47 protein-coding genes, 1 tRNA gene, 2 pseudogenes and 1 riboswitch (1 of these 51 only partly in view) are annotated in these 57,465 nt (G+C 69.5%); of the genes and pseudogenes, 21 read left to right on the top strand and 29 right to left on the bottom strand.

Annotated elements, in window-relative coordinates; all coding sequences use genetic code 11:
• Positions 1-662: the 5' portion of a GGDEF domain-containing protein gene (locus A33M_RS24805; protein ID WP_008384679.1), read on the bottom strand. 79 nt of this gene lie to the left of the window's left edge; the window shows 662 of its 741 coding nt (coding positions 1-662); its start codon is at positions 660-662; its stop codon lies beyond the left edge, outside the window.
• A gap of 238 nt (positions 663-900) precedes the next feature.
• Here A33M_RS24805 and purE point away from each other — a divergent pair, with 238 nt between their 5' ends.
• The 5 genes and pseudogenes from purE to A33M_RS06020 all read left to right on the top strand — a co-directional run bounded on the left by purE (position 901) and on the right by A33M_RS06020 (position 5,084).
• The gene (gene purE / locus A33M_RS06040; RefSeq protein ID WP_008384676.1) at positions 901-1,407 is read left to right on the top strand and encodes a 5-(carboxyamino)imidazole ribonucleotide mutase; all 507 of its coding nucleotides are present in this window, start codon (positions 901-903) and stop codon (positions 1,405-1,407) included.
• A complete protein-coding gene (locus tag A33M_RS06035) occupies positions 1,404-2,492 on the top strand; it encodes a 5-(carboxyamino)imidazole ribonucleotide synthase (RefSeq protein ID WP_008384673.1) in 1,089 nt (362 codons plus the stop codon). The genes purE and A33M_RS06035 overlap by 4 nt, the downstream gene beginning before the upstream one ends.
• Before the next feature lie 159 nt (positions 2,493-2,651).
• Entirely contained in the window at positions 2,652-3,500 is an 849-nt protein-coding gene (locus tag A33M_RS06030) for an NYN domain-containing protein (RefSeq protein WP_008384671.1), read from the top strand.
• A 183-nt stretch (positions 3,501-3,683) separates the two neighbouring features.
• Positions 3,684-3,887, top strand: a pseudogene (gene rpsU / locus A33M_RS06025) (30S ribosomal protein S21); the annotation flags it as partial.
• 294 nt (positions 3,888-4,181) lie between these two features.
• Positions 4,182-5,084 (top strand): tetratricopeptide repeat protein, encoded by a 903-nt coding sequence (locus A33M_RS06020; RefSeq protein WP_157223357.1) that lies wholly within the window; start codon positions 4,182-4,184, stop codon positions 5,082-5,084.
• A 52-nt stretch (positions 5,085-5,136) separates the two neighbouring features.
• On the opposite strand, the gene A33M_RS06015 is transcribed toward A33M_RS06020, so the two are convergent.
• The 9 genes from A33M_RS06015 to A33M_RS05975 all read right to left on the bottom strand — a co-directional run bounded on the left by A33M_RS06015 (position 5,137) and on the right by A33M_RS05975 (position 11,377).
• Entirely contained in the window at positions 5,137-6,000 is an 864-nt protein-coding gene (locus A33M_RS06015) for an alpha/beta hydrolase (protein ID WP_008384663.1), read from the bottom strand.
• Positions 6,001-6,082: 82 nt separating this feature from the next.
• Positions 6,083-6,343, bottom strand: a complete 261-nt coding sequence (locus tag A33M_RS22205) for a DUF3551 domain-containing protein (protein WP_157223356.1) — start codon at positions 6,341-6,343, stop codon at positions 6,083-6,085.
• Positions 6,344-6,511: 168 nt separating this feature from the next.
• Positions 6,512-6,808 (bottom strand): DUF3551 domain-containing protein, encoded by a 297-nt coding sequence (locus tag A33M_RS06005; RefSeq protein ID WP_008384659.1) that lies wholly within the window; start codon positions 6,806-6,808, stop codon positions 6,512-6,514.
• A gap of 292 nt (positions 6,809-7,100) precedes the next feature.
• Positions 7,101-8,501, bottom strand: a complete 1,401-nt coding sequence (locus A33M_RS06000) for an NAD(P)(+) transhydrogenase (Re/Si-specific) subunit beta (protein WP_008384654.1) — start codon at positions 8,499-8,501, stop codon at positions 7,101-7,103.
• Positions 8,502-8,655: 154 nt separating this feature from the next.
• Entirely contained in the window at positions 8,656-8,976 is a 321-nt protein-coding gene (locus A33M_RS05995; RefSeq protein ID WP_008384652.1) for a proton-translocating transhydrogenase family protein, read from the bottom strand.
• Between the two features lie 76 nt (positions 8,977-9,052).
• Complete coding sequence (locus A33M_RS05990) at positions 9,053-10,186, bottom strand: Re/Si-specific NAD(P)(+) transhydrogenase subunit alpha (RefSeq protein ID WP_008384651.1); 1,134 nt, start codon at positions 10,184-10,186, stop codon at positions 9,053-9,055.
• Positions 10,187-10,256: 70 nt separating this feature from the next.
• Complete coding sequence (locus A33M_RS05985; protein ID WP_008384648.1) at positions 10,257-10,409, bottom strand: aa3-type cytochrome c oxidase subunit IV; 153 nt, start codon at positions 10,407-10,409, stop codon at positions 10,257-10,259.
• A 214-nt stretch (positions 10,410-10,623) separates the two neighbouring features.
• Complete coding sequence (locus tag A33M_RS05980) at positions 10,624-11,151, bottom strand: gluconokinase (protein ID WP_008384645.1); 528 nt, start codon at positions 11,149-11,151, stop codon at positions 10,624-10,626.
• Positions 11,152-11,302: 151 nt separating this feature from the next.
• Positions 11,303-11,377: transfer RNA gene (locus A33M_RS05975), tRNA-Gly, on the bottom strand.
• A 217-nt stretch (positions 11,378-11,594) separates the two neighbouring features.
• On the opposite strand from A33M_RS05975, the gene A33M_RS05970 reads away from it, so the two are divergent.
• Positions 11,595-14,846: a PAS domain S-box protein gene (locus A33M_RS05970; protein ID WP_008384643.1), complete on the top strand. Its 3,252-nt coding sequence runs from the start codon at positions 11,595-11,597 to the stop codon at positions 14,844-14,846.
• Between the two features lie 67 nt (positions 14,847-14,913).
• On the opposite strand, the gene A33M_RS05965 is transcribed toward A33M_RS05970, so the two are convergent.
• A complete protein-coding gene (locus A33M_RS05965) occupies positions 14,914-16,080 on the bottom strand; it encodes a 2'-deoxycytidine 5'-triphosphate deaminase (protein ID WP_192814090.1) in 1,167 nt (388 codons plus the stop codon).
• 57 nt (positions 16,081-16,137) lie between these two features.
• Positions 16,138-16,217, top strand: a riboswitch (SAM riboswitch).
• A 44-nt stretch (positions 16,218-16,261) separates the two neighbouring features.
• On the opposite strand from A33M_RS05965, the gene metZ reads away from it, so the two are divergent.
• Positions 16,262-17,497: an O-succinylhomoserine sulfhydrylase gene (gene metZ / locus A33M_RS05960; RefSeq protein WP_008384639.1), complete on the top strand. Its 1,236-nt coding sequence runs from the start codon at positions 16,262-16,264 to the stop codon at positions 17,495-17,497.
• A gap of 121 nt (positions 17,498-17,618) precedes the next feature.
• Here metZ and mepA read toward each other — a convergent pair whose 3' ends face one another.
• The 4 genes from mepA to A33M_RS05940 form a co-directional block, all read right to left on the bottom strand.
• A complete protein-coding gene (gene mepA / locus A33M_RS05955) occupies positions 17,619-18,572 on the bottom strand; it encodes a penicillin-insensitive murein endopeptidase (protein WP_008384637.1) in 954 nt (317 codons plus the stop codon).
• 64 nt (positions 18,573-18,636) lie between these two features.
• On the bottom strand, positions 18,637-19,533 hold the full coding sequence (locus A33M_RS05950) for an NAD-dependent epimerase/dehydratase family protein (protein ID WP_008384634.1): 897 nt from the start codon (positions 19,531-19,533) through the stop codon (positions 18,637-18,639).
• Between the two features lie 5 nt (positions 19,534-19,538).
• Complete coding sequence (queG, locus tag A33M_RS05945; protein WP_008384631.1) at positions 19,539-20,717, bottom strand: tRNA epoxyqueuosine(34) reductase QueG; 1,179 nt, start codon at positions 20,715-20,717, stop codon at positions 19,539-19,541.
• Positions 20,714-21,409, bottom strand: coding sequence for a glutathione S-transferase family protein (locus A33M_RS05940; RefSeq protein ID WP_008384629.1), 696 nt, complete (start codon positions 21,407-21,409; stop codon positions 20,714-20,716). The genes queG and A33M_RS05940 overlap by 4 nt, the downstream gene beginning before the upstream one ends.
• Positions 21,410-21,828: 419 nt before the next feature.
• On the opposite strand from A33M_RS05940, the gene A33M_RS05935 reads away from it, so the two are divergent.
• Positions 21,829-22,632 (top strand): undecaprenyl-diphosphate phosphatase, encoded by an 804-nt coding sequence (locus A33M_RS05935; protein WP_443212639.1) that lies wholly within the window; start codon positions 21,829-21,831, stop codon positions 22,630-22,632.
• A gap of 22 nt (positions 22,633-22,654) precedes the next feature.
• Here the strand turns inward: A33M_RS05935 and mbfA are convergent, their stop codons facing one another.
• Entirely contained in the window at positions 22,655-23,611 is a 957-nt protein-coding gene (gene mbfA, locus A33M_RS05930) for an iron exporter MbfA (RefSeq protein ID WP_008384624.1), read from the bottom strand.
• 147 nt (positions 23,612-23,758) lie between these two features.
• Between mbfA and radC the strand changes: the two are divergent.
• Positions 23,759-24,522, top strand: a pseudogene (gene radC, locus A33M_RS05925) (RadC family protein).
• Positions 24,523-24,560: 38 nt separating this feature from the next.
• On the opposite strand, the gene gmd reads toward radC, so the two are convergent.
• Entirely contained in the window at positions 24,561-25,598 is a 1,038-nt protein-coding gene (gmd, locus tag A33M_RS05920; RefSeq protein ID WP_008384621.1) for a GDP-mannose 4,6-dehydratase, read from the bottom strand.
• Between the two features lie 452 nt (positions 25,599-26,050).
• Here gmd and A33M_RS05915 point away from each other — a divergent pair, with 452 nt between their 5' ends.
• Positions 26,051-28,693 carry a bifunctional diguanylate cyclase/phosphodiesterase gene (locus A33M_RS05915; RefSeq protein ID WP_008384620.1) on the top strand — a complete coding sequence of 881 codons (2,643 nt, stop codon included), beginning with the start codon at positions 26,051-26,053 and terminating at the stop codon, positions 28,691-28,693.
• A 30-nt stretch (positions 28,694-28,723) separates the two neighbouring features.
• On the opposite strand, the gene A33M_RS05910 is transcribed toward A33M_RS05915, so the two are convergent.
• Together A33M_RS05910 and A33M_RS05905 are read right to left on the bottom strand one after the other, a co-directional pair.
• A complete protein-coding gene (locus A33M_RS05910; protein ID WP_008384618.1) occupies positions 28,724-29,800 on the bottom strand; it encodes a DMT family transporter in 1,077 nt (358 codons plus the stop codon).
• Positions 29,797-30,756, bottom strand: a complete 960-nt coding sequence (locus tag A33M_RS05905; protein WP_008384616.1) for a hypothetical protein — start codon at positions 30,754-30,756, stop codon at positions 29,797-29,799. Before A33M_RS05905 ends, A33M_RS05910 begins: the two co-directional genes overlap by 4 nt.
• A gap of 605 nt (positions 30,757-31,361) precedes the next feature.
• Here A33M_RS05905 and A33M_RS05900 point away from each other — a divergent pair.
• The 4 genes from A33M_RS05900 to A33M_RS05885 all read left to right on the top strand — a co-directional run bounded on the left by A33M_RS05900 (position 31,362) and on the right by A33M_RS05885 (position 35,652).
• Positions 31,362-32,033, top strand: coding sequence for a bifunctional 4-hydroxy-2-oxoglutarate aldolase/2-dehydro-3-deoxy-phosphogluconate aldolase (locus A33M_RS05900; RefSeq protein WP_008384611.1), 672 nt, complete (start codon positions 31,362-31,364; stop codon positions 32,031-32,033).
• 20 nt (positions 32,034-32,053) lie between these two features.
• The gene (locus A33M_RS05895; protein ID WP_008384609.1) at positions 32,054-33,160 is read left to right on the top strand and encodes a sugar kinase; all 1,107 of its coding nucleotides are present in this window, start codon (positions 32,054-32,056) and stop codon (positions 33,158-33,160) included.
• Positions 33,161-33,383: 223 nt separating this feature from the next.
• Positions 33,384-34,754 (top strand): glycoside hydrolase family 88 protein, encoded by a 1,371-nt coding sequence (locus A33M_RS05890; RefSeq protein WP_008384606.1) that lies wholly within the window; start codon positions 33,384-33,386, stop codon positions 34,752-34,754.
• A 121-nt stretch (positions 34,755-34,875) separates the two neighbouring features.
• A complete protein-coding gene (locus A33M_RS05885) occupies positions 34,876-35,652 on the top strand; it encodes a 3-ketoacyl-ACP reductase (protein ID WP_008384604.1) in 777 nt (258 codons plus the stop codon).
• Positions 35,653-35,769: 117 nt separating this feature from the next.
• Here A33M_RS05885 and A33M_RS05880 read toward each other — a convergent pair whose 3' ends face one another.
• Positions 35,770-37,365, bottom strand: a complete 1,596-nt coding sequence (locus A33M_RS05880; protein WP_008384602.1) for a gamma-glutamyltransferase family protein — start codon at positions 37,363-37,365, stop codon at positions 35,770-35,772.
• Positions 37,366-37,658: 293 nt separating this feature from the next.
• On the opposite strand from A33M_RS05880, the gene A33M_RS05875 reads away from it, so the two are divergent.
• From A33M_RS05875 to A33M_RS05865, 3 genes are all read left to right on the top strand, one after another.
• On the top strand, positions 37,659-39,548 hold the full coding sequence (locus tag A33M_RS05875) for an ABC transporter ATP-binding protein (RefSeq protein WP_008384598.1): 1,890 nt from the start codon (positions 37,659-37,661) through the stop codon (positions 39,546-39,548).
• A 382-nt stretch (positions 39,549-39,930) separates the two neighbouring features.
• Positions 39,931-40,974, top strand: coding sequence for a DUF6447 family protein (locus A33M_RS24800; protein WP_008384596.1), 1,044 nt, complete (start codon positions 39,931-39,933; stop codon positions 40,972-40,974).
• A 338-nt stretch (positions 40,975-41,312) separates the two neighbouring features.
• The gene (locus tag A33M_RS05865; RefSeq protein WP_008384594.1) at positions 41,313-41,495 is read left to right on the top strand and encodes a hypothetical protein; all 183 of its coding nucleotides are present in this window, start codon (positions 41,313-41,315) and stop codon (positions 41,493-41,495) included.
• Between the two features lie 274 nt (positions 41,496-41,769).
• On the opposite strand, the gene A33M_RS23730 is transcribed toward A33M_RS05865, so the two are convergent.
• Complete coding sequence (locus tag A33M_RS23730; protein ID WP_008384592.1) at positions 41,770-41,943, bottom strand: hypothetical protein; 174 nt, start codon at positions 41,941-41,943, stop codon at positions 41,770-41,772.
• Between the two features lie 422 nt (positions 41,944-42,365).
• Here A33M_RS23730 and A33M_RS05860 point away from each other — a divergent pair, with 422 nt between their 5' ends.
• Positions 42,366-43,397 (top strand): aldo/keto reductase, encoded by a 1,032-nt coding sequence (locus A33M_RS05860; protein ID WP_052026876.1) that lies wholly within the window; start codon positions 42,366-42,368, stop codon positions 43,395-43,397.
• Positions 43,398-43,469: 72 nt separating this feature from the next.
• On the opposite strand, the gene A33M_RS22200 is transcribed toward A33M_RS05860, so the two are convergent.
• From A33M_RS22200 to cpaB, 8 genes are all read right to left on the bottom strand, one after another.
• Positions 43,470-45,878 carry a putative bifunctional diguanylate cyclase/phosphodiesterase gene (locus tag A33M_RS22200; protein WP_008384587.1) on the bottom strand — a complete coding sequence of 803 codons (2,409 nt, stop codon included), beginning with the start codon at positions 45,876-45,878 and terminating at the stop codon, positions 43,470-43,472.
• 96 nt (positions 45,879-45,974) lie between these two features.
• Positions 45,975-46,916, bottom strand: coding sequence for a type II secretion system F family protein (locus A33M_RS05850; protein ID WP_008384585.1), 942 nt, complete (start codon positions 46,914-46,916; stop codon positions 45,975-45,977).
• Positions 46,917-46,934: 18 nt separating this feature from the next.
• A complete protein-coding gene (locus A33M_RS05845; RefSeq protein WP_008384583.1) occupies positions 46,935-47,900 on the bottom strand; it encodes a type II secretion system F family protein in 966 nt (321 codons plus the stop codon).
• Between the two features lie 6 nt (positions 47,901-47,906).
• On the bottom strand, positions 47,907-49,442 hold the full coding sequence (locus A33M_RS05840) for a CpaF family protein (protein ID WP_008384580.1): 1,536 nt from the start codon (positions 49,440-49,442) through the stop codon (positions 47,907-47,909).
• Between the two features lie 32 nt (positions 49,443-49,474).
• Positions 49,475-50,716, bottom strand: a complete 1,242-nt coding sequence (locus A33M_RS05835) for an AAA family ATPase (protein WP_008384578.1) — start codon at positions 50,714-50,716, stop codon at positions 49,475-49,477.
• A 44-nt stretch (positions 50,717-50,760) separates the two neighbouring features.
• On the bottom strand, positions 50,761-51,126 hold the full coding sequence (locus A33M_RS05830) for a hypothetical protein (RefSeq protein WP_008384576.1): 366 nt from the start codon (positions 51,124-51,126) through the stop codon (positions 50,761-50,763).
• Complete coding sequence (locus A33M_RS05825; RefSeq protein ID WP_008384574.1) at positions 51,110-52,555, bottom strand: type II and III secretion system protein family protein; 1,446 nt, start codon at positions 52,553-52,555, stop codon at positions 51,110-51,112. The genes A33M_RS05830 and A33M_RS05825 overlap by 17 nt, the downstream gene beginning before the upstream one ends.
• Positions 52,556-52,740: 185 nt before the next feature.
• Positions 52,741-53,595 carry a Flp pilus assembly protein CpaB gene (gene cpaB, locus A33M_RS05820; RefSeq protein ID WP_040619503.1) on the bottom strand — a complete coding sequence of 285 codons (855 nt, stop codon included), beginning with the start codon at positions 53,593-53,595 and terminating at the stop codon, positions 52,741-52,743.
• Positions 53,596-53,932: 337 nt separating this feature from the next.
• Here cpaB and A33M_RS22195 point away from each other — a divergent pair, with 337 nt between their 5' ends.
• The 3 genes from A33M_RS22195 (at position 53,933) to typA (ending at position 57,375) form a co-directional block, all read left to right on the top strand.
• A complete protein-coding gene (locus A33M_RS22195) occupies positions 53,933-54,535 on the top strand; it encodes a tetratricopeptide repeat protein (RefSeq protein WP_008384570.1) in 603 nt (200 codons plus the stop codon).
• 256 nt (positions 54,536-54,791) lie between these two features.
• Positions 54,792-55,265: a tellurite resistance TerB family protein gene (locus A33M_RS05810; RefSeq protein WP_008384568.1), complete on the top strand. Its 474-nt coding sequence runs from the start codon at positions 54,792-54,794 to the stop codon at positions 55,263-55,265.
• A gap of 283 nt (positions 55,266-55,548) precedes the next feature.
• On the top strand, positions 55,549-57,375 hold the full coding sequence (typA, locus tag A33M_RS05805) for a translational GTPase TypA (protein ID WP_008384565.1): 1,827 nt from the start codon (positions 55,549-55,551) through the stop codon (positions 57,373-57,375).
• The last annotated feature ends 90 nt before the right edge of the window (positions 57,376-57,465 follow it).

The following is a 57,465-nucleotide window of genomic DNA, read 5'->3' as shown; positions in this document are numbered from 1 at the left end:
TCCGCCGCGGCGAGTGCCGCGGCCGGGTCGCCGTCGTCGAGCGGGGCGATGCCGGCGGAGGCGCCGACACGCAACGTCGATCCTTCCCGAACCACCGTCGTCTCGGTGATTCGGCGCTCCAAACGCTCCGCCTTGGCGGCGGCGTCGGCGTCGCTCAGGTTCCACAGGAGCACCGCGAACTCGTCGCCGCCGAGCCGCGCCACTGCGTCGGAGACGCGCACCGCCGCCGTCAGGGTCGCCGCCACCGCCTGCAGCACCGCGTCGCCGGCGGCGTGCCCGAACGCGTCGTTGATCGGCTTGAAGTCGTCGAGATCGAGATAGACCAGCACCAGCCGGCCGCCGTACCGCTGCACGTGAGACACCGCGCGTGCGAGCTCGCCGGCAAAACCGCGGCGGTTCAAGAGGCCGGTCAGGGGGTCGCGCTCGGCATGCGCCTCCAGCTCGGCGACCCGCGCCGCCATCGCCGCGAGCTCGGCCTCGAGCCGGGCCACCTCGCGCGCGAGCTTGCCCGGCACCGACTGCGTCTTCCGCCGGGCGCCGTTCCGGTGCGGCGGCTCGGTCGCCGGGTCCGGCGCGGCACGGGTCGGCGGCGACGGCTGCGGCACGGCTGCGGGCCGCAGGGCGGGCGAGACGGTGCGCGGATCGGTGGTCTTGCTCGGCATGGCTCGCTCGGGCACCCGACGAAAGGCGGCTCGATCTGTCGAGGTCTCTAAGGTGATTCGCCGTGGCGCGGCGACTTTTTCGCGAATCCGCCCGGCGCGCCGCGCGGCCGAGCAGCCGGGTGGAACTCGGGTGGAAAAGGCCCGGTGCTCGCTTGCCTCGCCGCCGGCGGCTCCTATAATCCGCGCCTTCCGCGAGCGCCCGCCCGCGGCCGCATCCATTCCCGCTTCGAGAGCCGACATGTCCGCGACGCCGGTGGCGATCATCATGGGCAGCCAGTCCGACTGGGCCACCATGAAGCACACCGCCGAGACGCTCGATGCGCTCGGCATCGCCTATGCCACCCGGATCGTCTCGGCGCACCGCACGCCGGAGCGGCTTTACGCGTTTGCCAAGGGCGCGGCCGGCGAGGGCTTTCGGGTGATCGTCGCCGGCGCCGGCGGCGCCGCCCATCTGCCGGGCATGACCGCCGCGCTCACCGCGCTGCCGGTGCTCGGCGTGCCGGTCGAGTCGAAGGCGCTGTCCGGCGTCGATTCGCTCTATTCCATCGTCCAGATGCCGCCCGGCATCCCGGTCGGGACCTTGGCGATCGGCCGGGCCGGGGCCATCAACGCCGCGCTGCTCGCCGCGAGCATCTTGGCGCTCGCCGATCCGGCGCTCGCCGAGCGGCTCGCCGCGTGGCGCGCCCGCCAGACCGCGGCGGTCGCCGAAATCCCGGTGGTCGAGGTGCCGGAGGAGACAGCGTGATCGTTCCGCCGCGTCCGCTCGAAGCGGACGCCGTCATCGGCATCTTGGGCGGTGGTCAGCTCGGCCGCATGATCGCGCTCGCCGCCGCCCGGCTCGGCTTCAAGTGCCACGTGCTGTGTCCCGATCCGCGCTCCTGCGCGTTCGACGTGGTGCACCGCGTGAGCGAGGCCGACTACACCGACAAGGTCGCCCTCGACCGCTTCGCCGAGGACGTCGACGTCGTCACCTACGAGTTCGAGAACGTCCCGGCCGAGACCGCGACCTTCCTCTCGGCCCGGGTGCCGGTGCTGCCCGATCCGCGGGTGCTCGCCACCACCCAGGACCGCTTGGCGGAGAAGCGCTTCGTGGAAAGCCTCGGGATCGCCACCGCGCCGCATGCGGCGGTCGACGGGCCGGACGACCTCGAGGCGGCGCTCGCCGCGCTCGGCCGGCCGGCGGTGCTGAAGACCCGGCGGTTCGGCTACGACGGCAAGGGCCAAAGGATTCTTCGCGAGGGCGACGACCCGCACGCCGCCTGGAGCGACATCGGCGAGCAGCCGGCGATCCTCGAGGCGTTCGTGCCGTTCGAGCGCGAGGTGTCGGTGATCGCCGCGCGCGGCCTCGACGGCACCGTCCAGGTCTACGACATCGCCGAGAACGAGCACCGCGACCATATTCTGAAGGTCTCGCGGGTACCGGCGGCGGTGCCGGACGCGATCGCCGAGGAGGCGCGCGCGATCGCCGGAAAGATCGCCGAGGCGTTCGATTACGTGGGCGTGCTGGGGGTCGAGATGTTCGTGGTGCCGGGCGCCGCCCGCCCGGTGCTGGTCAACGAGATCGCGCCGCGGGTCCACAATTCCGGCCACTGGACGCTCGACGGCGCGTCGGTGTCGCAGTTCGAGCAGCACGTGCGGGCGATCGCCGGCTGGCCGCTCGGCGTGCCGGTGCGCCACGGCCGGGTCGAGATGCACAACCTGATCGGCGACGAGATTTTGGACCATCGCGCCTGGCTCACGGTGCCCGGCGCCACGGTCCATCTCTACGGCAAGGCGACGGTGCGTCCCGGCCGCAAGATGGGGCACGTCACCCGCGTGCTGCCGGAGTGACCGACTCCTTGCGGTTGTCCGCTTCGTACCGTATATAATCCATACCCCGCTGCATTCCGCTATGTTCACTCGGAAGCGGCGGGCCTATCGAGGGCCCCCGCGGGGGCCCTTTCTATTTTCTGTTCGCAGGCTGTTTTTATTTCTTTTCAGGAGCGTGACTTGAAGCGGGTCGCCGTGTTCGTCGATGCCGGTTACCTGTTCGCGCAGGGCTCGGTCGCATTGACGGGAGCCGGTCGGCCGAGAGCGTCGTTGGCTCTGGACGGTTCCGCCGTCGTCGCCCGGCTCGCCGAGACCGCGGGGCAGAAGGCCGGCGGCTGCGAGCTGCTCCGAATCTATTGGTACGACGGCGCGAGCTTTCGCGGCCCGACCATCGAGCAGGAGCTCTTGGCCGGGCTCGACGACGTCAAGCTGCGGCTCGGGATGTTGAACAGCGCCGGCGAGCAAAAGGGCGTCGACTCGCTCATCGTCACCGATCTCATCGAGCTGGCGCGCCTCGGGGCGATCTGCGATGCGGTGCTGCTGTCGGGCGACGAGGATGTCCGGGTCGGGGTGCAGATCGCTCAGAACTACGGCGTCCGCGTCCATCTCCTCGGTATCGCGCCGGCACGCGGGTCGCAGTCCAAGGCCTTGCGTCAGGAGGCCGACACCACGGCGGAATGGGACGAGGCCGTCGTCTCCACGTTTCTGTCGGTCCGGTCGAGCCTGGACTCGGCCGTCGATACCGTCGTGACGAGCGCGGCAGCGCGCTCCGACGTGGTGGATCCATCGACCGAGCCGCGGGCCATCATCGAGGCGGTGGCGCAGTCCTTGGCGGCGGCGTTGGACGGTGCCGAGGTCGCGGGCATCGTCTCGTTCTGGACGACCGCGCGCGGTGTGCCGGCGGAACTCGACGGAAAGCTGCTGGCGTCGTGCCGTACGGCTTTGGGGCGTGTCCTGACCCGCCCCGAATGCCGTCTTGCGCGCGACCGGTTTTCGGCGGCGGTGCGGGGCAGGCACGGGAATCCGTGATCGCCCGCCGCCCGTCGCGACGTTTTGATGCGCCTTTTGCCGCCGAAACGGCCGGAACGCCCTTCCGATGATGGACTTCTCCTCCTGGGTCTGCTAAACGCCCGCCACTCGGGAGCCCGCGCGGTCTCGGATCGCGAGCGGGCGGCCCGCCCCATCACCGGACAATTTTCGAGAGGAACCTTCGTGCAGGTACTCGTTCGCGACAACAACGTCGACCAGGCCCTGAAGGCGCTCAAGAAGAAGATGCAACGCGAGGGCATCTTCCGCGAGATGAAGCTGCGCGGCCATTACGAGAAGCCCTCCGAGCGCAAGGCGCGGGAGAAGGCCGAGGCGATCCGCCGCGCTCGCAAGCTCGCCCGCAAGCGCGCCCAGCGCGAGGGTCTGATTCCCGGCAAGCCGAAGCCCGCCGTGCGCGCCGGCGCGCGTGGTCCGGGTGGTGGCATGCGCAGCGCCGCGCCGCGCTGATCTCCTGTCGCGGCGCCTCTCCGCGGTGATCCGACCGCGGCGATCGGGGCCGTTCGGCCTCCGGTCCCGTTTTCCCAAAGCCTCGTCCCGCGACGGGATCGTCGCGTCGCCGCAAGATCGCCGCTTTCGTCCCCGACCCAGGGTGCCTCACCCGGGTTCACGGGGACCCCGACCGGTCGCGCCGACGGCGTGGCGGGATGCGGCAGCGAGGATGGCATGATCGGACGGAGGGACGTTCCAGGCTTCGTCGGCGCAGGCCGCGTCCGCCGGAGCCGGGTCGTCACGGTCGCCGCACTGGTGGCGGCCGCCATGGTGCTCGCCTCCTGCGAGACCATGATGAACATGCCGACCGCCGGTCCCGGCGACGACAGCGCCTCGGCCGCTTCGCCCGCCAACCTCTCCTCGCTCACCGCGGTCCTGGCGAAGAACCCGAACGATCCGCAGGCCTACAACATGCGCGGATCGGTGCTCGGCCAGGCCGGGCGCTACAAGGAGGCGCTGGCCGACTTCGACCGCGCCATCACGCTCGATCCCCGCTACGCCCAGGCCTATGCCAATCGCGGCCTCGTCTACCGCCAGATGGGCCAGATCGAGCCGGCGCTCGCCGATTACGACCGGGCGCTCGAGATCGACCCGAGCTATGCGGTCGCCCATGTCGGCCGCGGCATGGTGCACCGGGCGAAGGGCGACCTCCTGGCGGCGCTGCAGGACTTCAACAAGGCGATCCAGATCCGCCCCGACAACGCCCAGGCCTACTACAATCGCGGGCTGCTCTATCAGAGCCAGCGGCAATACCAGTACGCGATCGACGATTTCTCGACCGCGATCGGCCTGTCGCAGCAGCAGGCGGAGCCCTATGTCGCGCGCGCGCTGACCTATCTCGCGATCGGCGACACCAAGGCGGCAGCCGACGACCTCGACGACGCGGTTCAGATGGAGCCGGAAAACATCCAGGCCTGGACCAGCCGCGGGCTCGCCTACGAGCGCCAGAACGACCGCGAGAAGGCCGCCGGCTCCTATGCCAAGGCCTTGGCTCTGCGCAAGGATTTCCAGCCGGCGATCGACGGTTTTCGGCGCGTCGGCGGCGAGCTCGGCCGCACCTACACGACCTTCAACTGAGCGTTTGTAACTGAGCTTTTGCCACCGAGCGTTTGCCGTTCGGCTTTCGCCGTCACTCGGCCGCCGTCGCCCGGTCCGCTGGTGGCGCGGAGGGGTCCGTGGGCGTGCCGGACAGCGCCTCGACCGGGGTCGCCAGAAAATCCCGCACCGCGTCGCTGGCGCCGTGCGGGTCGAGCTTGTCGTGGCCGCCGTCCGGAAAGCGGACGAACCGCTTGGGCGCCGGGATCGCGGAAAACAACCGCTCGGCCTGGGAGATCGGCACCAGCCCGTCCTTCGCCCCGTGCATCACCAGGGTCGGCACGGTGATTGCGCCGGCGCGATCGATCGAGCGGAACTGGTCCTTCATCAAGAGGCCGATCGGGATCAGCGGATAGCTGCGCTGCCCGACATCGGCCGTCGAGGTGAACGCCGCCTCCAGCACCAGCCGGCCGACCGGATGCTCGCCGACCAGCCGCACCGCGACGCCGGTGCCGAGCGATTCGCCCCACACCACGATGTTTTCCGGCGGATAGCGAGCGGCGGTGAAGGCCCACGCGGCCTCCGCGTCGCGTGCGAGGCCGTCCTCGGTCGGCGTGCCCGACGAGCCGCCGAACCCCCGATAGGTCGGCGCGACCAGCCCGAACCCGTCGGCCAACAGGCCGGCGAAGCGGTCGGCGCGCTGGCGCAAGGTGCCGCCATTGCCGTGCAGATAGAGCAGCACCGGCCGGCCGTCGCGCGGCGGCACGTGCCAGGCGACGATGCGCTCGCCGTCGGCGGTGTCGAGAAAGACCTCGTCGGCCTGCGGCAGCCCCGCCTCGGCCGGGGGCGTGCGGCGCGGATCGCGCGTATACATCAGGCTGCGCTGCGCGACATACATCGCCGCCACCACGCCGCCATAGAGCGCGACGCCGCCGATCGCCACGACCAGCACGGTCATGCGGGCGACCCGGCGGGCGCCGGGCGGGCGGAGGGGCGATGCGGGGCCATGCGGGGGTGGTGCGGCCGAAGGGGAGGGCGGGTCAGCGGTCGCGGCTTCGGCGCGCCCGCTTCTGCGGGGGCGGCGGCGCGGCGGTGTAGAACGGGTTCTCGTAGCAGTAGCCGCCATTGCCGAGCAGCGCCTGCCGGCATTGCCACTCCTCGCTGTAATAGCAGTTGGTCATGCCGCCGAAGGTGTTGATGAAGGCGCACCACGGATAGACCGGATAGGCATCGGCCGGGCGGACCGGCAGCACCGCCGCACAGAGGGCGACCGCACCCGCGGCCAGGCTCACAGCACGCACAAGGGCCTCCTCGTCTCGCTGTCGCAGCCGCCATCATAGTGCGATTTCCCCGCCGCGGGGAGCGTTTCGCTGAAGACCCCGCGCTGGCGTGAACGATCGGTGACCCGCGTCGCCGACATCGGGTGCCGGCGACGCGCTCGGCCGTGACGGGGGCGCCGGAACGGGCGCTCAGCGGTCGCCGCGATGGCGGCGGCGCGGCTGGCCGTCGTAATAGCCGTCGCCCTGGCGGCCGGCGCCATAGGCCATGAACGGGTTGCGGTAGCAGGTGCCGCCATTGCCGCTGATCGCCTGCTGGCACTGCCACAGATTGGCGAAGTAGCAGTTGGTGCCGCCGCCGGTACGGCCGGCATATTCGGCGCACCACGGATAGATCGGGCCGGTCTGGGCGCGGGCCGGGCCGACGTCGAGCGCGGCGAGGGCCGCAAGAGCCGCCAATGCCGCCAAAGCGGGCAGGGCCGAGCGCATGGAGAAACCTCCGTGTCTGCCGGCGGACGGAACGCCGCCGGTCGTCATGCTCTTAGAAGCCGGAGTCGGGCGAAAGGTTCGCGCAAGCCCGCACGCAACGATGTCGTGCAGGCGCTGGCGCTCAGCATCGGCGGCCGGGCGAGGATGGGCCGGCGGTGCGGGCGAGGCGATGGTCGCGCCACGGCGCGGTGGGGAGCGGCCCGGCGAGCGGGCAAAAAGAAAGGCACGGCCCGCGGGGGCCGTGCCTCGAAGCCTGGAGGTCGCCGGCCGTGGCCGGCGACGAGACGCGGGCTCAGTCGAGCGCCTTGACGACCGCCTCGGTCATCTTCTTGGCGTCGCCCAGCAGCATCATCGTGTTGTCCCGATAGAACAGCGGGTTGTCGATGCCGGCATAGCCCGAGGCGAGCGAGCGCTTGGAGAACATCACGGTGCCCGCCTTCCACACCTGGAGGACCGGCATGCCGTAGATCGGCGAGGACGGATCCTCCTCGGCGGCCGGGTTGGTGACGTCGTTGGCGCCGATCACGAAGGCGACGTCCGCCTGGGCGAACTCCGAATTGATGTCCTCGAGCTCGAACACCTCGTCGTAGGGCACGTTGGCCTCGGCGAGCAGCACGTTCATGTGGCCGGGCATGCGGCCGGCGACCGGGTGAATGGCGTACTTCACCTCGACGCCCTCCGCCTTCAGCTTGTCGGCCATCTCGCGCAGCGCGTGCTGCGCCTGGGCGACCGCCATGCCGTAGCCGGGGACGATGATCACCTTGCCGGCGTTCTTCATGATGAAGGCGGCGTCGTCGGCCGAGCCGAGCTTGACCGGGCGCTGCTCCTGCTCGCCGGCACCGCCGCCGGCCACCTCGCCGCCGAAGCCGCCGAGAATGACCGAGACGAACGAGCGGTTCATGCCCTTGCACATGATGTAGGACAGGATCGCGCCCGACGAGCCGACCAGCGCGCCGGTGATGATCAGCGCCGAGTTGCCGAGCGTGAAGCCGATGCCGGCGGCCGCCCATCCCGAATAGGAGTTCAGCATCGAGATGACGACCGGCATGTCGGCGCCGCCGATCGGGATGATGATCAGCACGCCGAACAGGAACGCCGCGAGCGTCAGCAGCCAGAAGGCGGCGTAGCTCTCGGTGTGGGTGAACCACCAGATCAGCGCGACGATGCCGGCGAACAGCAGGATGTTGATGACGTGGCGGCCGGGCAGCATGATCGGCTTGCCGCTCATCCGTCCCGACAGCTTGGAGAAGGCGATCACCGAGCCGGTGAAGGTCATCGCGCCGATCGCCACGCCGAGCGACATCTCGATCAGGCTGGCGCCGTGGATCGCGCCGGGCACGCCGATGCCGAACGCCTCCGGGGCGTAGAGCGCGCCGGCGGCGACCAGCACCGCGGCCATGCCGACCAGCGAGTGGAAGGCGGCGACCAGCTCGGGCATCGCGGTCATCGGCACCTTGCGGGCGATGTAGGCGCCGACGCCGCCGCCGATCGCCAGGCCGAGGATCACCAGGATCCAGCCGCCGATGCCGGCCGGCTCGTGCGAGGCGAGCGTCGTCACCACCGCGATCAGCATGCCGACCATGCCGAAGTAATTGCCGCGCCGGCTCGACTCGGGGCTGGAGAGCCCGCGTAGAGCCAGGATGAACAGCACTCCTGCCACAAGATACAGGAGCGCGGCGAGATCAGCGTTCATGTCACATCGTCCTCATTGAGCCGCAGCGTCTCCGCCGTCGCCGCACGCGGCGGATCGGCCGGAATGAGGGGAGTGCACGGAAGCTCGATGCGGCGAATCCGGCCCCCCTCGCCCGGATCCGTCGGCTGAACCTGCAGGGCGGCAGTCGCCGCGCTCACTTCTTCTTCTTGGTGTACATCGCCAGCATGCGCTGGGTGACCAGGAAGCCGCCGAAGATGTTCACCGAGGCGAAGATCAGCGCAATGAAGCCGAGCAGGCGCGCGAAGATCGGGCTGCCGTCGCCGACCGTGTCGACGCCGACCGCGAGCAGGGCGCCCACCACGATCACCGACGAGATCGCGTTGGTCACCGACATCAGCGGCGTGTGCAGCGCCGGCGTCACCGACCACACCACGTAGTAGCCGACGAACACCGCCAGCACGAAGATCGACAGCCGAAAGATGAAGGGGTCGATCGCCCCGGCCATATGCTCCATCACAAGCTCTCCCAGAAACGAGCAGTCGCCTCTCCCGGGCGGCAGAGGCGCGGTTCGGTTGACACCGCCGGCGGCCTCAGGCCGCCGTCTTCGGTGCGAAGTTCGGGTGGACCACCGCGCCGTCGCGGGTGAGCGCCGTCGCCTTCAGGATGTCGTCGTCCCAGTTGAGCGCGAGCTCCTTGGTCTTCTTGTCGACCAGGATCTCGAGGAACGTGGTGAGGTTCTTGGCATAGAGGCCGGAGGCCGAGGCGGCGAGCCGGCCCGCCACGTTGAGATGGCCGACGATCTTGACGCCGTTCACCTCGGCGACCTCGCCGGGCACCGCGCCTTCGACATTGCCGCCGCGCTCGACCGCCAGATCGACCAGCACCGAGCCGGGCTTCATCGAGGCGACCATCTCGGCCGAGATCAGCTTCGGCGCCGGGCGGCCGGGGATCAGCGCGGTGGTGACCACGATGTCCTGCTTCTTGACGTGATCGGCGACCAGGGCCGCCTGCTTCGCCTGATACTCCTTGGACATCTCCTTGGCGTAGCCGCCGGCGGTCTCGGCCTGCTTGAACTCGTCGTCCATCACCGCGATGAACTTCGCACCGAGCGATTCCACCTGCTCCTTGGCGGCCGGGCGGACGTCGGTGGCGGTGACGATGGCGCCCAGCCGGCGGGCGGTGGCGATCGCCTGCAGGCCGGCGACGCCGGCGCCCATCACGAACACCTTGGCGGCCGGCACCGTGCCGGCGGCGGTCATCATCATCGGCAGCGCGCGGCCGTACTCGGCGGCGCCGTCGATCACCGCGCGGTAGCCGGCGAGGTTCGCCTGGCTCGACAGCACGTCCATCGACTGGGCGCGGGTGATGCGCGGCATCAGCTCCATCGCGAAGGCGGTGACGCCGGCCTTGGCCATCGCCTCGAGCGCGGCCTGGTGGCCGTACGGGTCCATGATGGCGATGACGATCGCGCCCTTCTTGTAGGAGGTCAGCTCCATCTCGTTGGGGCGGCGGACCTTCAGCACGACGTCGGCGTCGCGCGCGGCGTCACGGGTGACGGTGGCGCCGGCGGCCTCGTAGTCGGCGTCGAGGATGCCCGACTTCACGCCCGCTCCCGGCTCGACCGCGACGTCGGCGCCGAGCGCCTTCATCTTCTTCACGGTCTCCGGCGTTCCGGCGACCCGCGGTTCGGCAGCGTCGGCCTCGGCACAAATCGCGATCTTCATGGTGTCTCCTGCACAGGCGTGACCGGACGGACGCGGCGGACCGTTGCCGACGGTGCCGTCCGCGGCGTTCTCAGACCAGGAACAGAGCCATCAGAGCGAGCACCAGGGCGACCGACAGGGTGGCCCATTTGACGAGCCGAACGAAGCGGCGATAGGTCGCCTCGTGCTGCGCCACGTCGTTGCCCGATGCGGTCTCGACCACCACGGTGGCGTGTTCGGCCATCGCGTCCTCCGGCTTTTCGAGTATCCTCGCGCGACTTACCGCAATTGGGCCGATCGGGCAATGGAGTGCGGTTTATCGGATCTCCAGACGTCTCTCTGACGGCCTGCCATGCGTTCGGGTCAAGCATCCGATCCGTGCGCCTGGCGACAAAATCACGCAGCCGGAACGGAGATCGAACGAACGCGCGAAACCGCGATCGCCGCTCGCGTCTCGCTCACCGGTCGTCGTCTTCTGCTGCACTGCGAGACGGGTGGAGACGGCAGAGGGCGAGCCGCCGAAAAATCTCGTCGACGATCACGTCGGGCGGCGGGGCGACGTCGATCACGATCGCGTCGTCAGGCACCTCGAGCGTCGCCAGCTGGCTGGCGAGCAGGCTCGGCGCGAAGAAGTGACCGACCCGTCCGGCGAGCCGCGTCGCCAGCAGCGCGGCGGAGCCGGTCAGCAGGACGAACACCGCCTCGCCGCGCGGCGCCAGCCGCTCGCGATACGACGCCGCGAGCGCCGAGCAGGCGATCACCCGGTCCTCGCCGGCCGCTTCGAACCCGACCATCGCCGCGTGTATCGCATCGAGCCACGGACGGCGGTCGGCGTCGGTCAGGGGGATGCCGGCGCGCATCTTCTCGATATTGGCGGCCGGGTGAAAATCGTCGGCGTCGGAGAAGCCGCAGCCGAGCCGGGCGGCGAGCAGCCGGCCGACGGTGGTCTTGCCGCTGCCGGAGACGCCCATCACGACGACGATCATGCGGGCTCTTCTCGTGGCTCGGGATGGCTTTTCGGAGATCGCTCGTTTCTGAGCCCGGTGCTCGACACCGGTTCTCGGCGCCCGGTTCTCGGAGCTCGGTGCTCGAAACGGGCTCGGACGCGGCTTCCCGGAGCGCGCGGGAGGCGCCGTTTGGAGCGGGCGATGGGAATCGAACCCACGACATACAGCTTGGGAAGCTGTCGTTCTACCACTGAACTACGCCCGCGCGGCGCAGACATTACCCGCGCCGGCCCGGTCCGGGCAAGAGGCCCGGCGGCGAAATCGGGGGCAGCCGCCCCGTGCCGCGGTACGCCACGGTGTAAGGGATGGTGCGACGTTGCGCCCAATGTAAGACGGCCATACATTACCATGGGAACTCACGAGTCCGCCCGGCGGCGCCGACGCTGCCCGGAGGCCGGACCGAGGGAGCTGGGGGACGGCGTTTGGGGGACGAGCCGCAAGGGCGCGGGCAAGGCTGGCTCGGGCCGCGCGAGCGCTCCATCCGCTCGCGGCTGCTGGTTCTCGTCATCGCGACGCTCCTGCCGGTGCTGGTGTTCGCCGGCTTCAGCATTTTCCGCTCGGCCGCCGACCAGCGGCTCGCGCTCGAGCAGCGCGCCGAGGACGTCGCCGCCGTCACCGTCCGCCTGATCGACGCCCGCATCTTCGCCGTCGAGTCGACCCTTCGCACGCTGGCGATGCTGCCGTTCGCCGACGACGACCAGCGTGTGGCGTTCGACCGGGCGGCGCACGCGGCCGCCGCGAGCCTCGGCCACCGGATCGTGCTGCTCGACCGCGAGGGACGCCATCTCGTCTCGACGCTTCCCACCGACGCGAGCGTGGCGACCCGACGCACCGACCTCGCGCCGCTCGCGCCGGTGTTCGAGCGTGGCGAGCCGGTGGTCACCGACGTGCTGGTCGGCGGCGTGACCGGGCGGCCGATCACCCTCGTCGCGGTGCCGGTGATGGAGGACGGGCGGCCGGTCGCCGCGCTCTCCGCCGCGGTGCGCCCGTCCGAGCTCGGCGACGTGCTGCGCCAGGCGGGGCTGCCCGACGGCTGGATCGCCGCGGTGGTCGACCGGCGCGGCTCTTTCGTCGCCCGCTCGCACCAGCCCGAGCACTTCGTCGGCCTGCCGGCCCGGCCGGAGCTGATCGCCGCCGCCGTCGGCGGCCAGCAGACCGGCCACTTCGACAACGTGACCTACGAGGGCGTCGCCCAGCGCAACGCCTTCCGCCGCTCGCCGGCCACCGGCTGGACCGCGGTGATCGGCATCCCGCAGGACATTCTGAGCAGTCCGCTGCGGCGCGGGCTCGCGCTGCTCGCGCTCGGCACCGCGTTCGCGGGCGTGGCGATCGGGCTCGCCCTGTTTCTCGCCCACCGCATCGCCGAGCCGGTGCGCGCCCTGCAGGGCGCGGCGATGGCACTCGCGCACGGCCGCCCGCTGCCGCCGGCCGGCCGCCAGATCCGCGAGCTCGCCGACGTCTGGCGCGCCTTCGCCGGGGCGAGCGACATCCTGCGCCAGCGCGACGCCGCCCAGGCCGCGGTGCGGGCCGGCGCCGAGCGGCTGAAGCTCGCGAGCCGGATCGGTCGCTTCGCCTTCGTCGACGTCGATCTGGCGAGCCGCACGATGGTGCCGTCCGACAATTTTTCCGACGTGATGGGCTTCGCGCCGCACTGGACCACCTTCTCCGAGGCGCGCGCGGCGCATCTGGCGGTGATCCACCCGGACGACCGCGACACCGTCGACGCCGTGCTGCCGCAGGTGCTGACCACGGCCGGCACCGACCGCATCGACTATCGCGTGGTCGATCCCGACGGCACCGTGCGCTGGATCGAGACCACGTGGGAAACCACGTGGGAAACCACGTGGGAAACCACGTCCGAGACCGCCTCGCAAACCGCGGCCGGGAGCGACGGGCGGGCGGCGCGTGCCGTGCTGATCCATCAGGACATCACCGCCCGCCGGCAGGCCGAGGCGACCGACGCCCATCTCGCCGCCGTGGTCGCCGGCTCGAGCGACGCCATCTTCTCGATCGGGCCGGACCGCAAAATCCTCTCCTGGAACGAGGGCGCGACCCGCCTCTACGGCTGGACCGCCGAGGAGGCGATCGGCCGGCCCCTGTCGATCATCGCGCCGGAGGGCCGCGACCGCGAGGTGTTCGACAACTCCGCCCGCGTGCTGGTCGCCGGCGAGACCGTGTATTTCGAGGCGGTGCGCGTCCGCAAGGACGGCGCGCCGGTCGAGGTCGGCATCTCGGGCGCGCCGATGCGGACGCCCGACGGCCGCATCATCGGCCTGTCGGCCGTGCATCGCGACGTCGGCGAGCGCAAGCGCATCGAGGAGACGCTGCGCACCAATGCGGCCTTCCTCGAGCTGTCGCAGGCGGCCGGCGACATCGCCTCGTGGGAGTGGCTGATCGACACCGACGAGGTGCGCTGGTCGCGCCAGTTCTTCCGCCTGCTCGGCTACGATCCCGACACCACCCGCCCGACGCTCACCGCCTTTCTCGCACGCGTCCATCCGGACGACCGCGAGAAGATCATGGGCGCCCGCCGGGCCGGCCTGGGCGGCGAGGACGGCGAGGCGCCGCTGCAGTTCCGCGTGGTGCGGCCGGACGGCGAGGTGCGTTGGGTCGAGCGGCGCTCGCGGCTGTTCGACGCGCCGCCGCGGCGGATGGTCGGCGTCGGCATCGACGTGACGGTGCGCAAGCGCGCCGAGGAGGATCTCGCCCGCGCGAGTGCGCTGCTCGATGCCGTCAGCGCCACCACCCCCGACCTGATCTACGTGAAGGACCGCGCCGGCCGCATGCTGATGGCCAACCCCTCCTGCCTCTCGGTGATCGGCCGCCCCGCCGAGGCGGTGATCGGCCACACCGAACGCGACTTCCATCACGACCGCGCCCAGGCCGAGGCGGTGATGGCGAACGACCGCGCGGTGATGGAAAGCGGCCGCACGCACCGGCTGGAGGAGACCTTCACCACCCCCGGCGGCGAGCCGCGCGTCTATCTCTCGACCAAGTCGCCGTTCCGCGACGCCGCCGGCACGGTGGTCGGCCTGATCGGCGTGTCGACCGACATCACCGCCCGCAAGCGGCGCGAGGAGCACGTCGAGCTGCTGATGCACGAGCTGTCGCACCGCACCAAGAACTTGCTCGCGGTGATCCAGGCGCTCGCCCGTCAGCTGCTGCGTGCGAGCACGGACACGGCCGATTTCGAGCAGCGCTTCATGGCGCGCATCCAGGCGCTGGCGCTCGCCCACGACCTTCTGGTGCGCCAGCACTGGCAGGGCGCGCCGCTCGCCGAGGTGGTCGAGGCGCAGCTCTATCCGTTCGCCGGCCGCTCACGCCTGACGATCGACGGGCCGGCGCTGATGCTGCGGCTCGAGGCGGTGCAGAACCTGTCGCTGGTGCTGCACGAGCTCGCCACCAACGCCTCCAAGTACGGCGCGCTGTCGGTGCCCGGCGGCACCATCGCGATCGTCTGGCGGATCGAGGACGGCACGCTGGTGTTCACCTGGCGCGAGCAGGGCGGCCCGCCGGTGACGCCGCCGACCCGCCACGGTTTCGGCCACACCATCATCTCGCGCATGCTCGCCGAGGGGCTGAAGTCGGAGGTGTCGCTGGCGTTCCCGCCCGACGGCGCCTGCGCCACCCTGCGCATCCCGACCGACCAGGTCGTGTCGGAAGGGGCGGAGTAGCGCTTTCCCGCCACTCGGGCGGAGCGAGGCGGCCGCCACCCGCGTGCCGCCGCGCACGACAGCGCCGTCACACCCGAAAATGCTTGGAGAGCTTCAGGCCCTGCGCCTGATAATTGGAGCCGATGCCCTCGCCGTAGAGCTGGTCGGGCTGGGCCAGCATGCGCTCGTAGACCAGCCGGCCGACGGTCTGCCCGTGCTCCAGGATGAACGGCACCTCGTGCGAGCGCACCTCGAGCACCGCGCGGGCGCCGCCGCCGCCGGCCTCCGCCACGCCGAAACCGGGATCGAAGAAGCCGGCGTAATGCACGCGGAACTCGCCGACCAGCGGATCGAACGGCACCATCTCGGCGGCGTAGTCGGGCGGCACCTGCACCGCCTGCTTGGAGGCGAGGATGTAGAACGCGTCCGGATCGAGGATCAGATCCTTCTGGCGGCTCGCCTTCAGCGGCTCCCAGAACTCGCCCACCTCGTAGCCGCCGCGGCGGTCGACGTCGATCAGCCCGGTGTGGTGCTTGGCGCGGAAGCCGACCAGCCCGTCGGGGCCGAAGCCGGCGAGGTCGACCGCCACCGCCACCCCCTCGGCGAGATCTGCGCCCGCCTCGTCGACCAGCCTCTCGCGCCGGTGGAGCGCGATCAGGTCGTCGCCGGTCACCAAATCGCGCCCGCGGTGAAAACGCATCTGCGACAGTCGCGAGCCTTCCCGCACCAGCACCGGGAAGGTGCGCGGGCTGATCTCGAGATAGAGCGGGCCGTGATAGCCGGCCTCGATGCGGTCGAAGGCGCGCGCGCCATCGGCGATCACGCGGGTAAACACGTCGAGCCGGCCGGTCGAGCTTTTGGGGTTCGCCGCCGCGCCGAGATCGGCCGGCAGCGCGAGGCTTTCCAAAAGCGGCACGATATAGACGCAGCCGGTCTCCAGCACCGCGCCGTCGCCGAGCGTGATCTCGTGCAGCTTTATCGTGTCGATCCGCTGCGCGACGCTGGTTCCGGGTCCGGGCAAAAAGCTCGCGCGCACCCGGTAGGCGACCTCGCCGAGCCGCAGGTCGAGGCTCGCCGGCTGGATCTGGTCGTCGTCGAAGGTTTGGCCGGCCGTGCGGATGCCGCCGGCCGAGATCAGCGACGCGATCATGCGGTCGGGCAAGACGCCCCGGTCTGCAGGGCCGAAGGCGAGCGGCACGAACCCTCCTCGCGCACACGCGGACGGGTCGTCCGGCGGCGCCGACAACGCGGACATGCCCGTCTCTTAACGGAGCCCCGTCTTGACGGGAAGCCGTCGCGTCGCTATCAGCGCCGGTTATCCCGTGGTCATTTGAGCCGGCCGGCTTGCCGCCACGTTAAACAAGGATGCTAAAAGGCCGGGGACACGTGCGCCCGGCCGAACTCGGCCGGGTTTTTTGTTGCCCAGGAGGCGCCCCATGCCCGTGTCCGACGACGTGTCCAAATCCGCGTCCGATCCCTGTTCCGCTGCGCAGCCCGAAACCGCCGGCTGGCACGCCGAGACAAAACTCGTGCATGCCGGCACGCTGCGCTCGCCGTTCGGCGAGACCGCCGAGGCGCTGTTTCTGACGCAGGGCTTCACCTACGGCTCGGCGGCGGAGTGCGAGGAGCGTTTTGCCGGCACCGGCGGCTTCGTCTATTCGCGCCATTCCAACCCGACGGTGGCGATGTTCGAGGCGCGGATGGCGGCACTCGAGGGCGCCGAGGCGGCGCGTGCCACCGCGAGCGGCATGGCGGCGGTGACGGCAGCGCTCGTCGGGCAGGTGAAGGCGGGCGATCACATCGTCGCGGCGCGCGCGCTCTACGGCTCGGCCTCGTGGGTGATCTCGGACCTTCTCTCGCGCTTCGGCGTGACGGCGACGCTGGTCGACGGCCGCGACCTCGACCAGTGGCGCGCCGCGGTGCGGCCGGAGACGCGCGTCTTTTATCTCGAGAGCCCGTCGAACCCGACGCTCGAGGTGGTGGACATCGCGGCGGTGGCCGAGATCGCCCACGCCGCCGGGGCGACGCTGGTGGTCGACAACGTGTTTGCCACCGCGCTGTGGCAGAGCCCGTTGACGCTCGGCGCCGACTGCGTGGTCTATTCGACCACCAAGCATGTCGACGGGCAGGGGCGCTGCATGGGCGGCATCGTGCTGGGCTCCGAACAATTCATCCAGGACAACGTCCACATGCTGCTGCGGCAGACCGGCCCGTGCCTGTCGCCGTTCAATGCCTGGGTAATGCTGAAGAGCCTGGAAACCTTCTCGCTGCGGGTGGAGCGCCAGACCGCGACCGCCGCCCGGGTCGCCGACGCGCTCGCCGGCCACCGCAATCTCGTGCGGCTCGTCTATCCGGGCAGAGCGGACCACCCGCAGGCCGACGTCGTGAGAAAGCAGATGCGGGCCGGCTCGACCCTGGTCGCGCTGGAGATCGCCGGCGGCAAGGCCGGCGCGTTCCGCTTTCTCGACGCGCTGAAGTTGATCAAGATCTCCAACAATCTCGGCGACGCCAAGAGCCTCGTCACCCATCCGGCGACGACCACGCACGAGCGCCTCACGGCCGAGCAGCGCGCGACGCTCGGCATCGGCGACGGGCTGATCCGCTTTTCCGCCGGGCTCGAGCATGCGGACGATCTGGTCGGCGATCTTTTGCAGGCGCTCGAGCGAGTGTAGCGCGACCGTAGAGCCGTAGGGTGGGCAAAGCGAAGCGTGCCCACGGAAACCTTCGACAAAAAGCGTCACGGGTGGGCACGGCGCTGGCGCGCCTCTGCCCACCCTACGACTAACGGCTCCCTCACGGCGCCGCGAGCACCGCCCGGCAGGCCGGCGGCAGGCCGGCCAGCGTGAGCTGCGGGCGCGGCTTGGGCTTCACCTTCGGCGGCGTCGTGGGCGGCTTCGGCGGGCGCGGGTGCAGCACCGAATCGCGGAACCACCAGGCGAGCGCCTTGCCACAGCCCTCGTCGGCGGGCGGCGGCGGCTGGCTCTTGCACAGCGTCTCGCCCGGCGGGCATTTCAAGCGGATGTGGAAGTGATAGTCGTGCCCCCAATAGGGCCGCACCTTGTGCAGCCACGCCCGGTCGCTGCCAGCCTCCCGGCACAGGGCCTTCTTGATCGCGGCATTGACGAAGATGCGCTCGACGTTCGGCAGTTTTGCCGCGGTCGAGATCACCGCGAAATGCCCCGGCGTCCACACCCGCGGGTCGACGTCCTCGCGGCTCTTCGCCACCACCATGGTGGCCGACGTCTCCTCGCGCTCGCGCCGGGTCAGCTCCCGGTCGGGCATCGGGGTGAGCCAGATGTCGGCGTCGAGCCCGACCTGATGGCTCGCGTGCCCGGTGATCATCGGTCCGCCGCGCGGCTGCGACATGTCGCCGACCAAAAGCCCCGGCCATCCCGCTTTTTGCGCCCGGAGGGCCAGCGTCTCCAAAGTGTCCACCAGGACGGGGTGGCCCCAGTTGCGGTTGCGCGACAGCCGCATCACCTGCCACGCCGGCCCGTTCACCGGCAGGGCGATGGCGCCCGCGAGGCAGCCCTTGGCATAAAAACCGATCACCTCGGCCTTGCCGGTGGTCGGCGTTCGCACCCGCCCGAACAGCTGCTTCGCCGGCGTCTTGGGATCCTCCGGATGGGCGAGCGGCGGCAGCGGTTTCGGATCGACCGAGCCCTTGTCCTGCGCGAGAGCCGGCGGCACCGGCGCCACGGCACAGGCGAGCACGAGGGCGAGGGGGGCGAGAGAGAGCGATCGCATGCGTCGGTCCACCGTCTCGGGTCGTCGGGAACGCACGGCCGCCCGCGAGCGGACGGGGAAAAAATCAGCCGGCTGGCTGGCGGGCCTCGAACAGCGAGGTCAGCCCCTCGCGATAGGTCGGGTGGCGCAGGGTCACGCCGAGCTCGCGTTTCAGCTTGGCGTTGGAGGCGCGCTTGCACTCGGCATAAAAGCTCGCGGCCATCGGCGGCAGATGCTTCACCGCCTCCTCGAACGGCCATTCGGGCGGCGGCTCGCGGCCGAGCAGGGACGCGGCGAACACCACCGGATCGCCGGGCGGGGTCGGCTCGTCGTCGGCGACGTTGAACACGCCGTCGGCGGCGCGCGCAAAACACGCCTCGATCGCCTGGACGATGTCGTCGACATGGATGCGGTTGAACACCTGGCCCGGCTTGACGATCCGCCAGCCGCGGCCGGCCTCGAGATTGGTGATGGCGTTCTGGCCGGGGCCGTAGATGCCGGCGAGCCGCAGCACCGCGACGGGGATGCCGGTGCGCTCGCCGAGCGCTTGCCACGCCGCTTCGGCCGCGACGCGGGCGCGGTTGCGGTCGCCGACCGGGCGGCACTCGGCGGTCTCGTCCACCTGGGCGCCGCCGTGGTCGCCATAGACGCCGAGGGTGGAGAGCAGCACCACGCTCTCGATCGACAAATCCTCGGTGATGGTGTCGCCGAGCGCGGCGAGCACCGGGTCGCCTGCGTCCGTGGGCGGCGAGGAGATCAGCAGCGCCTGCGCCTCGCGGACGGCGGATTTCAGCTCGTCGGAGGCCGACACGCCGTCGAACTCCAGCATCTCCAACTCGTGGCCGCCATAGCGGCGGGCGGCGAGGTCGGCGGCGCGCTCGGCCGAGCGGGTGGTGCCGACGATGCGGTCGAAGCGGTTGCCGTGCTGGGCCACGTAATGCTGCGCGCAATAGCCGAACCCGAAACAGACCAGTGTCGTCATCGTCCTCACCCCTCGTCGCTCCGCAGCGCCGCGCGCCACTCGTCCCGTACGGTCGGATCGTTCTCGCCGCGATGGCGTTCGGCAAGTGCCGAAAGGTCGCGCTCGGGCAGAAGTTTCGACAGCGCCCACACGGCCGCACCGCGCACTGGCGCCGCGGCGTCCGTGAGGCGGGCCTCGGCTGCCGGCACGAGCGAAGGATCGCCGCTGTTGCCGATCGCGATCATCACGTTGCGCAGAAATTTTTCACGGCCGACCCGTTTCACCGCGGTCTTGCGAAACAACGCCCGGAATGCGGCATCGTCCAATTTCGCCAGCTCGGCGAGCGCCGGGCCGGTCAGCTCGTCACGGGCGGACAGCTTGGCGTCACGGCCCATGCGGGCAAACTTGTTCCATGGGCAGGCGGCGAGGCAGTCGTCGCAGCCATAGACGCGGTTGCCGATCAATGGCCGCAGGTCGCGCGGGATGGAACCCTTGTGCTCGATCGTCAGATACGAGACGCAGCGCCGCGGATCGAGCCGCCAGGGCGCCGGAAACGCCTTCGTCGGGCAGGCGTCGAGGCAGGCCTTGCACGAGCCGCAGTGGTCGCGTCCCGGCGGGTCCGGGGGCAGCGGCAGCGTGGTGAACAGCGCGCCGAGAAAGAGCCACGAGCCGAGGTCGCGCGACACGAGATTGGTGTGCTTGCCCTGCCAGCCGAGCCCGGCGCGCATCGCCAGCGGCTTCTCCATCACCGCCGCGGTGTCGACGAACACTTTCGCGTCGCCGCCGGCGGAGCCGATCAGCCAGCGCGCCAGCTCCTTCAGCCGCGGCTTGATCACGTCGTGATAGTCGTCGCCACGGGCATAGACCGAGATCGCCGCGCGGTCCTTCTGCGCCTGCAACGCGCGAGGGTCGTGGCCGGGGCCGTAATTGGCGCCGAGCATCACCACTGCCCGCACGTCGGCCCACAGCCCGCACGGGCTCGTCCGCCGCTCCGGCCGGTCGGCGAGCCAGCCCATGTCGCCGTGAAGCCCCTGGACGAGGAAATCCCGCAAGCGGGCACCGGTCTCGGGCGGCAGGTCGGGCGGGGCGATCGCCACCGCGTCGAACCCGAGCGCCGCCGCCTTCTCCCGCAACGCCGCGACGAGGTCCGGTTCGGCGCCGGTCTTTTCGCACGAGGCGGAGAGGAGAGCGGACTGGTCCGTCAAAAGTCGAGGTCGGCGTAGGTCTTCGAGGGAGCGATGCCGGCATGCATCTCGACCAAGAGCGGCCGGAACGACGGGCGCGATTTCACCCGCGCATACCAGGTCTTTGCGGCTTCGTCCTCGCTCCACGGCACGTCGCCCAGATAGTCGACCGACGACAGGTGCGCCGCCGCGGCGAGATCGGCATAGGTCAGCCGCGGCCCGGCGAGCCAGTCGCGGGTGCGCACCAGCCAGCCGATATAAGCGAGATGGTAGCGGATGTTCGACAGCGCCGCCCGGATCGACTCGATGTCCGGCGGGCCGCCGCCCTGCTTCACCGTCATGTGCCGCTTGAAGACGCGCTCCGACACCAGCGGAAAGCTGACCTCGGCATAGAACTTCTCCAGGAACCACATCGTCAGGCGGCGCACCTCGATGCGGGTCGAGACGTCGAGCGGCAGCAGGCGGTGCTCGCCCAGCTCCTTGCCGCGGGTCTCGTCGAGATATTCGGCGATCATCGCCGGGTGCGAGATCGGCGGGCGGCCCTCCTCGATCAGCACCGGGGTGGTGCCGGCCGGGTTGAGGGTGAGGAACTCCTGCCGCCGCTCCCACGGCCGCTCGTCGGCGAGCTGCGGGCTCACGCCGTACTCGCCGAGCGCGATGCGCACGAACCGGGACTGCGGGCACAGAGGCTGGTGGAACAGCGTCAACATCATCCAAGCGACCAGTGACTTCGGGGCGGGCCGGACGCGACCGTCGGCCGGGCGCACTATACAGGACGCACGCCCGTGCGACACACCGGAGCGCGGCACCGTCGCCGAAGACGGTTACGCCGAGAGGGCCACCCCGAGAGGTCGATGCCGAGAGGGGCGTGCCGGGTCGACCGGCGCGTTCGCCGCGGGCGCACGACGACCCGGAACGGCCGGAACCGGAGGGACGTCACCGCTCGAACGCAATCCCGCCCTGATCGCGCGGCATTGCGGTGAATTCCGGGCGGCGGCCCGGACGGCGGCAGGGGGGCCGCGCGTCCGCCGTGCCGTCCGTGGTCGCCTTTCGCCGCGTCGTTCGCCCCCGCGCCTGCCGGCCGTCGCATCGCCGGCCTGGAAAGAAACCGTCCGGAGCCGATCCGCCCATGCTGCTCGATCTGATCAAGGCCGCCTTCCTCGGCTTCGTGGAGGGGTTGACCGAATACCTGCCGGTGTCCTCGACCGGCCACCTCCTGCTCATCGAGCATTTCTTCGGGTTCCAGGACGAGGATTTCGGCAAGAGCTTCGCGGTGCTGATCCAGCTCGGCGCGATCCTCGCGCTCCTCTCGATCTATTTCCGCAAGCTGTGGCTGCTCGCCACCCACATGGTCACCGACGCCTATTCGCGGCGCTTCGTGATCGGCGTGCTGATCGCCTTCCTGCCGGCCGCGGTGGTGGGCGCGCTCGCGCACGGCTTCATCAAGGACGTGCTGTTCAACCCCTGGATCGTCTGCTTCTCGCTGATCGCCGGCGGCGCGGTGCTGCTCTATGTCGACCAGCTGCCGCTGAAGCCGAAATACGACGAGGCGACCGGCTTTCCGCTGCCGATGTACTTCAAGATCGGCGTCGTGCAGTGCGCGGCGATGATTCCCGGCGTGTCGCGGGCGGGCGCCACCATCGTCGGCGCGATGCTGCTCGGCGCCGACCGGCGGGCGGCGGCGGAGTTCTCGTTCTGGCTCGCGATGCCGACCATGGTCGGCGCCTTCGCCTACGACCTCCTGAAGAGCCACGCCCAGATGACCGGCGAGCACCTGGTGGTGGTGGCGGTCGGCTTCGTCGCGTCCTTCATCTTCGGGTGGGTCGTGGTGAAGACCTTTCTCGGCTACGTCTCCCGCCACGGCTTCGGGCTGTTCGTGTGGTGGCGGGTGATCGTCGGCACGCTCGGCCTGATCGGGCTCGCGATCTTCGGCTGAGCGCGCGCGACGCCGCGGCGCCTCACGCGCTGCCGATCAGGATGCCGGCGGCGAACACCAGCGCGCCGCCGAGCACCACCTGGAAGGTGGCCGAGAGGAGTGGCGTGTCCATGTAGCGCCAGCGGATCCAGGAGATCGCCGCGAGCTCGAGGATCACCACCACGAAGGCGGCGACGGTGGCGGTCCAGAAATCGGGGATCAGGTAGGGCAGGGTGTGGCCGAGCCCGCCGAGCGTGGTCATCAGGCCGCACACGCCGCCGCGCAGCCACGGCGAGCCGCGTCCGGTGAGCGAGCCGTCGTCGGACAAGGCCTCGGCGAAGCCCATCGAGATGCCGGCGCCGATCGAGGCGGCGAGGCCGACCAGAAAGGTCTCCCAGGTGTTCTGGGTGGCGAAGGCGGCGGCGAACAAGGGCGCCAGCGTCGACACCGAGCCGTCCATCAGGCCGGCGAGGCCGGGCTGGACGTATTGCAGCACGAACATCCGCCGGGCGGTCGCGTCCTCCTCGGCGCGCACGTCGGCCGGCAGCATCTCGCCTTCGAGCTGCTCGGCGAGCGCCTCGTGCTTGTCCTCGGCCTCGGCGAGCTTGAGGAGCAGCTCGCGCATCGAGGCGTCGCGCGCCTGGTCGGCGGCGCGGCGGTAGAAGCGGGCGATCTCGTACTCCATCGCCTCGGCGTATTTGCGCACCTCCTCGAGCCCGAGCGGACGCACCAGCCACAGCGGCTTGTGCTTGACGAAGCCCTTCACGTCCTGCCGGCGGATCAGCGGAATGTACTCGCCGTATTTCTCCCGGTAGAGGTCGAACAGCCAGCCGCGGTGATGGACCTCCTCGTCGGCCATCGCATCGAACATCTTGGCGGACGCCGGGTACTGCTCGCGCAATCCTTCGGCGAAACCGCGATAGATGCGGCTGTCTTCTTCCTCGGTGCTGATCGCGAGGGCGATGATCTCCCGTTCGGTGAGGTCGGCGAAACGTTTCATCGGCGGTCGGTCCGTGGGGAATAGGAGGTGGGTGAGGTGAAATTGGAAACGTTATAGCGTGCGGGTTCCGCGCCGCACAGGCCGAATTCCGTGCGCCGGCTGCATCTCTCCATGGCTGCGTGTTGCCAACGAGCCGACGAGTCGGCCATGGTTCATGCGGGGCGCGGGCGCATGCCGGTACCGGTGCGAGAGATGGCGGACGAGAACGACGCCGAGGGCCGGCTCGGATTGGAGGACGTGGGACCGCACTATCACGGCCACCGCGACCGGCTTCGCGCACGGTTCCGGACGGCGGGGGCGGACGCCGTGAGCGACTACGAGCTCTTGGAGCTGGTGCTGTTCCGCGCGCTGCCGCGGCGCGACGTCAAGCCGCTCGCCAAGGCGCTGATCGCGAAATTCGGGTCGTTCGCCGAGGTGATCGCCGCGCCGCCTCTGCGGCTCGCCGAGGTGAGCGGGCTCGGCGAGGCCGCGATCACCGAGCTGAAGATCGTCCAGGCGGCGGCCCAGCGCCTGACCCGCGGCGCCTTTCAGCGCCGGCCGGTGCTGTCGTCGTGGTCGGCGGTGCTCGACTATTGCCGCACGGCGATGGCGTTCGCCGACCGCGAGCAGTTCCGCATCCTGTTTCTCGACAAGCGCAACCAGCTGATCGCGACGAGGTGCAGCAGGTCGGCACCGTCGACCACACGCCGGTCTATCCGCGCGAGGTGGTGAAGCGGGCGCTGGAGCTGTCCGCCACCGCCGTCATCCTGGTGCACAACCACCCGTCCGGCGATCCGACGCCGTCACGCGCCGACATCCAGATGACCCAGGCGATCCTGGAGATGGCAAAACCGCTCGGCGTCGCGGTGCACGACCACATCATCGTCGGCAAGGAGGGCCATGCGAGCTTCAAGGGCTTGCGGCTGATCTGACGAGGGCTTTGCGCCCGGGTGTCCGGGCGCCGCCCGGATCAGAACGAGAGCTGTCCGGTGCTCACCCGCCGGTCGTCGGCCTCGGCCATCGCGGTGACGAGATCGCGAAAACCGAGCTTGCGGGTCCAGCCGAGCGTTTTCTCGGCCTTGGCCGGGTCGCCGAGCAGGAGGTCGACCTCCGCCGGACGGAAGAATTTCTCGTTCACCCGGGCGACCACCTTGCCGCTCTTGCGGTCGATCGCCCGCTCGGCGACGCCGCTGCCCTCGAACACCAGGTCGAAGCCGAGCGCCGCGCCGGCGAGCGTCAGGAACTCGCGCACCGGGTGGGTCTCGCCGGTCGCCAGCACGTAGTCGCCGGCGGTGTCCTGCTGCAGCATCCGCCACATGCCCTCGACATAGTCGCCGGCGAATCCCCAGTCGCGCTTGGCGTCGAGATTGCCGACCTCGACCGCGTCGAGCTTGCCGTGCTTCACCCGCGACAGCGCCAGCGTGATCTTTCGGGTGACGAACTCGCGGCCGCGCAGCGGCGACTCGTGATTGAACAAGATGCCAGAGGTCGCGTGCATGCCATAGGATTCGCGATAATTCACGGTGATCCAGTGGGCGTAGAGCTTGGCGACGCCGTAGGGGCTGCGCGGGTGGAACGGTGTGGTCTCGCGCTGCGGGGTCTCGTGGACCTTGCCGAACATCTCCGAGGTCGAGGCCTGGTAGAAGCGGATCGAGGTACTACCGACCGCGCGGATCGCCTCGAGCAGGCGGGTCACGCCGCAGGCGTCGACCTCGGCGGTGTAGAGCGGCTGCTCGAACGAGGAGCCGACGAAGCTCTGGGCCGCGAGATTGTAGATCTCGTCGGGCTTCAGGCGCTCGATGGTGCGGCGGATGTTGGAATCCTCGAGCAGCTCGAAATCGGTGATCTCGACGTCCTGCTCGATGCCGAGCTCGGCGAGCCGGCCGAGGGTGGTGCTCGAATTGCGGCGCATGGCGCCGACCACCCGGTAACCCTTCTCGAGCAGCAGGCGCGCGAGATAGGCGCCGTCCTGACCGGAGATGCCCGTCACCATTGCGAGCTTCGACATTCTTGACCCCCCTCGCCCGCTCGCGTGCGAAAAGCCCCGATCACGGGCCGACGCTCGGGCGCGCTGTAAAAATCGAGACGAAACAATGCCGGACGCGGATGCGCGTGGCGCGCGCCCGAAGGCACCGTTCGAGGTGGCGGACCATACAGGGGCACGCTCGCGAGCGCCACCGCCTCCTCGGCCGGGCGCCCGACCGCGGGCCGGCAGTGGCGGAAAAGGGAGCGATGGGAGAGGGAGGTGGGCGACGGGCGGCGGAGCGCCACGAGAATACACGGGAAGACCTACCGGAGGTAGCGGATCGGCGGAAAAATGCGCAACCGGCGGTATGATGAGTGCAACCGGAGTTAATCGGACGTTATCTAAGAACCCAACGGATACGCTTCGTTAAGCCGGGAGAAACAGCGAGGGTCAAAGATGGCGCAAATGCAAATGGCACTGCCGCCGGGCCGCCGATGACCCTGCCGATTCTTCAGCTGCCGAAGATGATCGCCGAGCGCCGCAGCTCGGCCATCTTCGCCGTCGTCATCATCGCGATGCTGTGGATCGGCATTGCCTGGAAGTACGTCGAGGCGGTGCACAACGACGAGCGCGAGGCCGAGCGCACCAACCAGAATTTCGCGATGGTGTTCGAGGAGAACGTGCTGCGCTCGATCGGCGAGATCGACAAGGCGCTGCTCTATCTCCGCCGCTCGATCGAGACCCGCAAGGACACCACCGACTACCACACGATCGTCGCCACCACCGACGTCCTCAGCGAGATCATCGTCCAGGTGGCGATCATCGATGCGAAGGGCATCATGCGGGCCTCGAACGCCGGGCCGCAGCCGGCGCCGCCGACCGACCTGTCGGACCGCGAGCACTACAAGGTCCATGTCGCCAGCGACGAGGACAGGCTGTTCATCAGTCGGCCGCTGGTCGGGCGGATCAGCCATCGCTGGTCGGTGCAGTTCACCCGCCGCTTCTCCAATGCCGACGGCTCGTTCGCCGGCGTGGTGGTGGCCTCGCTCGATCCGGCGCATCTCACCAAGTTCTACGACAAGATCGATCTCGGCCCGTCCGCCTCGATCTCGCTGATCGGCAGCGACGGGGTGGTGCGCTCGTCGGGCGGCCGGGCGGGCGGCTACGGGCTCGGCACCGACCTGCGCGGCACGCCGCTCTACGCGGCGATCGAGGCCGGCACCAACACCACCTTCGAGACCGACGAGCCGACCCGTCCGGGAACCCAGACCGTCACCGTCCGCAAGGTGCGGGGACAGCCTTTGTGGGTGAGCGTCAGCGTCGACGACAACGACATCTTCCAGCCCTCGCGCACGACGCTCGAGCTGAACGTCGTGGTCGGCATCGCGCTGACCATTCTCATCCTGTTCGCGGTCAACCGCATCCTGCGCTCGGAGGCGCAGGCGGTGCTGAAATCCCGGCAGCTCGGGCTGACGCTCGAGCACATGAGCCAGGGCATCATGCTGGTGACCAGGGATCTCGACATCCCGGTGATCAACCGGCGCTGCCTCGAGCTGCTCGACCTGCCGGCGGACTTTCTCGACACGCCGCCGCGGTTCGACCGGCTGGCCGACTGCCAGACCCGGCACGGCCGGCTGCGCGACACGGCGCTGCCGAACGTGCCGCCGCTCGAGGGCGCGGACGCGGCCTCCCGCCGGCTGACGGTGTGCGAGCGCGCACTGCCGGACGGCACTGTGCTCGAGGTGCGCACCGCCCATCTGCCGGACGGCAGCTTCGTGCACACCTTCACCGACATCACCAAGCGCTGGCAGGCCGAGGCGCGGGTCGCCCGGCTCGCCGCCGAGGACCCGCTGACAGGCCTGCCGAACCGGCGGGTGTTCCGCTCGGCGCTCGATCAGGTCGGCCGCCAGGAGGTCGCGGCGGACGGCACGGTGCGCGAGTTCGCCGTGCTGTTCCTCGATCTCGACCGCTTCAAGGTGATCAACGACACGCTCGGCCACCGCATCGGCGACCTTCTGCTGCAGGAGGTGGCGCGCCGGCTCAAGCGCACCGTCCGCCCGACCGACGTCTTGGCGCGGCTCGGCGGCGACGAGTTCGCCATCGTGGTGTCGCGGCTGCAGTCGCGCCCGCTGCTCGACCAGCTCGCCGACCGGCTGGTCGCGACGATCGGCGAGCCGTTCGTGATCGACGGCCACCGCATCGTGTCGAGCGTCAGCGTCGGCATCGCGATCGGCCCGCACGACGGCCGCGCCGCCGACGACCTCCTGATGGCCGCCGACCTCGCGCTCTATGCGGTGAAGGCGGAGTGCCGCGGCACCCACAAGCTGTTCGATCCGTCGATGAACAAGGAGCTGGTCGACCGCCGGCAGATCGAGATGGATCTGCGCGAGGCGATCGCCCGCGACGGGCTGGCGCTGCACTGCCAGCCGATCGTCGACCTCGCCCGCAACAGGATCACCGGATTCGAGGCGCTGGCGCGCTGGCACCATCCCGAGCGCGGCATGGTGCCGCCGACGGTGTTCATCCCGGTCGCCGAGGATTCGGGCCTGGTGCTGCCGCTCGGCGAGTGGGCGCTGCGCGAGGCGTGCCGGCGGGCCGCCGCCTGGCCGGGCGACCTGAAGATCGCCGTCAACCTGTCGCCGGTGCAGCTCACCGCGCCGACGCTGGTCGAGACGATCGCCCGCATCCTCGCCGAGACCGGGCTGCCGCCGCACCGCCTCGAGCTCGAGATGACCGAGCGGGTGCTGCTCGAGAACAGCGACAAGACGCTGCACATCATGCGCCGGCTGAAGGAGATCGGCATCCGCCTCGCGCTCGACGATTTCGGCACCGGCTACTCGTCGCTCAGCTACCTGCGCAGCTTCCCGTTCGACAAGATCAAGGTCGACCGCACCTTCGTCGCCGATCTCGACGGCGGCTCGGAGCACGTGGCGATCGTCCAGGCGGTGGTGACGATGGCGCGCGCGCTGGGCATGACGACCACCGCCGAAGGGATTGAGACGCCCTATCAGCAGGAATTCCTCGCCGCGATCGGCTGCGAGGAAGCGCAGGGCTATCTGTTCAGTCGGCCGGTGCCGATCGAGGACGTGCCGGAGCTGGTCGCGAGCTGGGCGAAGCGCCACACCGCCGCCGCCTGAGCGGCGACGGTGCTCGCTCTTTCGGTCGCGTCAGGCGGCGGCCGCCGCCCGACGCTTGGCCTTGGCCTCGTGCCACAGGAGGAAGAGGCCGGAGGCGACGACGATCGCCGAGCCCGAGAGCAGCGCGAGCGTCGGCCGGTCGTTCCAGATCAGGAAGCCGAGCAGCATCGCCCATACGAGGCTCATATAATAGAACGGCGACACCGCGGTGGTCGGCCCGAGCGACAACGCGCGCGTCCAGCAATATTGCTGGATCGTGTTGGCGAGGCCCATGCCGATCAGCAGCGCCGCGTCGACCGCGGTCGGCATGCGGAAGCCGAACAGCAGAAGAAACACGTGGCAGACCGACATGGTCAGCATCTGCCACATCAGCAGCGTGTTCGGCGTCTCGGTCTTGGCCATGCCGCGCACCGCGACCGTGACCCCGCCGTACATCACCGCATTGGCGAGCGCGAACAGCGCCCCGAGCTTCAGCGAATCCGCCCCCGGCTCGGTGACGATCAAAACGCCGGCGAAGCCCACGACGAGCGCCGCCCAGCGCGCCTTGCCGGCCCGCTCGCCGAGCAGGAGCACGGAGATCAGCGCTGCCCACAGGGGCGCCGAGAAGCCGATCGCGATCGCCCCGGCGATCGGCATCATCGACACCGCGAGCACGGTGAAAGTTTGCGAGATCGCCTGCGAGGCGCCGCGGGCGACGTGTTGCCCGGGGATGGCCGTGCGAAACACGGCGAAACCGGTCACCGGCAGGATGAAGGCCGAGCAGACCAGGAGCGAGGAGATCGAGCGGAACGCCATCACCTCGCCGACCGGATAGATCGCCACCAGCCATTTGGCGAGCGCGCTCGACAGCGCGAACATCACGGTCGAGCCGACCATGAAGAGGATGCCGAGCGGCACGTTGTCGGTGCGCCGCGCGCCGTCCGCTGCGCGCTCGGCCGTGCTTTCCGCCGCGGCGACGGCGCGACGGGCGGTGTCGGGGATCGGAAGGTCGCGGCGCGCGGGCGCGAGGCGGGGATTTTCCGGGTGCGGCGTGTCGAGCCGGCTCGCGGCGTTCTCGCGCAAGGTTTCGGTGGATGCCCCCGGCCCTTGGACGGCGGCCGCGCTCATGCGGAGGCCTCCCCGTCGCCGGCCGCCGCCTCGTCGTCCAAGAACCACGGCTTCACGCCGACGCCGCGCCGCAGCGAGTACATGTAGAAAACCGGCAGGCGGGTCGGAAACAGGCTGCGCACCTTCGAGCCGTTGAAGGTGACGAACACGCTGCCGGGAAACGCGATCTCCACCGCGCGCTTCTCCAGCATGTTGATCCGCCAGTAGCGCTTGGCGCCGTCCTCGGCGGTGCCGTCGCCGCGGTACCATTTGAGCGCGCTCGCCTCGAGGTTTTCCAGCACCTCCTCGGGCGGCGCCTCGTCGGGCAGCGGCCCGACCAGCGGCTCGGCGGTGCGGGTGACCTCGGACAGCCGGCAGGTGGCAAAGCCGCGCGCTTGCGCCTCGTGCCCGACCTCGCCGAAATAGCGGTCGATCCGCGCGGCCGAGTGGCCGTTGAGCGCCGCATGGGTGTCGGTGAGGATCAGCGTCAGCGCGGCGCCGGGCGGGTGTGCCTCGCGCACGCGCGCCGCCATCGCGGCGAGATAGTCGAGGCATTCGAGCTCGGGCGCGGCGACCGTGTCGCGCGGCCCCTTGCCCCAATAGAGCACGAAGCGCAGCGGCACGCCGCGGGCGACCGCGCCGGTCGCCACCTGAATCAGCAGATGCGGGTCGGACGGCTGCTCGCGCTTGAACGCCCAGGTGTTGAAGGCGCGCAGGAGCTTTTCGGCGGTCTTGTCGAGCGAGGAGGGGGGACGCTGGGGGCCGCCGCCCGCCGGGGTGCCGCTCGCCTTGGCGTTGTTCGCCTTGGCGTTGCGCGCCGCCCGGCCGGCCTCGGCCGTTCGCGCGAGCGGCGGCCGCTCGAACGGCGGGCCGATCTTGCCGGCGGGGGCCGGGCCGGCCGCGGTGCCGGTGCGCAAACGCTCGGGGCCGTTCGCTGCCGCGGTCTCGGCGGCCGCGTGAAGCGTGCTGCAGGACATTATCGTCCCTCTCCGTGGTTGGTGCGGCCGTTAATATTGGTTAAAAAATCATTGAGATCAATTTTAATCAAAAGCGACTAATGTTTTATGAAAATTAACGTTAACGCTCGCGACGAGCGGTGATTCGATTGGCGTTGTTCGAGAAAACGAGTCGTCGACTCGGCTATAGCCATGGCGTCACCCGTGACCCGGATTAATACTGTTCGCCGGCGCGAGCGGCCGCCCCCGCGCCGAATCTCCGTCGCCAGCCATGCCGTGAAGCGGCCCCGGTCTGCGTTGGGCTGACGGCTCGACGCTTGACGGTCGACCGTCCTCGTGGTGACTTGTAACTATACGGTTACTTGGTCGGCGGATCATCGTCGCCCACGGGTCGCCGGGTCGCTCCCCGGGGTCGCCCTCCCGACCCGTCCGGCCGATCACGCTCCACGAGGCTTGCTGGTGGCTACCGAGACGCGCGGCTTCATCGTGCACGGCGGTGCCGAACCGTTCGGGTTCGCGCAGCACCCCCGTCGCGTCGCGCCGGCCTCCTCCGACATCCGATTCACCGACGGCGCCGGGCGCAGAGGGTCGCGCGGCCGCCGTCATCTCTCCAGGAGATCGAAGACATGGCACACGATCGCATGACGGTGCTCGCCGCGATGCAGGGGCAGGGGGTGATCCCCGTGTTCTATCATCCCGACGTCGAGGTTTGTAAGAACGTCATCCAGGCCTGCGCCAATGGCGGCGCCAAGTGCATCGAGTTCACCAATCGCGGCGACTTCGCCTCGTCGGTGTTTCTCGACGTCGCGCGCCATTTCGCAAAAGCCGATCCGAGCGTGATCATGGGCGTCGGCTCGGTGGTCGATGCGCCGACCGCCGGCGTCTACATCGCCAACGGCGCGAAGTTCGTGGTCGGCCCGCTGCTCAATCCGGACGTGGCAAAAGTCTGTAACCGGCGGAAGATTCCGTACAGCCCGGGCTGCGGCACGATGTCGGAGATCGGCTTCGCCGAGGAGCTCGGCTGCGAGGTCGTGAAGATCTTCCCCGGCGATCTGGTCGGCGGGCCGGAGTTCGTCAAGGCGGTGATGGCGCCGTGCCCGTGGACCCGCATCATGCCGACCGGCGGCGTCGACGCCTCCGAAGCGTCGCTGCGCAAGTGGTTCGAGGCGGGCGTGGTGTGCGTCGGCATCGGCTCCAAGCTGATCACCAAGGATCTGCTCGCCGCCAAGGATTACGCCGGCATCGAGAAGAAGGTGCGCGACACCGTCGCGCTGATCAAGACCATCCGCGGCAAGTGAGATACCGGGACACGACGACGATGAGCGACGAGATTCTGAAGATCCGTCCCGCGACGGAGACCAAATGGGACTGCGCCTCGCTCGGCGAGGTGATGCTGCGCTTCGACCCCGGTTTCGGCCGGGTGCGCACCGCGCGCAGCTTCCAGGTGTGGGAAGGCGGCGGCGAGTACAATGTCTCGCGCGCTATGCGCAAGTGTTGGGGCAAGCGGGCGACGGTGGTCACCGCGCTGCCGGAGAACGACCTCGGCTGGCTCGTTCAGGACATGATGTGGCAGGGCGGGGTCGACACCTCGCATCTGATCTGGCGCGAGTTCGACGGCATCGGCCGCAACACCCGGGTCGGCCTGAACTTCACCGAGAAGGGATTTGGCGTGCGCGCCGCGCTCGGCTGCTCGGACCGCGGCCATTCGGCGGCGTCGCAGCTCAAGCCCGGCGAGGTGAACTGGGAGAAGCTGTTCGGTGAGGAGGGCGTGCGCTGGTTCCACACCGGCGGCATCTTTGCCGCGCTCGCGACCAACACCGCGGAGGTCGTGATCGAGGCGGTCGAGGTGGCGCGGAAATACGGCACCATCGTTTCCTACGATCTGAATTACCGCGGCTCGCTGTGGAAGAGCCAGGGCGGCAAGGCGGGTGCCCAGAAGGTCAACCGCACGATCGCCCCTTATGTGGATGTCATGCTCGGCAACGAGGAGGACTTCACCGCCTGCCTCGGCTTCGAGGTGGAGGGGCTCGACGAGCACATCTCCAAGATCGACCCGGCGAACTTCAAGAAGATGATCGCCACCGCCGTGAAGGAGTTCCCGAACTTCAAGGTGGCGGCGACGACGCTGCGGAACGCCAAGACCGCGAGCTTCAACGACTGGGGCGCGATCATTTGGGCCGGCGGCAAGTTCTACGAGGCGCCGCTTCGTGAAAACCTCGAGATCTTCGATCGCGTCGGCGGCGGTGACGGCTTCGCCTCCGGCCTCGCCTACGGCTTCCTCGAGGGCAAGGGGCCGCAGGCCGCGGTCGAGTACGGCGCAGCCCACGGCGCGCTCGCGATGACCACCCCCGGCGACACCTCGATGGTCAACGCCAAGGAGGTCGAGGCGATCATGAAGGGCAAGGGCGCCCGCGTGATCCGCTAGAGACCCGTTCGGCAACGTCGCCCCACACTCCGCTCGTTCCCGCGCAAGCGGGAATCCAGCCGGTCGCTTAGCGAGAAACTGGGTCCCCGCTTTCGCGGGGACGAGCGGAAGACCCCTCCGGGGCGACCTCGCCGGACGATGCGCCAGCACCGTTCGTCACTCCGGGGCGCGGCCGAAAACGAAGGCCGCGCCCGCGACGACCTCTCCCCGGGAAGACACGCTCATGAAGATCGACACCGCTCTCGCCCCGAAGGACCTCCTGCCGGCGATCCGCCGGATGTGGGATCTGTCCGCGGAAAAGATCGTCGCCATCGACGAAGGGATGGACCGCGCCGCCGGCGCCCCGGTGCACACGGTGGCCGGCGTCTACCAGCCGCGCGGCTGGACCGACTGGACGCAGGGCTTCGAGTTCGGCAGCGCCGTGCTGCAGTTCGACGCCACCGGCGACGACGCGTTTCTCCGCCTCGCGCTCGACCGCATCCGCGCCGACATGCCGGTGCACGTCACGCATTTCGGCGTGCACGACCACGGCTTCAATCAGATCAGCACATACGGAAACCTGCGCCGACTGGTGCTCGAGGGCCGCATGCCGCGCGATCCGTGGCAGCTCGAATATTTCGAGCTGGCGCTCAAATGCTCCGGCGCCGTGCAGGCGAACCGCTGGACCGAGCTCGGCGACGGCTTCGGCTACATCCAGTCGTTCAACGGGCCGCATTCGCTGTTCATCGACACCATGCGCACGCTGCGGGCGCTCGCCTTGGCCCATCGGCTCGGCCACGTGATGAAGGGCGAGGGCGATCAGGTGATCCCGCTCCTCGGCCGGCTGGTCGCGCACGCCCGCACCACGGCGAAATACGCGGTGTTCTACGGCGAGGGCCGCGACATCTACGACCTGCGCGGCCGCACCGCGCACGAGGCAATCTTCAACACCGTCAGCCGCGCGTTCCGCTGCGTCGGCACCCAGCAGGGCTATTCGGGCTTCTCCACCTGGACTCGCGGCCTCTCCTGGGCGATCACCGGTTTCGCCGAGATGCTCGAATTCATCGAGACGGTCGATCCGGCAAAACTCGAGGCGTTCGGCGGCAAGGCGGATATCGTCGCGATGATGGAGAAGGCGGCAGCCGCCACCTGCGACTTCTACATCGACCACACCGCGACCGACGGCATTCCCTATTGGGACACCGGGGCGCCCGGCATGCGCGATCTCGGCGACGTCTATTCGCGCGAATCCGAGCCGGAGAACGATATCGAGCCGGTCGATTCCTCGGCTGCGGCGATCGCCGCCCAGGGGCTTCTGCGGTTCGGCGCCTGGCTGGACGCGACCGGCCGCGAGGGCGGCGCGCGCTATCGCCAGGCCGGCCTCGGCGTGGTGCGCACGCTTTTGTCCGACCGCTATCTGAGCCTGAAGCCCGGCCATCAGGGCCTCGTGCTGCACAGCCAGTATCACCGGCCGAACGGCTGGGACTACGTGCAGCCCGGAAAGACCAATCCGAGCGGCGAGGCGACCATGTGGGGCGATTATCACATGCGCGAGGTCGCTCTGTACGTGCAGCGGCTCGCCGAGGGCGGCCCGTATCTGACGTTCTTCGGCTGACCACGAGGACGATCGACGATCCGAGAACGGTCCCGGCGCCGGTTTCACCTCTCCCCGCCGGGGAGAGGGTAACGAACCCGGTCCCGCCGCGGCGGCGAAAAGAGATTCGAGGAGACACGACATGAACAACAAGACCGGGCGCCGCGTCGCCCTCGTCACCGGCGGTCGCCGCGGCATCGGGCTCGCGGTGGCGCAAGGCCTCGCCGCCGATGGCTTCGACGTCGCCATCACCGGCACGCGCGACGACGAGGTCTCGCAGGCGTCGGTGAAGTCGCTCGAGGCGCACGGCGTCGCCGCGACCTTCGTCGCCGGCAATGTGCAGGACGTCGACGACCACGCCCGCGTGCTCGACACGGTGGAAGAGAAACTCGGGGCGATCGACGTGTTCGTCTCGAACGCCGGCGTGGCGCCGCCGAAGCGGCTCGACGTGCTCGAGACGACGGTGGAGAATTTCGACTACGTGCTCGGCGTCAATCTGCGCGGTGCGTTCTTCATGGCGCGTGCGGTGGCCAACCGGATGGTCGCCCAGAAGTCGGACACGCCGAAGGCGATCGTGGTGGTGTCGTCGTGCTCGGCCGAGATGGTGTCGAACTCGCGGCTCGAATACTGCATCTCCAAGGCCGGCCTCGCGATGGTGGTCGAGGGCCTTGCTGTGCGGCTCGCCGGCGAAGGCATCTCGGTGTTCGAGGTGCGGCCCGGCATCATCAAGACCGACATGACCTCCGGCGTCGTCTCCAAGTACGACGCGCTGATCGCCGATGGCTTGGTGCCGGCGCTGCGCTGGGGCAAGCCGGAGGACATCGCCAATGCGGTGCGGGCGCTGTCGAAGCCCGAGCTCGCCTTCTCGACCGGCACGGTCGTCAATGTCGACGGCGGGCTGACCATCACCCGGCTGTGAGATCTCGTGTCATGCTGTTTCCGGGCTGAACGGCTCGGGGTTTTACCCTCTCCCCACTGGGGAGAGGTGGAGGCCGTGCCGTCATCGCTGGTCCGAACTCCTCATTCGGAAACCGAATCACACCCCCGCCGCGCCGCCGTCGGCGCGCGGGTCGTGGGCGCCCTCGATCGCGCCGTTCGGGTGCATCACCACCGCGCCGGCATGGCCCATCGTCACGGTGTGGCGCTCCGGCAAGACCTCGACGTCGTGGCCGGCCGACAGCAGCCGATCGACCAGAGCATCGGAAAATCCGGCCTCGAGCCGCAGATTGTCCTGCGCGGCGCCCCAGGTGCGGCCGAGCAGCCAGCGCGGCGCGTCGATCGCATCGGCGAGCGGTTGCCGGAACATCACGTGCCGGGTGAACACGGCGGCCTGGGTCTGCGGCTGGCCGTCGCCGCCCATGGTGCCGTAGGCGATCACCCGCCCGTCGTTCAGTCTCGCGAGCGCCGGGTTGAGCGTGTGGAACGGCAGCCGGCCGGGCGCCAGCGCGCGCAAAACCTTCCGCTCGAGCGAGAAGCTGGCGCCGCGGTTCTGCATCAGCACGCCGGTGCGCGGCAGCACGCAGCCGGAGCCGAACTCCCAATAGATCGACTGGATGTAGGAGACGACGAGCCCGCTCGCGTCGGCCGCGCCCATCCAGATGGTGTCGCCTTTCTCGGCTGCCTGCGGCCACGGCGCCGCTCGTCTCGGGTCGATCCTTTGCAGCTCGGCCGCGAGGACTTTTTCGGCCAAAAAGCTCTCCGGCGGCGCCGGCACGTGGTCGGGATCGCAGATCGCCCGGTCGCGCACGCGAAACGCTCGCTTGGTCGCCTCCACCAACCCGTGCACGTGCTCGAAGCCGTCCGGCTCGCTCACCCGCATGCGGTCGAACAGCGCGAGGATGATCAGCGAGGCGAGCCCTTGGGTGGGCGGCGGCGTGTTGAAGACGGTGCCGACCGACAGCGCGGCGGAGAGGGGGGCGGCCACCGTGGCGTGGCGGCGTTCGAGGTCGGCGCGGGTCACCGGGCTGCCGATGCGGTCGAGATCGGCGGCGATCTCGCGGCCGACGTCACCGCGATAGAAATCGTCCAGGCCTTCGGCTGCGAGATGATCGAGGGTGGCGGCGAGCGCCTCCTGGCGCATCGTGGCGCCCGGCTCGGGCGCCTTGCCCTCGGCGAGAAAAACTTCGGCAAAGCCCGGCGCATCCTTCAACTCGGCGAGCTTTTCCGCGGTCAGCGCCGCCTGGCTCGGCGACACGGTATATCCGTCACCCGCCGCGCGGATCGCCGGGGCGAGCAGCACCGGGAGCGGCAGCCTGCCGCCGAGCGCGTGCGCCGCCTCGAGCGCCGTCGCCCAGCCGTCGACCGCGCCCGGCACGGTGAGGGCGGCGAGCGGCCCGCGGGTCGGAACGGTCTCGTGGCCGTGCTCGCGATAGAGGTCGATGGTCGCCCGGCTGCCGGTGCGGCCGGCGGCCTGGATCGCCCGCACCCGGCCGGACGGCTCGTGAACCAGCCAAAAACCGTCGCCGCCGAGATGCGTCATGTGCGGATAGACCGCGGCGATGGTCGCGGCCATCGCCACCATCGCTTCGAGCGCGTTGCCGCCCTCGGCGAGCACGGCCCGCCCCGCCTCGGCGGCGGCGGCATGGGGCGCGGCGGCGACGCCGCGGCGGTGTCCGGCGGTGTGGAGGTCCATGGCGTCCTCGCGGGGTTCGGGGGTGGCGGTGGCGAGACTTCGCTTCTAGCACGACGCCGCGCGGGCGCGACGCCCTCTGGCGCGCCGCCCTCGGGCAAGACGCCCTCGGCGCGACGGACCCCCTCCGGCGCCCTCGCTCCGCTGGCCGCGGCATCGGCGCAACCGCAGATTGCTCGGACGAAAGGCCGATCCGGCCAAGTGTTATTGCGGTTAGACGCGGTGGCGTCGATCGATTATGGTCCGCCCGCCGCGGGCACGGGGAGCTTGCGGGCGCCTGGGGAGACGAGTTGCACATGAACGCGATGGTCGAGGCCGTGAAGGCGTGGATCGGACGCCGGCTGCTGGCCGACCCGACGGCGACGGCGAGCATGGTGGCGCGCCTGCTCACCGAGTACGGCAAGGGACATTGGCGCAGCTATGCGATCGCCTTCGCCTTCATGGGCGTCGGCGCCGCCTGCACCGCGGCGACCGCCTATCTGATCGGCACCGCGGTGAACCGCGTCTATGTCGACCGCAGCTTCATCGGCGTGTCGCTGGTGTCGCTCGCGGCGATCGTCATCTTCGCCGCCAAGGGCTTTGCCACCTACGGCCAGTCGGTGACGCTCGCCCGCATCAGCAACCGGATCGTCGCCTCCAACCAGAAGCGGATGTTCGACAAGCTCGTGCAGCAGAGCATGTCGTTCTTCACCGACAAGCATTCCTCCGAGTTCGTCGCCCGCATCAATTACGGCGCCGGCGCCGCCTCGAGCGTGCTCAACATGCTGATCACCGCGCTCGGCCGCGACCTCCTCACGCTGCTGAGCCTGATCGGCGTGATGGTCTATCAGCAGCCCGTTCTCTCGATCGTCGCGCTGGTGATCGCGCCGCCGGCCATTCTCGTGCTGCGCGGGCTGATCAAGCGCGTGCGCCACATCACCCAGACGCAGTTCGGCGGCATGGTGCGAGTGATGCAGGCGCTGCAGGAGACCGTGCAGGGCTTCAAGATCATCAAGGCGTTCAACCTCGAGGAGGTGATGCGCGACCGCGTCTATGCGGACGTCGAGTCGATCGAGCAGGCCTCCAACAAGCTCGCCCGCGTCTCCAACCGCGCGACCCCGCTGATGGAATCGCTCGGCGGCATGGCGATCGCCGCGGTGCTGATGATCGGCGGCTACGGCGTCCTCGTGCTCGGCCAGACGCCGGGCGGCTTCATCTCCTTCATCACCGCCTTCATCCTCGCCTACGAGCCGGCCAAGCGGATCGCCCGCCTCAATCTCGATCTGCAGACGGGCCTCGTCGGCGTGCGCATCCTGTTCGAGCTGATCGATCTCGCGGTCGAGCCGCCCGACAGCCGCCCCGGCAAGCTCGCGGTGAGCGAGGGGCACGTCGCGTTCGAGAACATCACCTTCGGCTATCGCCCCGGCGAGCCGGTGCTGCACGGCGTGTCGTTCGACGCGACGCCGCGCAAGGTGACGGCCTTCGTCGGCGCCTCGGGCGGCGGCAAGTCGACCATCTTCAATCTGCTGCTCGGCCTCTACACCCCGCAGGAGGGGCGCGTGGTGATCGACGGCCAGGACATCGCCGGCGTCTCGCTCGCCTCGGTGCGCCAGAACATCGCCTATGTCGGCCAGGACGTTTTTTTGTTCCATGGCACCGTGAAGGAAAACATCGCGCTCGGGCGCCCCGGCGCGAGCGACGAGGAGATCGTCGCGGCGGCCCGCGCCGCCTATGCGCACGACTTCATCACCGCCTTCCCCGAGGGCTACGAGACGAAGGTCGGCGAGCAGGGCGCGCAGCTCTCCGGCGGCCAGCGCCAGCGCATCGCGATCGCCCGCGCGCTGGTGCGCGACGCGCCGATCATTCTGCTCGACGAGCCGACCGCCGCGCTCGACAGCGAGGCCGAGTATTTCGTGCAGGCGGCGATGAAGGAGCTGATCAAGGGGCGCACCACGCTGGTGATCGCCCACCGGCTCTACACCATCGCCAATGCCGACACGATCCACGTGGTGGAGGGCGGCCGCATCGTCGAATCGGGCCGCCACGAGGAGCTTCTGCGCCTCGGCCACCGCTACGCGACCTTCTATCGCCTGCGCTCGGTCGACCAGAAGCAGGACGGCGCCGAAGCCGGTGCCGATTCGGGCGCCGCCGCCGCCGACGTCCCCGGCACGGGTGCCCCCGGCACCGAGGCCGCCGCGGCGGTGTGAGGGGAGGGGAGCCGGAAATTCGCGCTTTGCGACCGGCTTCCCGCGCGGCGCTATCCGGAGCACCCAGCCGGGCAACATTGGAGTGTCCCACGTCCTTCGTGTGAGCGGTGGGTTCGAGGATTCGGATGTCTTCTCTGACTCCGGGTACGGGAAACGGACGGCGTGGCATTCAGGTACGAACACCTTGGTCGACGTATTCGCTAGAATTGAGCCGGCGAATTATAAGTGAAGGCGATTCGGGATGGATGGGGCCGCCCGTGTGGCAGCGGACGCCGGACGTGCGGTCGGGTTCCCACGAGGCAATATTCTCGTTGTCCCTTTGCTGCCAGGAGAGCCCCGGATCGTAGACCCGGCGAAGGAGCAGGCGCTCACGGAGCGCTTCTTGCTGCCGGCGCTGGCTGACCTCGAGATCATGCTGCTGGAGTTGCGGGAGCTTCTCGATCCGGAGCTTCGTCGTGCGCGGCCGATCAAGCTCGGAAAACCCTACCCGATCGGTCAATGCCTCGAGATTGCCCGGGCGGCGCGGAACCGGCTGCGGCAAATGGACGGCTCCGGCCTGACACACCGTGCGGCGCGAGGCTTTCGCGCGTTGCGTGCCTTCCAGCGAGCCGGTGGCGCATTCCGTCTAGTCTGGGGCGACCTTCGCGGGCAGTACTTCCAAAACGCCTTTCAGCTCGGCACACTCTATGTCGATATCGCCAACGATACCGTGGTGCCCACCAAGCCGAAGATCGAGATTCTGCCGTTCGCCGCCGCGGATTTTTCCCCGATTGCCGACTACCAGCATTTTGCTCGCATTGCCGCCCGTTATTGGCGGCACCGGATATTTCCAAACCACGTGCTGCCGGAAATCGCTCCCTTCTGTCCGCTGATTCACGTTTGGCCGTCGGGTCGGATCGCCCTGCACGAGATCTCCGGATATATGCTGGCGATGACACAGGCTGGAGGTTTTGCGCCCAGCGAAGGCGTCCTGCAGCTGCCGCCGATCCCGGACGACGTTTTTGGGCGGGTTGTCGACGGCCTGACCGGTGGCCCACACGAACTCGCCCGCAGCCCCCAGCTCGGCCGCGCGCTCGCTCTGTCTCACTGTCGCCGCGCTCGCGAGAAACGGTGGTACCGCTCGTCTCGGCAGACGGCGAAAATCGTTACCAGAGTGTGGTGCATCAATCGGCGTTTGGCACAATGGCATCATGGCATCACGGCCGAGGAAAAACCCGTGCGCATTCTCAAAATCGACGGCGTCGACTACGATCTCGCCGGCTTGTCGGCCGAGGCCAAAGCGCAGTTGCAGAACATTCAGGCCGTCGACCAAGAATTGGCGCGTCTGCAGGTCCAAGCCGCCGCTTTGAAGACGGCCCGCAACGTCTATGTCGGTGCTCTGAAGGCCGCACTCGAGGCGCCGGGCTCCTCTCCGTTCGCCGGGTAGCAAAACGCGGATCGTGCGCGACGCGCGAGCAATGTCGCCACGCGACTGAAGCATCTTGCGACCCGAACCGAGCTAGAGATCGATCGATGCGAAAATCGGCCTCCGTTCGAGGCCGCGAAATCGTCATTGTCGTCCAAAGCCTCCCTGCGGTGCCGTTCACGCGCCGACGAAACGCCTCGATGTCCTCCACCCGCTCGCGAGACCGTTTGGAAACTCGGACTGCGGCGCTTTCCTACGAACAAAGCTGCCTTTGTGAAGGACATTCCATCGCACGACACGTCCGAGGACGCGATGAATGGGCTCGATCCGGCGGTGTTTTCCGACTGTTCGGTGCCTGGATGGAGGACCTTCGGGAGAACGAGCGCCAGATCGTCGCGCTCTCCTTCGAGACCACTGATCCCGCCACTCTCGATACCTTCGTCTCTACCCATGGCGACCACAGCCGCATCGAGGTGCAACGCTATCGTGTGTCGACCAAAGTCGCCCGGCTCGCCACCGCCCGCCGCTTCCCCGGCCAGTAACGCTTTTTGAACTCGACAGCCCCCGCCTTCGCCGCAAAGCCAGCCGCCTGGAACGACGACGACCTCCGCGCCCTCATCACCAGAACCGCGCAATGAGCCTCAAGCGATTCCCCGACGCCGCACCCCAGCCCCGCGTTCGGAGCGCTACCGCTCGCCGCTGCGCCGGGGCAGAGTGCGGCGATCGACCTTTCGATGCGCATCGCCCGCTCCCGCGGGTGCGCGGAAACGGGCGACGACGAAAACTTCGGACGTCTCGACGAACGACCGGACCGGATCAGATCAGGTCGTTCTCGATGCAGTAGGCGATCGCCGAGCGATCGGACGGACGGGTCGCGCCGGCCTGCTCGGGCCGCTCGGATCGTGCGCCGGAGTGCGTCCGCGATCCACTGCTCTCGTCGGTGCCCGGGGTGCGGGGGGTGAGGTCGATCGAGGTGTCGGACTGACTCAACGTCGTGTCTCCATTCGGTGGCGCGACGGGCGGAGGATCGGCGCCGGAGATCGGTCGAGCCGGTCCGCTCGGGCGTCGCGCCCGGGGGTTGAAACGTGCCGTGACGGCGCGCCCTCGACTTGGTGCCATCGGGCCGCAGCCGGTTCAACGGTCGCATCCGCCGGCGTGGATCGATGTCTGCCGCCACGGTTAGCAGGTCGTTGACGGCTGCCGTTTCCGGCAGAACGTCGAGGTCGACCGCGTGCCTTCCGATCGTGGCCACACTGTGGGCATCGATCCGCGACATACTCGAAAAGTATCCCGCGTCACTCGCGTCCGCGCCGCGACCGACCGCTCGCCCGAACCGGCGGGCCGTTCACGACGATGTTGAGAACAAAGCGTTTTCCGACGAAAAAGTTCCACGGAACCGAGAGGTTTTCGCCATGAACGCACCCGACGCCACTCCCGCATCCGCCGCCCCGCAATCCCGCCCGCCGCGTCGGCTGGGCGCGCTTCGCGTCTCTGCGATGGGCCTCGGCTGCATGGGCATGACCTTTGCCTATGGTGAGCGCGACGACGCCGAATCGCTGGCGACCATCGATCGCGCCCGCACGCTCGGCATCACCTTCCTCGACACCGCCGAGATGTACGGGCCGTTCACCAACGAGGAGCTGGTCGGGCGGGCGATCGCCGGGCGGCGCGACGACTTCGTGATCGCCACCAAGTTCGGCATCACCTTCGATTCGCAGAACTCGGCCGACCTGCGCTCGCGCGGGCTCGACGGCTCGCCGGAAAACGCGCGCCGGGCCGCCGACGCCTCGCTGAAGCGGCTCGGGATCGACACCATCGACCTGTTTTATCAGCACCGGCGCGACCCGGCGGTGCCGATCGAGGAGACGGTCGGGGGGATGGCCGAGCTGGTGAAGGCCGGCAAGGTGCGCCATCTCGGCCTGTCCGAGGTCGGCGCCGAGACGATCCGACGCGCCCACGCGGTGCACCCGATCGCCGCGGTGCAGAGCGAGTACTCGCTGTGGGAGCGCGGCGTCGAGGCGAGCGTGCTGCCGACGCTGCGCGAGCTCGGCATCGGCTTCGTCGCCTACAGCCCGCTCGGGCGTGGCTTCCTCACCGGGGCCGTGACCGGCACCGCCGATCTGGTCGCGACCGACTATCGCCGGCACGACCCGCGATTCGGCGCCGGCAATGCCGAGCGCAACGCCGCCGCGATCGCCATCATCCGCAGCGTCGCCGACAAGCACGGCGCGACGCCGGCGCAGATCGCGCTCGCCTGGGTGCTCGCGCAGGGCGACGACGTGGTGCCGATCCCCGGCACCAAGCGGCGGACGCGGCTCGAGGAGAATGCCGGGGCGCTGGCGATCACGCTCGACGCCGACGATCTCGCGCGGCTCGACGGCATCGCCGCCGGCATCGTCGGCGAGCGCTACGCCCCGGCCGGCATGGCGATGCTCGACCGCTGAGAGCTTTTGAAGACGACCTCGTGGCACGGGGACTCCCGCGCCAGGGCGCTCGCGCCTGGGTTTGCCGTCGGTTCAGGCGACCGCGCAGCGGGGCGGCGCCGCGTCCCGGTCGGCGGACGCGGCCGCACCGGCGGCGGGCCGGTCGGCCCGCGCGTGGTGCTCGGCGAGAAAGACGGCGAGCGCGTCGGCCGGCAGCGGGCGGCTGAACAGGAAGCCCTGCATCTCGTCGCAGCCGCGCTCGCGCAAAAAATCCTCCTGGGCCGACAGCTCGACGCCCTCGCCGACGATCGTCAGGTCGAGCGCCTTGCCGAGCGCGATGATGGCGTCGGTGATCGCCCTCGCCTCGGGGTCGGCGGGAACGTCGCTCAAAAACGTGCGGTCGATTTTTATGGTGTCGATCGGCATCTGCTTGATCAGCGCCATCGAGGCGTAGCCGGTGCCGAAATCGTCGATCGCCAGCCGGATGCCCATCTCGCGCACCGCGGTCAGGAGGTCGACGGCGCGGCCGATGTTCTGCATCACCATGCTCTCGGTGATCTCGAGCTCGAGCAATCCGGGCGGAAAGCCCGACCAGGCGAGCGCCTCCTCGATGTCGACGAGCAAATTCTCGTCGGCGAACTGGCGCGGCGACAGGTTGACGGCGATCGTCACCGGCGGCAGGCCGCGCCGCTGCCACGCCATCCCCTGCGCGCAGGCGGCATGCAGCACGAACCGACCGATCGGCACGATCAGGCCGGTGTCCTCGGCGAGCGGCACGAAGCGGCCGGGCAGCAGCAGGCCGAGGGCGGGGTGGTTCCAGCGCAGCAGCGCCTCGACGCCGGACACCTCGCCGGTCGCGAGGTCCTTCTTGGGCTGGTAGTGCAGCACCAGCTCGTTGCGCTCGAGCGCGCCGCGCAGGCTGGTCTCCATCATCAGCCGCTCGATCGAGCGCGCCTCGATCACCGGCGAGAAGAAGCGCACGCAGTTGCGGCCCTCGTCCTTGGCGAGATACATCGCCGCGTCGGCGTTGCGGGTCAGCGTCTGCTCGTCGGCGCCGTCGTCGGGGAAGAAGGCGACGCCGATGCTCGCCGCCACCCGGCATTCCTGGCCCTGCACCACCACCGGCTCGACCACGGTCGACAGGATGCGCCGCGCGACGGCGCCGGCGCCGGCGGCATCGCCGGTGTCGCGCAGGAGGATCACGAACTCGTCGCCGCCGAGCCGCGAGACCACGTCGCCCTCCTCGACGCAGCCGGCGAGACGCCCGGCGATCACCCCGAGCAGCCGGTCGCCCGCCGCGTGGCCGAGCGTGTCGTTGACGAACTTGAAGCGGTCGAGGTCGAGAAACATCACCGCGAACCGCCGGCCCTCGTGCTCGGCGGTGCGGATCGCCGCCTCGAGCGTCGCCGAGAACTTCGTGCGGTTCGGCAGGCCGGTCAGGTCGTCGTGGGTGGCGAGCCACTGGGCGCGCGCCTCGGCGCGCTCGCGCTCGGTGATGTCCTCGAACAGCACCACCGCGCCGCCGTCGGCGATCGGCCATTGCGACAGGAGGATGGTGCGATCGGGGCCGAGCGCCATGGTCGACTGGCTGGGCGCGCCGGCGCCGAGCCGCCGCTCGTACTCGGCCGCCATCTCGACCGGATCGATCTGCGGATGGTTGCCGGCGGCGGCGCTCGCCTCGATCATGTCGAGCACCGTCATGCCGGGGGTGAAGGTGCCCGGCGGCACGCGGTAGATCTCGCACAGCCGCGCGTTGCACACCGCCAGCCGCCCGGCCCGATCGAACATGCACAAGCCGTGCGACATGTTGCCGAGCGCGGCGTCGAACCGCAGGTTCTGGGCGGCCAGCGAGGCGGCCAGCCGCGAGGTCTCGCGGGTGGCGAGCAGCAGCCGGCGGTGGCGGTTGCCGAGAAACAGCACGATCTCCACGGTCGCGACGAAATAGAGCACCGTCACGCCGGCGAGCAGCCAATAGAGCGGGCCGCCGAGCAGCGCCGCGGCGACCGCGATCGGCAGCAGCACGAGGGCGAGCTGGGCGATCGCGATGCGCGGGCGGGCGGAGTTGCGCGCCGTCACGCCGGCGGTGTAGCCGGTGGCGACGCCGTTCGCGAGCAGGTGGCACAGCGTGTCGTCGGTGGCGAGGAAGACCGCGACGCAGAGGGCGCCGAGCGCCGCGCCGAACGTCATGGCGCCGATCGCGTAGCGTCGCTCCCAGCGCCGCACCGTGGCGGTCGCCGGTGCCGCCGCGCGGTCGCGCCGCCGATAGGCGATCGCCAGCACGCCCCGGCCGGCGACCATGACCGCGAGCAGAGCGGTCACCGCGGTCGGCCACGCGCTCTCGGTGCGCACGGCGATCGTCGTGCCGATCGCCAGGCAGCAGATCGCCCCGACGACGAACGACACGTTGGGCCCGAACAGGCCGTCGACCAGCTCCGCCAGGACGTCGGGCGGCAGCGCGCTCTCGTCCGCGTCCTCCGCCTTCCGACCGTCACGTCCTGGCATTGCGAGCCGCCCCACCCGTATTGCGGCACCATGAAAGCAATAAAGATCTAACGATTGATTTCGCGGAGGGTGACATTCTGGTCCGCACCGGGCGCGTCAATAGACGCCGAGCCGCACCCGCACGAAGACCGGCAGCAGAATGACCACGAACAGCACCGGAAAGACGCACACCATCAGCGGCACCGACAGCTTCACCGGCAGGCTGTAGGCCTTCTCCTCGGCGATCGACAGTCGCTTGTGGCGCATGTCCTCGCTGTACACGCGCAGCGCGTCGGTGATCGAGGAGCCGAGCTCGTCCGACTGCTGAATGAGCGTCGCGAACGAGCGCACCTCGTCGAGGCCGAGCCGGTCGCCGAAATGCTCGAGCGCCTCCGACAACGAGCGGCCGGCGCGGATCTCGAGGCAGGTCATGTGGATGTTCTGCGACAGCGCCGGATAGGAATCGCCGAGCTCGCGGCCGACCCGCTCGAGCGAGCCCTCCATGCCGAGCCCGGCATCGGCGCAGACGACCAGCAGATCCATGAAATCGGGGAAGCCGGCGCGATACTCCTCGCGGCGCTTCTTGATGATGCGGTCGAGCACCAGGCTCGGGGCGAGATAGCCGGCGAGGCCCGCGCAGCCGGTCAGCCCCCAGAACATCGAGCCGCTGCCCTGGTCGATCAGCGGCAGGATCAGGAAGGCGACCAGCGCGAGGCCGATCGCCAGGCCGAAGCGGATGACGAAGAAGATGCCGACGCCGCGCGGGTCGAACACGCCGGCCTGCACCAGCCGGTGGCGCAGCATCTTCATGTTGGCGTCGTCGACGCTGGCGTAATGCTTGGTGGTGTACTCGATCAGCCGTTGCACGGCCTCGCTGCTCTGCTGGCGCAGCGACCGCCGGCCGCCGCGATCGAGCGCGCCGCCGCCGACGATGCCGGCCGCGCGCCGCTTCACCGCGCCGCGCACCTGCATCACCGCCATCACGCCGAACGCCGCGCTGGTCGCGGCGACGAACACCAGCACGGTGATCAGGACGTCGGGGTCGAGCAGCCACGCCATGCGGGACGAGGGCCTCCGTCAGATCTTGAAGTTGACCATGCGAAACATCAGCAAGTTGCCGGCGAGCATCCAGGCGACCGCGCAGCCGAGCCCGATCTTGGTGAGATCGTACTTCCACACGCTGCCGTAGAAATCCGGCGCGACCGCCTGCACCACCAGGAAGACGCCGACCGGCAGCGCCGACAGGAGCAGCGCCGACATCTTGCCCTCGGAGGCGAGCGCCTTGATCTTCCGCCGCATTTTTATCCGCTCACGGATCACCGAGGAGAGGTTCTCCAGGATTTCGCCGAGATTGCCGCCGGTCGAGCCCTGGATCGCCACCGCGGTGACGAACAGCGGAAGGTCCTCCTGGCCGACCCGGAAGAACAGGTTGCGCATCGCCGTCTCGAGGTCGGCGCCGTAGGTGATCTCGTCGGCGACGATGCCGAACTCGGTGCCGACCGGGTCGGGCAGCTCGCGCGCCACCATCGTCACCGCGATCGGCACCGGATGGCCGGCCCTGAGGCTGCGCACGATGATGTCGATCGCGTCGGGAAACTGGTTGCCGAACTTCTTTCGCCGCCGCGAGCGCATCACCGCGAGAAGGGCGAACGGGCCGAGCAGCAGCGTCACCGCCGCGCCGAGCACCGCCTCGACCATGCTGCCGCGAAACACGGCGAGCGCGCAGAACACGCCGAGCGCACCGATCACGACATAGAGCCCGAGCCGCGGAACCCCGCCGGTCAGCCCGGACTGCAGCAGCAGCCGGTTGAACGAGACGACCGGCAGCCGGAGGTCGCCCTCGCTGGTGAGGCCGCGCTCGCGACGGAGCTGCACCAGCACGTCCTCGCGGTCGTCGCTCTCCGACAGCATCGCCAGCCGGTGGTTGACCCGCTTGCGGTACGACCCCGCCGAGAAGAACAGAAGATAAATGCCCTCGCCGAACAGCACGGCGGAGGCGACGGCAAAAACGTAAATCCAGACGACGGGATCGATCGCCGGCATGGCCCCTCACAACGGCTTGCTGGGATCGAAATACTGCGGCGGGATCTTGATGCCCTTGGCCGCGAGATCGGACAGGATGCGCGGCCTGACACCGGTCGCGACGAAATGGCCCTGCACGGTGCCGTCCTCGAGGGTGGCGGTGCGGACATATTTGAAGATCTCCTGCATCTGCAGGATCTCGCCCTCCATGCCGGTGATCTCGGCGATGCTCATCACCCGCCGCTTGCCGTCCGAGAGGCGCGAGAGCTGGACGATGATGCGCACGGCGGCGGCGATCTGGCCGCGGATCGAGGTGATGGTCATCGGCAGCCCGGCCATGCCGATCATCTGCTCGAGGCGGGAGATCGCCTCGCGCGGATTGTTGGCGTGGATGGTGGCCATCGAGCCCTCGTGCCCGGTGTTCATCGCCTGCAGCATGTCGAACGCCTCCTCGCCGCGGCACTCGCCGAGGATGATGCGCTCGGGGCGCATACGAAGGGCGTTCTTGACGAGGTCGCGCTGGCGGATCTCGCCCTTGCCCTCGACGTTCGGCGGGCGGGTCTCCATGCGGGCGACGTGCGGTTGCTGGAGCTGCAATTCCGCCGCGTCCTCGATGGTGATCAGACGCTCCTTGTCGGAGATGAAGGCCGACAGCGCGTTCAGCATGGTGGTCTTGCCGGAGCCGGTGCCGCCCGAGATGATGGTCGTCACCCGCGCCTTGACCATCGCCGCCAAGAGCTCGGCCATCTGCGGGCGCAGCGCGCCGACCTCGACCAGCTTGTCGAGGCCGAGCGGCTTCTTGGAGAATTTTCGGATCGACACCAGAGGTCCGTCGACCGCCACCGGGCGGACCGCCACGTTGACGCGCGAGCCGTCGAGCAGGCGCGCATCACACAAGGGGTGCGACTCGTCGACCCGCCGGCCGACCGCCGAAACGATCTTGTTGATGATGCGCAGGAGATGCGCCTCGTCCTTGAAGCGCACCGCGGTCGGCTCGAGGATGCCGCGCCGCTCGACATAGACGCATTCGTGTCCGTTGATCAGGATGTCGTTGACGCTGGCGTCCTTCAACAGCGGCTCGATCGGCCCGAGCCCGGTCATCTCGTCGAGAATCTCGGTGACGAAATCGGCCAGTTCCTGGGTGTTGAGCGCCAGCCGTTCGACCAGCACGTATTGCGAGACGAGCTGCTGGATGTGCTTCCGGATCTCGTCCTCGGGCAGCTTCTCGAGCGCGGCGAGGTTGATCTCCTCGATCAGCCGGCGGTGCAGCCGCACCTTGGCGTCGAGCAGCTTTTCGCGCATCGCGGCGTTGGCGGGGGCGACCGGACTCGCCGGAACCGGCGGCGGCGGCGCGGGCGGCAGCGGCGCCATCATGCTCGCGGCCTCGGGCGTGCCCTCCTGAAACACCGTCCAGGCGATGCCGTCGGCGGCCGGAGCCGCCTCCTCCGGCGTCTGGCCGGGCATCTGGTCGGGCGGCGGTGCGAATCCGGAGCCCGGCACCGAGCCCGGCGGCGCCGGCGGCTCGGGAGCCGGCATCCTGCGGAAGCTGAAGCGTCCGGCCATGCCCTGTCCTCGTTCCTACCGACCGGCTCGCATCACCCTCGCGCCCAGGAGAGGCCGAGCCGGCGCTTGCCGCCGCTCTCCGCCGTCGCCTTGTCGCGGGTGGTCGCCGGCGCGATCAGCTTCTTGAGCTGCGCCGAGATCTTGTTGCCGGCCTTGACCTCCTCGAGCGGCACGCCGCGATCGATCGCCTCGCGCACCAGCTTGTAGTCGTTCGGCACCACGGTGGCGAAATCCTCGCCGAGCGCCTGCTCGACGTCGCTCTTGCGCAGCCCGGTCGAGAACAGCTTCTGCTCGAACCGGTTGATGATCACTTGCGGGCGCGGCCCCTCGTCGAGCCGCTCGCGGATCGCGGTGACCAGCTGTTTTGCGTGCTTGATGCCGGGCACCGTCATCTCGGAGACGATGAACAGCCGGTTGGAGCCGAGCAGCACGCTGTCGGTCCACGGGAACCAGGTGCGCGGCAGGTCGATCACCACGTAGTTGAACTGCGACGACACGAGGTCGAGCAGCCGCGTCACCGTGTCGGGATCGAACGAGCGCATCTCGGCCGGCCGGCTGGGTGCTGCGATCACCGCGAGGCCGGAAGCGTGATAGGACAGCATCACCTCGAGCAGCTGGCGGTCGAGCCGCTCCGGGCGCGGCTCGATCTCGTTGAGGTCGAGGCGCGGCTCGAGGTCGAGATAGTCGGCGCAGGCGCCGTGCTGAAAATCGAGATCGACCAGGCAGGTCGCCGGCCGCGTCTTCTGGTTGCCGCTGCCGAGCAGGAGAAGCGCCGTCTGGATCGCCAGCGTGGTGACGCCCGCCCCGCCGACCGCCGGCAGATAGGAGAAGATCTCCGCCTCGCTCGGCTCGTTGCCGGCCGGCGTCTGCACCACGCGCGCGCAGGTGCGCACCAGCTCCACCGGCTGCACCGGCTTCACCAGAAAATCCGCCACCCGCATCTTCAGCAGCTGGCGCATCAAGTCCTTGTCGAAGGCATCCGTCACCGCGACCACCGGCGGCCAGCCGTCGAGGCTGGTGACGAGCGCCTGCAGCGCCGCCATCTCCTCCGTGGTCGCGGTGTGCAGGTCGGCCACCACCACCGTCGCGCCGGCCGCGACCACCGCCTCGGCATGCGCCTCGACGCTGCCGGACAGCAGCGTGAGATCGACCTGGGGCGCGGCGCGGAAGGTCTCCGTCACCACCTGCTCGAACTCGGGATCGGCGGTGACCACCACCACCCGGGTGGTGGAGGCGGCGACCTTGGTCTTGGGCTTCGGCTTTGGACTGAGCATTTCGGATCACGTGGTGGCTGACGGCATGGCCTCCGAGGAAGCGGTCATTGCTTGGGCAGGGTTTCGCCGCCGGAGGTCTGCGCCGCGGTGGTCGGCGCGGCGTCCGGCATCTTGGAGGAGGCGTCGCCGGCGGTCCGCAGCCCGACCGGCTTGGTCACCTTGCCGCGGCGATAGAGCTCGGTGGCGATCGCCACCGAGGTGCCGCGGGTCGGCAGGTTGCGGTCGGCGGCATAAGGCGGCCACGGATCGGCGGTGTGGATCGCGACATTGCTCGCCACCGCGTCGGCGGCACCGAAAGCGATCGTCTCGCGGCGGTCGTAATAGAGGTCCGAGCAGCCGGCGAGCAGCGCCGCGAGCAGCACGGCGCCGGCGAGCGGACGGGCGAAGCGGCGATCACTGAAAAGCGACATTGGCGCCTCCGGGGGCGAGCTCGAGCATGTGCCCGGTATAGGGCCGCAGCGCCGCGGTCTCGCCGCGCACCGCCGGGCGGCGGTCGAGCTCGGCCTTGCCGCCGAGGAAGAAGTCGAGGTCGTTGGCGGCGAGCGTGTTGTCGAGCGGCGTGCGGATCGGGTCGCCCGGACGGGCCGGACGCGCGAGCCGCGGCGTGACGATGATCACGAGGTCCGACTCGTTCTTCTGATAGCTCTTCGAGGAGAACAGCGTGCCGAGCACCGGCACGTCGCCGAGCCAGGGAAGCTGCTGCTGCTGGGTCTTGGATTTGTTCTGCAGCAAGCCGGCGAGCACGAAGCTCTGGCCGTCGCGCAGCTCGAGCGTGGTCGAGGCCTTGCGCACGGTCAGCGCCGGTACCGACAGGCCGTTGGCGATCGACACGGTCACGGTCGGATCGATCTCGCTCACCTCGGGCTCGATCTTCAGGTTGATGACGCCACCCGCCAAGACCGTCGGGGTGAAGGCGAGGCCGACGCCGTATTTCTTGTACTCGACCGAGATCTGGCCGAGCGTGCCCGCCGCGGGGATCGGGTACTCGCCGCCGGCGAGAAAATTCGCGGTCTCGCCGGACAGCGCGACGAGGTTCGGCTCGGCGAGCTGGCGGATCAGCCCGCGCTCCTCGAGCGCGTTGAGGGCGACGTCGATCTGCATCCCGTTGCTGATCAGCGAGCCGACCAGGAAGCCGAACGGCGGCGTCGCGGTGCCGAGGACGCCGGCGGCCGTCGTCCCGATCGCCTGGCTGATCGGGAGCTGCGAGGTGCCGTTGCCCACGTTTCCGGTGAAACGACCGTTCTTGCTCCAGGCGTTCCACTGCACGCCGAGCTCGCGGCCGGCCGAGCGCGACGCCTCGACGAAGCGCACCTCGAGCAGCACCTGCTGGGGCGCGTTCACCTTCACCGCATTGATCACCTCCGGCCCGAACTGGCGGGCGATCGAAAGGGCCTCGTCGAGCGCGATTCCGTCCGAGGCCGTGCCGCCCAAGAGAATGCGGCCATTGACGCTGGAGACGCGGAAGCGCGAATTCGGGAAGCGGCGGCCGAGCTCGGTCGCCAGCGCCGAGGTGTCGTAGGAGACCTCGACGTCGAACACGCCGACCAGCTTGCGGCCCTCGCCATAGACCGAGACGCGGGTGGTGCCGATCTTCTTGCCGAGGATCGACAGCGTGTGATCGGTCAGCGGATTGACGTCGGCGATCTCGGCGTCGCCGATCGCGACCTCGACGAACGGCAGGTCGGCCCGCACGTCCTGCGACTTTCCGGACGGGACCGTCACCGCCGAGGTGCGCGACGCGCCGAGCTTGATCACCGTCTGCGCCTGGGCGGCGCCGGCGCCGAGCGGCAGGCCGGGCAGCAGCGCGGCGGCGAGCAGCACCAGCGGCGCGACCACCACGGCGAGCCATCGCCTGCCGGGATGTCGCGCGCGACGCGTAAAGACTCTCCGTCGTGCGGCCATCGGCGACGACGGCGGCCCGTTCGTGCGGCTTCTGTCTCGATCCCCGTCCATCGTCCGCATCCCCACTGTGTCGTCCTGACGTCGGTCGTCCGCTCGCTTCCCCCGGCGCGCGGACGCCGTCCTCACCGTGCCGCGTCGGCCGATGCCGCGACGGCATTCTCCTGCGGCACGGCATAGTCCTGCTTGTCGGTGCCGCGCCTCACCACCACCGTGCGGGTGGTGCTGTGCGGCGTCGGCCCGAGAAACTCGCTGATCAGATCCTTCACGGTCACCCGCGTGGCCTTGGTGCCGGTGGTCTCGCCGGCCTTGCGCAAGAGGAGCGACAGCGTGCCGATCGAGCCGGCGAGGCTCAGCTTCTGCCCGGCCTGGGTGTCGACCTCGAGCGTCACCGCCTTCGGCACCACCGGATTGGCGGCGCGCTCGTCCGCCATCTGGTCGACCGCCAGCACCCGCACGTCCTGCAAGAGCACCTGGGTCGTGGCGCCCTCTCCCTCGACCTGGCGGGTCAGCACCACGTCGACGTGATCGCCCGGCAGCACGAAGCCGCCGACGCCGTCGACGTCGTTGACGCGGATGGTCACCGCCTTCATGCCGGGCTCGACCAGCGCCGACAGCGTCGCCCGCTGGCCCGGCCCGGTGATCTTCATCGCCAGCACCGGCTCGTTGGTCTCGATCGCGGTCAGCACCACGCGCTTGCCCGATCCGAGCAGGTCGCCGATGCGCATGAACGCGCCGGGCGGCACCGCGCCGTCCGGCCACGGCACCTCGCGCAGCACCTGCGGGGTCAGCTCGTTGCCGAACCGCAGCGGCCGCGTGGCCACCACGACGCTGCGGGTCGAGACCGGCTTCGCCTCGGTGGTCACCACGCTCGGCGCGCGCGCCTGCTGCTGGCTGGCGAGCCACGTCCGCGTCGCGAACACGGCGGCGAGACCGAACACCGCCGCCACCGCGATCATGATGAGGGTGCTGCTTCGCACGGTTCGTCCCTGCCGCTAGCCCGTAACGCATACTCCGACACGGACTATAGGAACGGCGAGGGTGATGAATGAGTGAACCGCTTTCGGTTTGCGGGACGTGAAAACGAGAGCGTGATTTCGTGGTTTATGAAGCGTTTCCGCCGGGCACCGGACGGTGGTTTCATGCGGCCGTCGTCCGGTGCGAGGGTCGGCGAGGACACTCCGGCGACTTGGTATGCATTCCTCCCGCCAGCAAAAAATTAACCGTCGTTTCCTAGGCTCGGGACACGACACTGGACGTGCGTCCGAGCGGCGGCTCTGCCCTCCGCGCGCCGGCCCCACCGGTCGCGAGCGTATGATGAGCGTGAAGATCGAGCGTTTTGCCTTCGTCGCGGTCGCCGGCCTGATGTGGCTCGCGGGGTGCGAGACCACCACCACCTCGCTGCCGGACCTGTCCGGCGGCAAGGCGGCGGAGGACGTCACCGGCTCGGTGCCGGCATCGGCGCTCGCGCCCGCGCTGCCCGACCTGACGCCCGCCAACACCGGCGCGCCGCCGAATCTCCTCACCGACAATCCGACCCCGAGCGCCCCGCACGACGATCTCAGCGTCGGCCGCGAGCAGTTCCGCCAGGGCAATTACGGGCTTTCCGAGCGCCACTGCCGCAAGGCGGTGGAGACCGCGCCGCGCGACGCCAATGCCTGGCTCTGCCTCGCCGCCTCCTACGACCGGCTGAAGCGGTTCGACCTCGCCGACCGCGCCTACGGCCAGATCGTCGCGCTGGTCGGCCGCGGCCCGGCGGTTCTCAACAATATCGGCTACTCCTACATTCTGCGCGGCGATTTCGCCCGCGCCCGCGAGACGCTGCTGACCGCCCAGAAGCTCGATCCGAACAATCTCTACGTGCACAACAACCTCGCTCTGCTCGCGGAAGCGGTCCGGCGCGGCGAGCCGGTGCGGTGAACCAGGGCGACGAGCCGGTACGGTGAGCCGCCGCGGTGAGCCGCCGCGGTGAGCCGGGCGCGCAACCGTGACCGATCGCCCCCTCGACGGGTGTCGTTCGCTCCCTACATGCGCTATCGAGAGTTCGCTTTTCGCGCGACGCGGGCGCGGCGCGGGGTCGATCGTCGTCGTCCCTGCCGTGGCCCGTACGCTCTCGTCCGATTTTTCCGGCCGAAAGACGATCCCGGCCCCCCGACCGAGCCCGGAGCACGACCGCATGTTCGACGACCTGAAATCCTTCTTCGCCGCGCTGACGGACGGCAGCAAGCATCCCGCCCGCTTCGAGGCGGACGACTACCGGCTCGCCGCCGCCGCCCTGATGGTGCACGTCGCGACGCTCGACTCGAATCTCTCGGACGCCGAGCGCGACAAGCTGCACGCGGTGCTGAAGACCCGCTTCGCGCTCGACGACGACGACACCGACGCGCTGATCGACGCCGCGGTGGCGGCCGACCAGAACGCGGTCGACTTCTACCAGTTCACCAGCCTCCTGATGCGCACGCTCGACGACGAGGGCCGCCGCAAGGTGGTGGCGATGATGTGGGAGGTCGCCTTCGTCGACGGCAATGTCAGCGAGTTCGAGGACAATGTGATGTGGCGGGTCGCCGACCTGCTCGCGGTGCCGAACCGCGAGCGGATCGAGCTGCGCCAGGCGGTGGCCGCCGGCGAGGACCCGAGCCGCCCCGCCTGACGCCGGCCGGCCCGCCGCGGCCGGCCCTCGCGCAGCGGTAGCGGGTTCGGGCGGAACCGTGGCCGTTCCATGAACTGTGCGTGACGAAGCCCCGCGAAACCGGCGTCGCGCTTGCGCGCGGCGGTCCAGCGTGTAGAACCACGCTGGACCGGAAGCGCTCGATCGGACGGCGCGGCCCGAAAGGGCTTGCGCGCGTATCTCGTCTGAGGCCGCCTCGACAACCTTCCGGCCGACCGGCACGCGGGCCCCGGAGGCCCGCTTTTCGTGTTCCCGAAGGACCTCCATGTCGCTGCGCAACGTCGCCATCATCGCCCATGTCGACCACGGTAAAACCACCCTGGTCGACCGGCTGCTCCAGCAATCGGGGATGTTCCGCGAGAACCAGCGCGTCGCCGAGCGCGCAATGGACTCCAACGACCTCGAGCGCGAGCGCGGGATCACCATCCTGGCCAAGGCGACCTCGATCGTCTGGAAGGACGTCCGCATCAACATCGTCGACACTCCCGGGCACGCCGATTTCGGCGGCGAGGTGGAGCGCATCCTCAACATGGTGGACGGCGCGATCGTGCTGGTCGACGCCGCCGAGGGGCCGCTGCCGCAGACCAAGTTCGTGGTGTCGAAGGCGCTGAAGATCGGGCTGAAGCCGATCGTCGCGATCAACAAGGTCGACCGCTCGGACGCGCGCCCCGACGTGGTGGCGAGCGAGGTGTTCGACCTCTTCGCCGCGCTCGACGCCAGCGAGGAGCAGCTCGACTTCCCGGTCCTCTACGGCTCCGCCAAGGAAGGCTGGATGGCCCCGAGCCTCGAGGGCCCGAAGGATTCGATGGCGCCGCTGCTCGACCTCGTGCTGAAGCACGTGCCGGAGCCGACCATCGAGCACGGGCCGTTCCGCCTGCTCGGCACCATCCTCGAATCGAACCCCTATCTCGGCCGCATCGTCACCGGCCGCATCACCTCGGGCTCGATCAAGCCGAACCAGCCGGCAAAGGTGCTCGACCGGAACGGCAAGGTGGTCGAGACCGGCCGCATCTCCAAGGTCTTGGCGTTCCGCGGCCTGGAGCGCCAGCCGATCGACGAGGCGGTGGCGGGCGACATCGTGTCGGTCGCGGGCCTGCCCGAGGCGACCGTCGCCCACACCATCTGCGCGCCCGAGGTGACCGAGCCGCTGCCGGCCCAGCCGATCGACCCGCCGACCCTCTCGATGACCTTCCGCGTCAACGATTCGCCGCTCGCCGGCACCGAGGGCGACAAGGTGACCGGCCGCATGATCCGCGACCGCCTTTTGCGCGAGGCCGAAGGGAACGTGGCGCTGAAGGTGACGGAATCGACCGAGAAGGATTCCATGGAGGTCGCCGGCCGCGGCGAGCTGCAGCTCGGCATTCTGATCGAGACCATGCGCCGCGAGGGCTACGAGCTGTCGGTGTCGCGCCCGAGGGTGCTGCTGAACCGCGACGAGACCTCGGGCGAGCTGTCGGAGCCGATCGAGGAGGTGGTGATCGACGTCGACGAGCAGTATTCGGGCGTCGTCGTGCAGAAAATGTCGGAGCGCAAGGCCGAGATGATCGAGATGCGGCCGTCCGGCGGCGGCCGCACCCGGCTCGTCTTCTATGCCCCGACCCGCGGCCTGATCGGCTACCAGGGCGAGCTTCTGACCGACAGCCGCGGCACCGCGGTGATGAACCGCCTGTTTCACGGCTATGCGCCCTACAAGGGCGAGCTGCAGGGCCGGCGTACCGGCGTGCTGATCTCCACCGACGCGGGCGAAGCGGTCGCCTACGCGCTGTGGAACCTGGAGGACCGCGGCCCGATGATGGTCGAGCCCGGCTGGAAGGTCTACCAGGGCATGATCGTCGGCGAGCACACCCGCGACAACGACCTCGAGGTCAATGTCATCAAGGGCAAGAAGCTCACCAATATCCGCACCACGTCCAAGGACGAGGCGGTCCGCCTGACGCCGCCCTTGAAGATGTCGCTCGAGAAGGCGCTCGCCTACATCGCCGACGACGAGCTGGTCGAGGTGACGCCAAAGTCGATCCGGCTGCGCAAGAAGATCCTCGACCCCAACGATCGCAAGAAGGAAGAGCGCCGCAAGGTGTCCGAAGGCGTCTGATCGCACCGACGGCGACAGAGCTTTATACCAACGGTGACAGAGTCCGACCTCGTCCTGAGGAGCACTCCGCAGGAGTGCGTCTCGAAGGGC

The sequence above is a fragment of the Rhodovulum sp. PH10 genome (assembly GCF_000293785.1).
Lineage (GTDB): Bacteria > Pseudomonadota > Alphaproteobacteria > Rhizobiales > Xanthobacteraceae > Rhodoplanes.
This window is presented reverse-complemented; position numbering and strand designations above follow the sequence as displayed.

Excerpts from the sequence above, each read along its gene's own strand:
- typA (WP_008384565.1), top strand. The coding sequence starts at position 55,549 with ATGTCGCTGCGCAACGTCGCCATCATCGCCCATGTCGACCACGGTAAA.
- mepA (WP_008384637.1), bottom strand. The coding sequence starts at position 18,572 with ATGCGATCGCTCTCTCTCGCCCCCCTCGCCCTCGTGCTCGCCTGTGCC.
- A33M_RS05865 (WP_008384594.1), top strand. The coding sequence starts at position 41,313 with ATGGAGGACCTTCGGGAGAACGAGCGCCAGATCGTCGCGCTCTCCTTC.
- A33M_RS05845 (WP_008384583.1), bottom strand. The coding sequence starts at position 47,900 with ATGCCGGCGATCGATCCCGTCGTCTGGATTTACGTTTTTGCCGTCGCC.
- A33M_RS05810 (WP_008384568.1), top strand. The coding sequence starts at position 54,792 with ATGTTCGACGACCTGAAATCCTTCTTCGCCGCGCTGACGGACGGCAGC.
- A33M_RS06015 (WP_008384663.1), bottom strand. The coding sequence starts at position 6,000 with ATGACCGTGCTGGTCGTGGCGATCGGCGGCGTCGCGCTCTATGGCGGC.
- A33M_RS22195 (WP_008384570.1), top strand. The coding sequence starts at position 53,933 with ATGAGCGTGAAGATCGAGCGTTTTGCCTTCGTCGCGGTCGCCGGCCTG.
- A33M_RS05950 (WP_008384634.1), bottom strand. The coding sequence starts at position 19,533 with ATGACGACACTGGTCTGTTTCGGGTTCGGCTATTGCGCGCAGCATTAC.
- mbfA (WP_008384624.1), bottom strand. The coding sequence starts at position 23,611 with ATGAAACGTTTCGCCGACCTCACCGAACGGGAGATCATCGCCCTCGCG.
- A33M_RS05990 (WP_008384651.1), bottom strand. The coding sequence starts at position 10,186 with ATGAAGATCGCGATTTGTGCCGAGGCCGACGCTGCCGAACCGCGGGTC.
- A33M_RS05910 (WP_008384618.1), bottom strand. The coding sequence starts at position 29,800 with ATGAGCGCGGCCGCCGTCCAAGGGCCGGGGGCATCCACCGAAACCTTG.
- A33M_RS05940 (WP_008384629.1), bottom strand. The coding sequence starts at position 21,409 with ATGATGTTGACGCTGTTCCACCAGCCTCTGTGCCCGCAGTCCCGGTTC.
- A33M_RS06020 (WP_157223357.1), top strand. The coding sequence starts at position 4,182 with ATGATCGGACGGAGGGACGTTCCAGGCTTCGTCGGCGCAGGCCGCGTC.
- A33M_RS05835 (WP_008384578.1), bottom strand. The coding sequence starts at position 50,716 with ATGCTCAGTCCAAAGCCGAAGCCCAAGACCAAGGTCGCCGCCTCCACC.
- A33M_RS05900 (WP_008384611.1), top strand. The coding sequence starts at position 31,362 with ATGGCACACGATCGCATGACGGTGCTCGCCGCGATGCAGGGGCAGGGG.
- A33M_RS05965 (WP_192814090.1), bottom strand. The coding sequence starts at position 16,080 with ATGTCCGCGTTGTCGGCGCCGCCGGACGACCCGTCCGCGTGTGCGCGA.
- A33M_RS05850 (WP_008384585.1), bottom strand. The coding sequence starts at position 46,916 with ATGGCGTGGCTGCTCGACCCCGACGTCCTGATCACCGTGCTGGTGTTC.
- A33M_RS05995 (WP_008384652.1), bottom strand. The coding sequence starts at position 8,976 with ATGGAGCATATGGCCGGGGCGATCGACCCCTTCATCTTTCGGCTGTCG.
- A33M_RS06005 (WP_008384659.1), bottom strand. The coding sequence starts at position 6,808 with ATGCGCTCGGCCCTGCCCGCTTTGGCGGCATTGGCGGCTCTTGCGGCC.
- gmd (WP_008384621.1), bottom strand. The coding sequence starts at position 25,598 with ATGTCGAAGCTCGCAATGGTGACGGGCATCTCCGGTCAGGACGGCGCC.
- A33M_RS05875 (WP_008384598.1), top strand. The coding sequence starts at position 37,659 with ATGAACGCGATGGTCGAGGCCGTGAAGGCGTGGATCGGACGCCGGCTG.
- A33M_RS06000 (WP_008384654.1), bottom strand. The coding sequence starts at position 8,501 with ATGAACGCTGATCTCGCCGCGCTCCTGTATCTTGTGGCAGGAGTGCTG.
- purE (WP_008384676.1), top strand. The coding sequence starts at position 901 with ATGTCCGCGACGCCGGTGGCGATCATCATGGGCAGCCAGTCCGACTGG.
- A33M_RS05830 (WP_008384576.1), bottom strand. The coding sequence starts at position 51,126 with ATGTCGCTTTTCAGTGATCGCCGCTTCGCCCGTCCGCTCGCCGGCGCC.
- A33M_RS05980 (WP_008384645.1), bottom strand. The coding sequence starts at position 11,151 with ATGATCGTCGTCGTGATGGGCGTCTCCGGCAGCGGCAAGACCACCGTC.
- A33M_RS05880 (WP_008384602.1), bottom strand. The coding sequence starts at position 37,365 with ATGGACCTCCACACCGCCGGACACCGCCGCGGCGTCGCCGCCGCGCCC.
- A33M_RS22200 (WP_008384587.1), bottom strand. The coding sequence starts at position 45,878 with ATGCCAGGACGTGACGGTCGGAAGGCGGAGGACGCGGACGAGAGCGCG.
- A33M_RS05885 (WP_008384604.1), top strand. The coding sequence starts at position 34,876 with ATGAACAACAAGACCGGGCGCCGCGTCGCCCTCGTCACCGGCGGTCGC.
- A33M_RS05860 (WP_052026876.1), top strand. The coding sequence starts at position 42,366 with ATGAACGCACCCGACGCCACTCCCGCATCCGCCGCCCCGCAATCCCGC.
- A33M_RS05895 (WP_008384609.1), top strand. The coding sequence starts at position 32,054 with ATGAGCGACGAGATTCTGAAGATCCGTCCCGCGACGGAGACCAAATGG.
- A33M_RS05840 (WP_008384580.1), bottom strand. The coding sequence starts at position 49,442 with ATGGCCGGACGCTTCAGCTTCCGCAGGATGCCGGCTCCCGAGCCGCCG.
- metZ (WP_008384639.1), top strand. The coding sequence starts at position 16,262 with ATGCCCGTGTCCGACGACGTGTCCAAATCCGCGTCCGATCCCTGTTCC.
- A33M_RS05915 (WP_008384620.1), top strand. The coding sequence starts at position 26,051 with ATGACCCTGCCGATTCTTCAGCTGCCGAAGATGATCGCCGAGCGCCGC.
- A33M_RS05905 (WP_008384616.1), bottom strand. The coding sequence starts at position 30,756 with ATGTCCTGCAGCACGCTTCACGCGGCCGCCGAGACCGCGGCAGCGAAC.
- A33M_RS05985 (WP_008384648.1), bottom strand. The coding sequence starts at position 10,409 with ATGGCCGAACACGCCACCGTGGTGGTCGAGACCGCATCGGGCAACGAC.
- A33M_RS05890 (WP_008384606.1), top strand. The coding sequence starts at position 33,384 with ATGAAGATCGACACCGCTCTCGCCCCGAAGGACCTCCTGCCGGCGATC.